This is a genomic window from Sorangium sp. So ce327, from assembly GCF_051530205.1.
In the GTDB taxonomy this organism is placed as follows: domain Bacteria; phylum Myxococcota_A; class Polyangia; order Polyangiales; family Polyangiaceae; genus Sorangium; species Sorangium cellulosum_B.
The window spans coordinates 3,372,672-3,430,342 of the sequence record NZ_CP150330.1 but is presented as its reverse complement, the minus strand read 5'-3'; the positions used below and the strand labels follow the sequence as shown (position 1 = coordinate 3,430,342).

Below are 57,671 nucleotides of genomic sequence, written 5' to 3'. Positions count from 1 at the left end.
TCCGGATGCTCCGCGAGGCGAGCGACGACCTCGCGCGGGCGCTCGCCTGCCGGGAGCTGGCGGCGGCGAGCGCCGAGGGGCGCCGCCCGGGGGGCGGGGGCGCCCCCGGCTGAGCGAGGAACCGGGGAGAGCGGCGCTCGAGGCGACGATGATCGTGCAGTTCGGGAAGACGTCCGTCACGTGGACGCGCGCGGACCTCGAGGCGAAGCTCGCCGGCCACGCGCGCGTCCTCATCGACGTCGGCACGGGCGACGGCCGCTTCGTGTACCGCTCGGCCGGCGCCAACGCCGATACGTACTGCATCGGCGTCGACCCCGCGGGGGAGCGGATGCGCGAGGTGTCGTGGCGCGCCAGCCGCAAGGTCACCCGGGGCGGCCGGCCGAACGCGCTCTTCGTCGTCGCGTCCGTGCAGGCGCTGCCCGAGGAGCTCACCGGGCTCGCCCACACCCTCACCCTCAATTTCCCCTGGGCCTCGCTGCTCTCGGCCCTCGTGCTGCCCGAGGCGCCGGTGCTCGAGGCGCTGCGCCGGCTCGTCCGACCGGGCGGGGAGCTCATCGCGCTGCTCAACCAGAGCGTCTTCGACGACCGGCCCTACGCGGCGCGGCTCGGGCTCCCCGAGCTCTCGGACGCGTGGGTCGATGACACGCTGCGCCCCGCCTACCGCGCGGCGGGCTTCGAGATCCGGGCGAGCGAGCTCGTCGAGGGGGACATGCCGCACCAGACGAGCTGGGGACAGCACCTCACGCTCGCGTCGGGCCGGAGGACGCGCCTGCTCACGGCCGAAGCGATAGGCGCGATCGGCGGCGAAGCGCCGGGGTAAAGCGTCGCGAGGCGCTCAGGCGAGCGCCCGGCGAGCTATCGCGTGCTGTCGTGCTGCACCGCCTCCCGCTCGGTCACCCGGCGGATGGTCTGCGCGGTGTGCCTGTCGTCCTCGCTCTGCGCGATATCCGACAGGCTGATGATGCCGACCAGGCGGCCGTCCGCCTCGGTGCACAGGACGCGCGACTTGTGGTGCTGCCCCATCAGCTGCTCCGCGCGCTGCACGTCGTCGTCGGGCCGGCACGCGACCACCCCGCGCGTCATGACGTCGCCCGCCTTCGTGCTCAGCGGCCGGTTGTGGGCCAGCACCCGGATGGCGAGGTCGCGGTCCGTCAGCGCCCCGAGCACCCTCCCGGCGCTGTCGCAGACAGGAAGGAAGCCGATGTTCGCGTCGCGCATCTTGCACGCGGCCGTCTGGATGGTGTCGTCGGCCAGGACGCTCTGGATGTCTTGCTTCATGATCTCCTTGCACAGCATGGTTCCCTCCTTCGGTTCCGTTTGCAGCGCTCGGCAGCGTCACCGCGCACAAAAGGACCTTAGGGGACGATCGCGGGCGAGGGATGGAGCATCATGATGAATGCGGCGTCGGGGACCGCTTGATGGCGCCTCCGGCGGGCGAGCGCGCCGGGCGGCGCGCCCTGGCGGGGCGCCGCGGCGAAAGCCAACCTGGGGTGCGAGACACCATGTCAGAGCGGATCACAGGGGCGGTCATCCGCCGGGCGCGGCCGGCCGACGCGGCCGTCATCGCGCGCATCGAGGTCGACTCCTGGCAGGCGGCCTACCTGGGCCTGGTGCCGGCGGCCGATCTCAACGCCCTCTCCGTGCCGGCGCGCGAGGTGAGCTGGCAGCGCATCCTGAGCCGCGACGGCGCGACCGGGACGCGGACCTGGGTGCTCTGCGCCGAGGACGCCGGGCTCGGCTTCGCGAGCGCCGGGCCGACGCGCGACGACGACGACCCGGGCGACGTCGGCGAGCTCTACACGATCTACCTCCTGCCCGCCGCGTGGGGGCGCGGGCTAGGCGCCGCGCTGCTCGACACGGCGCAGGCCGACCTGGCCCGGCGCCGCCACAGGACCATGACGATCTGGGTCCTCGAGGGGAACACCCGCGCGCGCCGCTTCTACGAGCTCTCCGGCTTCACCCGCGACGGCGCGCGGCGGTGGGCGCGGGTCGGCGCCGGCAGCCTCCCGGAGATCCGCTACCGGCGAGCGCTGTAGCGCCCCGGATCCCACGCCGAGGGCGGCGGCGCCCCGGGGTGCCCCGCCGAGGGCGGCGCCGGCCCGTGCACCAGCGACGGCATCGAGCTGCGGCGCCCCGGCGCGCTAGCCGAAGCGCACGACGATGCTGCTGTAGCCGCCCCGCGGATCGTGCTGGGAGGTGATCTTTCCCCAGGGATACTCGTACGGCGGCGCGCCGAGGATCGACGTCAGCCAGGCGTCGTGGCTGGCCTTGCGCTCCGCCTCCTCCTTCTCGGACCAGTCGTTCCAGAACGCCTTCGACTCGGCGCCCACCTCGAACAGCTCGACCCACGCGATCTTGCCGCTGCAGAAGTGCAGCGTGATGCGGAAGGTCCTGAAGCCGATGCGCTGGCGCGACATCCGGTATCCGCTCCACGGCTGCGTCTGGCTCAGGGCGTTGGCCATCCGCGCGAGCGGCGACGACAAGAACTGCGCTTCCGAGTACGAGGGCCCGATGCGAAGCCCGGATGTGAGCTCGATCTCGCCCGTCTGTCGATGGATCATCCAGCCCTCCGACCGCTCGGAACAGCATACACCACAGCTCGCGGACCGGCGCGGCTCAGCCGAGCCCCGCCGACGTCCGTGCGCGACAGTCACGCGCGGCCCCGACTCCGCCTCTCCGAAGGTGGGTGTTCGACGGAGATTCACCCCTGCCGATCGCTCGCACAGCTGCTCGGAGGACAACAGCCGCGATCCCTCTCGCGCAGCGCGAGGGACGCCGCTGTCCTCCGGTGTCGACACGACACCCACGATGTCGCGGGTGACCGAGCAGACCGAGCACCCACTTTCGCCATGGGCATAAGGAGGTGTCGCGCAATGCGGTTTTCCTGCTCGTGACAACCCGCAACACCGGTAATATCGGTCACGGATCGCGCCGGGCCCCACCCGAGGTCATCCGAGGTCTTCTTGCCGCGTTGCCCTTCCTGCCATCGCCGACTCGCAGTGCTCACCTCCTGCTCGACGGACGGAGCCACGGCGCCGTCCCGCCCGGCGCCGGTCGATCTCGACGCCGAGACGCCGCCGTCCGTCGCGGGCTTCCGCGTCGGCTCGCCGCTCGCGGCGGGCGCCTTCTCGGTCCTCTGGGCTGCGACGCGGTCGGAGGACGGCGCTCCCGCCGTGCTCAAGATCAGCAGGGCCCACTCGCTGCTCGCGCGCGAGCGGTTCCGCAGCGAGGCGTGGGCCCTCGAGCAGCTCGGTCCCCCGGCCTCGCCTCGCCTGTTCCAGAACGGCGTGCTCGAGGACGGCCGCGCGTACATCGCGATGGAGCGGCTCCGCGGCGAGACGCTGGCGGCCCACCTCGAGGGCCTGCCCGCCGCGCCCGACCTGCGCTCCGCCCTCGACGTCGCGCTCGGCGTGCTGAGCTGCCTCCAGGTGGTGCACGAGCGCGGCCTGGTCCACCTGGATCTCGCGCCCGAGAACGTCTTCCTCGAGCCTGACGGCGGCGTGCGGCTCCTCGACTTCGGCCTCACGCAGCGCGAGCGCGGCGTCGTCTGCCACCCGGCGGACAGCGCGCTCACCACGCTGGGCGCCATGCTCGGGACGCCCGAGGTCGCGTCGCCCGAGCGGCTCCGGGGCGAGCCGCTCGACGCGCGCGCGGATCTCTACGCCTTCGGCGCGCTCCTCTTCGAGCTGCTCACGCTGCGCCCTCCGTTCGCGGGCGATCCCGCGGACGTCGCGCAGGGGCACCTCGGCCGGCTCCCCCCCAGGCCGAGCGAGATCGCCCCTGTCCCGCCGTCCATCGAGGCCCTCGTCCTCGCCTGCCTCGCCAAGGAGCGCGCGCGCCGCCCGGCCGACGCCGCGGGCCTGCGGGCCGCGCTCGCGTCGGCGGGCGCCGAGGCGCTCGCCCTGACCGGCGGCGCCGCCGGCGCCGCGGCGATCGCGGGAGACGACGCCGCCACCGGCTCCACGGACCGGCACGACACGGTGGTGCTCGCCCTGGAGGCCCGCGGCGCCGAGGCCGAGGTCCGCGCCGCCGTGGCCCGCCACGGCGGGCACCTCGCGCGGCAGCGCGGCTACCGCTTCGTCGCGATCTTCCCCGGCCCGAAAGAGGCGGCCGCGGAGCGCGCGCTCCTCGCGGGGCGGGAGATCGTCGCCTCGGTCGGCGCGCCCCTCGCGATCCACGTCGCGCCGTTGAAGCTCCGCCGCGACGGCGAGGGCGTCCACGCCGCGGGCATCGCCGTGGAGCGGCCCGAGTCGTGGCTGCCCTCGGATCCGTGGCGCGGCATCGCGCTCAGCGCCGAGCTCGTCACCGCCCACGCCGGGTTCGACGTCGCCGCGGCGAGCGAGGACGGCCGCTACTTCTTCGCCCCGGACGCGCCCCCGCCCTCGGGCCATCGCGGCGCGGCGCGCGCCGCGCCGCCGCTCGTCGGGCGCGGCGAGGCCCAGAGCGCCGCCGAGGAGAGCCGCGAGCGCGCGCTCGCGGGCCTCGGGCCCGGCCTCTGCGCGCTGATCGGCGAGCGCGGCGCCGGCAAGTCGCGCCTCGCCGAGGAGATCGCCGAGAGCAGCCGGCGCGCGCACCCCGGCGCGCTCGTGATCTCGCTGCGCGCCGAGCCGGAGCTCGGCGCGCGCCCCGGGGGCGGCTACGGCCGGACCGCGGCCGCCTTGCTCGCCGAGGTGCTCGGCGCGAGGGACGGCGCCCTCGCGGCGCCGGGCGACCCGCGCGCGTTCTGCGTCGAGCGGCTCGGAGAGCCGCTCGGCGGCGAGGTGTGGCCCGCCGTGGCCGCGATCCTCGGCTGGCCGGGCGGCTCCGCAGGCCCGCCGCCGCCGCGCCGCGGGAGCGTGATCCGGGCGCTCGCCGAGGGGCTCCGCCGGAGGGCGATGGAGCGGCCCGTCGTCGTGATCGTCGACGACGCGCACCTCGCCGACAGCGCCACGCTCGACGCGCTCGACCTCGCGACGCGGCGCGAGGCGTCGGTCTCGCTCTGGGTGCTGCTCGCCGGCGCCCCGGCGCGCTGCTCGCCGGCGCCCCGGCGCCACGCGCTGAGCGCCCGCGGCCACGCGCGCGATCACGTCGCGCTCCCGCCGCTCGACGACGCCGCGGGGCTCCTGCTCTGCGCGGAGCTCCTCCGGCCCGCGGAGCCTCCGCCGAGCGCGACGCTCCGGCGCATCTGCGCGTGGGCCGGCTACAACCCCCGCGCCCTCGTGGAGCTCACCCGGGCGATCAAGCGCGCGGGCCTCGTGCGGCTGCGGGCGAGATCGAGCGGCCACCAGCTCGCGACCGCCGAGCTGGAGAGGCTCCCGCCGTCGCCCGCGTGGCAGTGGTTCGCCGCGGGGCAGCTGGAGGCGCTCCCGCCGGAGCTCGCTGCGTGCGCGAGGCTCTGCGCGGTGCTCGGCTTCGAGCTCTCGGAGGACGTGGCGGCGAGCGTGCAACGCGCGCTCGAACGCGAGGGCGAGCGCGAGGACGCGGCGGCGGCGAGCGTCGACCACGTCGATGTCCCGAGCGCCCTGCGCGCGCTCGTGGCGCGGGGGCTCCTCGTCCCCCGCGGCGCGCACGGCGCCGCGCACGGCGAGGGCACCCTCTGCGGCGGCGCCAGCTACGCCTTCCGGAGCGCGCTCTTGCAGGAGGCCATCTACGCGCTGCTCGCGGAGGACCAGCGCGCGGCGATGCACCGGCACGCGCTCGCCGTCTGGGAGCTCATGGCCGAGGCCCGGCCGAGGGCGCCGGATCTGCTCGAGCCGATCGCGCGCCACGCCGCGGCCGCCGGGGCGCGCGCGCGCGCGGCGCACGCGTACCTGCTCCTCGGCGATCTCCAGCGCGACCAGCACAACAACGCGGTGGCGGAGGGCCACTACGCGTCCGCGCTCCTCTGGGCCGACGGCGACGATCAGCGCCAGCGGTACCTCGCGCTCCTCGGCCGCGCGCGCGTGCGCTACCGCGTCCTGCGCACCGGCGAGGCGCTCGACGATCTCCGCTCCGCGGGGGCGCTGGCCCGGACGATGAAGGACCCGCGGATGATCGCGGAGGCGCTGCTCGAGGAGGCGACCGCGCTCGACTGGGCGGGCGCCTGGGAGGAGTCGGCGGCGCGCGTCGAGGAGGTGATCCCGCTGCTCGACGCCCGCGAGGGCCGCGCCGACGCCGCGCTCGCCGCGCGCTTCGAGGTCGCCGCCGGCCGCTCGGCGTTTCGCAAGGGCAACCTGGACGACGCCCTCGAGCGGCTCACGCACGGCGTGGAGCGCGTCCGCGAGGCCGATCACGACACGCACGTGACCGGGCTCACGCTGCTCGCCTGCGTGCTCGCGCGGTCCGGCCAGCTCGAGGAGGCGGAGCGGCGCTTCGACGACGCCGTGCGCAGCTGCGAGGAGCGCGGCGACCGGGCCCACCTCTGCGCGGCGCTCGTCCGCCGCGCGGAGCTCTGGCCGGCGCTCGACGCCCCGGATCGCGCGATGGCGGACCTCCGGCGCGCGGTCCAGCTGGCCCGCGAGGAGGCCAGCGCCCTGGCGGAGCGCGACGCGACGATCAAGCTCGCGGAGCTGCTTTATCTCTGGGGGCACGAGGACGAGGCGCTGCCCCTGGTGCGGCAGGCGCGCTCGCTCGACGAGCAGCTCAAGGACAGGCCGGCCTACAGGAGCGCGCTCCTGCTCGCGCGGATCCACGCGATGCGCGACGAGCACGCGGACGCGAGCCGGCAGCTCCGGTGGCTCAGGGCGCAGGGGGCGGTCGCGGATCTGCCGCCGTACGCCCAGGCTCTCCTCGGCGTCATGCAGCTCGCCGTGAAGGACCCGAGGTCCGGCATGGAGAGCACGCGCACGCGGGCGACGGCGCGCGAGGAGGGGGAGCCGCCCGGCGAGCTGGGCGGCGTCCTCAGCGCCGATCAGCGGGTCGAGCTCCTCTACTGGCGGGCGCGCGCCCTGGTCGACGCCGGCCGCCCCGAGGATCTGGCGCTGCTCCTCGCGCGCACCGCGCCGCTGCTCGCCCAGAGCCGGGCCTGGCGCCCGCGCTTCGCGAAGCTCCGGGCGGGCGACGGGCAGCTCGCGGGATAGCGCCGCCGGGGCGCGGGGCCTTCACCTCGGATCGACGCGGAACACCTCGCCGGTCAGCATGACGACGTAAAGCTCGCCCGCGGCGTCCTCGCCGAACGAGGCCGCGGGCAGGCGCGACTCGAGGTCCGCCGTGATCTCGACGTGATCCCGCGCCCTCGATCCGTCCCACCGCAGCGTCCAGAAGCGGTGCGTCCCGTAGTCGCCGTAAACGTACCTTCCCCGGAGGCACGGAATCGCCGAGCCGCGATAGACGTAGCCGCCCGTGATCGAGCCGCCCTCGCCGCTCGAGTGGCTGTGCTCCACGGCGGGCGCGACGCCGACGCGGGAGCACCCGGCGGCGACGCAGTGGTCACCCTCCATCGCAGGCCACCCGTAATTGCGCCGCCCGGTGCGCGCGGGCTCGATGTCGAGCTCTTCCCAGGCGTTCTGTCCCACGTCGGCGATGTAGAGATCCCCCGTGCTCCGGTCGAAGCTGATGCGCCATGGATTGCGCAGTCCGTAGTCCCAGACGAGCGGGTTCACGCCCGCGCCGGAGAGGTTGCCTGGCGGGCCGAGCCCGCTGTCCACGTCGATCCGCAGGATCTTGCCGAGCGGAGACGAGAGATCCTTCGCCGGAGAGGCCGAATACGGCGTGACGGCCGAATCGCCGACGGACGCGTAGAGGTAGCCGTCGGGGCCGAACGCGAGCGTGCCGCCCACGTGGTTCCAGCCGCCGTGCCTCGCGTCGAGGAGCGTCCGGACAGGCACGCTCCCCGGCGACGTGTCGGCGACATCGGGGTTCGAGGCCGAGCGGCGGAACTCGGCGATCGTGACGTTGCCCCTGGGCGCGGCGGTGTAGAAGAGCCAGAACCGGCCATTCTCCGCGTAGCCCGGGTGAAACGCCATCCCGAGCAGCCCGCCCTCCGCGGTCGGGCTGGGCGCGCACACGAGCGGGTTCGCGCTCGCGGGCGGCGAGGGCGGGCACGATGTCCCGCCGCGGATGTCGAGGAACGGGGTGGACCGGAGGACACCGTCCTTGATCAGGCGGACGACGCCGTCCTTTTCGAGGACGAACATCCTCGATCGGTCGCCCGGCGGGCTCGCGAGGAAGACGGGTGTCGCCAGGCCGGCCGCGACCTGCGTGAGCTTCAGGCGCGGCACCCCGGCGCACGCGGCGCCGGAGCCGTCGCTGCCTGCGCCGGAGCCGTCGCTGCCTGCGCCGTCGCTGCCGCTGGTACCGCTGCCGGAGCTCGCGCTCGTGCCGCTGGCGCCAACGCTCGCGCCGCCTGCGGCGCCGCCCGCGCTGCCACCGCCGCTCCCTGCCTCGGGCGGCGGCCCGAGGCCCTCGATCCACGAGCGAACAGCCGCCAGGCCCGCCGCGTCGGCGGCGTCCGACGCGATCGGCGGCATCTGCGCCCTGGAGCCGCGGTGCTCCATCCGCCGCACGACGGCGCTCGACTCGGGATCTCCCGGCGTGATCCGGTAGAGCGCGCCGGGCTCCCAGAAGCTGGGTGTCACGCCCACGCCGGTCGTGTACGTATCGGTGCTCTCCACCGTGGTGTTCGCCGCGAGCAGGCGTGTCCGCAGGGTCGCGACGCCGGTGCTGTTGTGGCAATTGCCGCAGTTCGCATGAAGATAGCCGAGCGCGGCGGCCGCCCGGGCGTCTCCCGGCGGGCGCACCCCTCCCCGCCTCGGGACGGTGAGCCACCCGGCGTCGCTCAGGGACGCGATCGTCTCGCCCGGTCCATCATGGCTCAGCTGCAGCGCGCTGAAGCCGAGGACGCGCTCCGGGAGCTTTCCGTGGCACTCCCAGCAGTCCGCGGTCCGCGGGATGTCGTGCGCGGTCCCGCGCGCGTCCTCGACGCCCGCCTCGACGAGGAACGCGTCGTTCCTCGCCGGATCCCACGCGTACGCGGCGAACAGCCAGTCGTCGATGCCGGGCCCGAACCGGTGGATGAACCGCGTCTCCACGGCCACGCCCTCCGCGCGGAACTCCTTCCAGAAGCGCGCGCCCACCGGCAGCGACCAGTGATCCATGTCGCTCGTGTCGACGGTGGAGCAGGGCGGCAGGTACACGAAGCGCCGCTTCGCCGCCCCGTCCGACCAGAGCTCGTAAGCAGGACGAAACTCGCGCGTGCCCGCTGCCCGCGATCGCGTCGTGATGTCGGCGTAGAGCCCGGTCTGGGAGAGCCGCGCGGGCGGCAGCGGATCGGGCGGCAGCGCGGCCCCGTCGGCGCACGGATCATCGTCCGCCGCGCTCGACGTGCCGGTCGAGCTCGACGCGGCGGCGCTCGACGCGGCGGCGCTCGACGTGGCCGCCGCCGGGCCCGTGCAGGGAGCGCAGCGCGGCCCTCCGCAGTCGAGGCCCGCCTCGAGGCCGTTCATCACCCCGTCCGAGCAGGTCACGTAACAGACGTCGAGCCTCGGGCGCTCCTGCGCGCTGCCGATCTCGCTGCTCCTCAGGTAGGTCGTGTGCGCGCGCTCCTCGTCGAGCAGCAAGCCGTCGTTCCGCGCCGTCCCGAGCGCCCACGACTGCACGAGCGCCGACACGTCCGTCGCGCGAGCGCCGACGCCGGCCTCGGCCGCGAGGGTCGCCGCGCTCTCGCCTTCAAAGCCGCTGTCCCCGATGCTCCACCAGGTGACGGTGCGCTCGTCCCACGGCACCGTGACGCGGTGTACGCTCACAGCGCTGCTCTCCACCGCGTACGTCTGATGGAAGACCAGCGAGGCAGAGAGGACCGTCGCGCCGACGGGCACGGGAGAGAGCCCGAAGTACACGACAGACCGGCGACGGCCGGCGCCCGCGGCCCACCCCGTCGACAGGTTCGGAGATGCGGAGTCGTTCCACCCCGGAGCGTTTTGCCACAGTGTCGCGTCTCTCACCGTGCCGAGCGTTCCACGCTGGATGGTGACGCACACCGCACCATCGCTCGACAGCGCCGCCGAGCCCGCTCCGAGCGCCGCCGAATCCCCCTCTCCGACGCCGGGAATCGCGCCGGAGGGGCGCCCGGGCTCGCCCTCCGTCCCGGGCGCGGTGCTGCAGCCGATCGCCGCCGCTGCAGCGGCGCCGGCCAGGACGCCGCGCATCACGAGAAAAGGGACGCCCGTCATCGCCGCCAAGCGACGTGGGCGACGGCGCGACGGCCCGAGTGGCCAGGGCGGCCCGAGCGAGAAGCATCGTTGTTCCATACAGCAATACCCTCCTTGCTGGGTCGCCCGGCCGGATGTTTCCCTCAGGTGAAGGCGCATGTGCGCGAGCCGCGCGGTGGCCGCACCGGATCCATGGACACACCTGAGCACCGATGGACGCCACGTTCGTCATCAACGAGCATGCCACTCCGCCGCGGGCGACGCGTCGCGTTATGCCCTGGAGGAAAGCGCGCTCGTCGCGCGAACTGCGAAGCGCATCACATTCCGAGGTGAGAACCGCATCACATCGGAGGCGCGATGGCGGAGCTCGCTCCGGGTGCCCTGCTTGTTCCGCGCTCGTCGCCCGCGCTCACGCTCTCACGAGAGGGGAGCAAGAAGCCGCGCCGCCAGCGGAACTAGTGGTTGGATCCTGCGCGAGGGCGGCGTAACATGACAGATTGTGTCATCCCCCGAACCGACGCAGAGCGCCTCGCTATTCCTCTGCATCACCTTCTTTCCGAGCGAGCGCCTGGCGACGGCGGTGCTGCGGCTGGTGTCCAGCTTCTGCGGCGCCGTGCTGGACGACGCGAATGTGAGCTCGCGGTTCTACATGGCCGCGCACGAGCTCGCCGAGAACATCACCAAATACTCCACCGGCCCTCGCGTCAGCCTCGAGCTCGCGCTGGAGGAGGACGAGCGGTCGCACATCATGAAGATCCGCGCGCGCAACGAGGCGTCGCCGGAGCGGCTGCGAGAGGTCGAGAAGCGGCTGCTCGACCTGAAGACCGCGAGCGACCCGCTGAAGCACTACGACGACCTCATCACGGAGACAGCGATGGTCGAGGGCGTCTCCGGCCTCGGCCTCGCGCGCGTCCGCGCCGAGGGAGGGCTCGACGTCGACTACAAGATCGAGGGCAACGAGCTCACGATCATCGCGCACGCGCCGCTCGAGCGGTGGAGGATGAATGGACAGCCTAAGGGTTGATCGCATCACCACGGACAGCTTCGGCATCGAGCCGGCGCTGCTCGGCGATCGCCTGAGTATCAAGCTCACCGGGACGGGCGACATGGCGGCGGCCGCCCCGCTCGGCGCCTATTGCAAGGAAGTCCAGCACGAGGTCCGGCGCCTCTCGCTCGCAGCGGTAGAGTTCGACATACGCGCGCTGTACTTCCTGAACTCCAGCTGCCTGAAGGCGTTCATCGCCTTCATCTCCGGCGTCACCGGCCAGGGCCCCAGCTGCAAGATCCGGTTCGTCACGGACGCGAGGCTCGGGTGGCAGCGGCGGAGCCTGGCGGCCCTGGAGCGCATGTCCCCCGGCCTCGTCTCCATCCACGACAAGTGAACGGGGAGCGATAGATCATGGCGGCGAAGCGCCACACGATCGCCCTCCTGACCGACTACCTCTGCGGCGAGTACCAGTCCGAGGCGCGCTTCGGGGTCGAGCGCGCGGCCGAGGCGCACGACGTCAACCTCATCGTGGCCTTCGGCGAGACGCGCGCCCGCCAGGGCTACACGCTGGACGCCCGGGGCGGGATCTATTCGCTCATCGGCGCGACGACGGTCGATGGGGCGGTGATCATGTCGTCGGCGCTCACGAACCACGTCGGCCCCGACGGAGCGCGCGAGTTCTGCCGATCGCTCGCGCCCTTGCCCGTGTGCAGCGTGGGGCTCGCGCTGGACGGCATCCCGAGCGTCATCGTCGACAACGCGGTCGGGGGGGAGGCGGCGGTCGCGCACGTGCTCGACGACCACGCGTGCAAGCGCGTCGCCTACATCAGCGGACCGGCCAACAACGAGGAGGCGAAGCTGCGCGCCGCGGCGTACCGGAGGGCCCTCGAGGCGCGCGCGCTCCCCTATGACGAGCGCCTCTTCGTGTACGGCGACTTTCTGATCGACGGCGGCCGCCGCGCGATGCGCGAGCTCCTCGGGCGCAGGGTCCAGTTCGATGCCGTCGTCGCCGGCAACGACAACATGGCCCTCGGCGCGATGGACACGCTGAAGGCGCACGGCATCGACGTCCCTGGCGACGTCCTCGTGTGCGGGTTCGATGACGTCGCCGTCTCGCGCGTCACCAGGCCGTCGTTGACGACCGTCCGCCACCCGATCAAGGAGCTCGGGGCGCTCGCCGTCGAGACGGTCGTGCGCCAGCTCCGCGGCGAGCGCGTGCCGGAGTGCAGCCTCCTTCCCGTCGAGCTCACGCGGCGCGAGTCGTGCGGCTGCGGCTACTACGCTGCCCTCCCGCGCGCGACCGCGGCGCCTCCGCGCCGCGAGCCGCTCTCCATCGCCGCGCAGCGGGAGCCGCTGGAGCGCGCGCTCGCGCGGTGCGTGACCGTCCCGGCGGCGTCGCGCGAGGCCTGGCCCCGGGAGCTGCTCTCCGCGCTCGAGGAGGAGCTGAGCGGGCGGGAGGGCCGCTTCCTGACGGCGCTCCAGGACCTCCTCGACGCGGCGGGGCGCGAGGGCGTCGCCCTCGACCAGTTCCAGGGCGCGATCACGCTGCTCCGCTCGAAGATCGGCCGGGCGCCCGGCGGCGCCTCCGAGGACCGCCTCGAGCGGCTCTGGCACACGTGCCGCATCCTGATCAGCCACGCCTCCATCCGCGCCGAGGGCGAGAAGCGGCTGTACCTGGAGCGCGCGTCGGTCAACCTCAGCTGGACGGGCATGTTCTTCTCGACCTGCCTCGGCATGCCCACGCTCCGGCGCACGCTCGCGGCGGAGCTGCCGAAGCTGGATCTCACGCACGTCGCCATATCGCTCTTCGACGATCCCCAGGGCGCCACCCTGCAGTCGCTCTTTCTGATGGAGAACAGCCGCGAGGTGGAGCCGCCGCCCGCGAGCTTCGCGTCCTCGCGCCTCGCGCCGCCCGGATTCCTGAGCTCGTCGGAGCGCTGGAGCGTCGTCGCGATGCCGCTCACGTTCGGCGAGACGGAGAACTACGGCGTCGCGCTCGTCAACAGCGGCGCGAACGAGATGGTCTACGACGCGGCGCGCCTCCAGATCGGCTCCGCGATGAAGGCGGTGTCGATGCACCGGGAGATCGTCCGGCACGTGGAGGTGCGCGAGCGGCTGGAGCAGGAGAGGGTCCACCAGGAGACCCTGGTCGCGAAGCACATCCAGACCACGCTCGTCCCGGCGCACCTGCATGTGGAGGGGCTCGATCTCTCCGCGATGATGCGGCCGGCCGCGGAGGTCGGCGGCGACTACTACGACGTGCTCCCCACCCGGGACGGCGGGTGGCTCGGGATCGGCGACGTCGCGGGGCACGGGCTCGTGGCGGGCCTCGTCATGTTGATGATCCAGAGCATGGTCGCGGCCATGACGCGCAGGGATCCGCGCGCCCGCCCGGGCGAGGTCGTCTCGGCGCTCAACCGCGCGATCTACGACAACATCCGCGACCGGCTGAAGCGCGACGAGCACGCGACCCTGCTGCTGCTGCGCTACGAGCGCGACGGGCGGGTGACGTTCGCGGGCGCGCACGATGACATCCTCGTGTGCCGCGCGAGGACGCGGAGGAGCGAGTGCATCCCGAGCTCCGGCGTGTGGGTCGGCGTCCTGCCGTCCATCGACGCGATGACCAGGGACGCCGAGCTCGTCCTCGAGGACGGCGACCTGCTCGTGCTCTACAGCGACGGGGTGACGGAGGCGCGCAACGCGCACCGGGAGCAGTTCGGGCTCTCGCGGCTCTGCGCCACCGTCGAGGCCGCCCAGGACGCGCCGGTCGACGACATCCGCGACCGGATCCTGCGGGAGGTCGACGGCTGGTGCCCCAGCCCGGACGACGACATCACGATCGTCGTGGGCAGGTACCGCGCGCCGCGGTGATGGCGGCTCACCGGGCTCGTCAGCCCGTGACGCGGCCCTCGATGATCCCGCCGTCCGCGGTGATGGCGACGACCACCTCGCCGTCGACGAACAGCGACACCACCGGGCCGACCCAGGCGTCGTTCTCCCAGACGCACTCCCACACCCCGGCCATGGGCGGGATGCCGCCGCGCCGCACCCAGATGCGCCCCGCGCTGCCCGCCCAGGCGCGCCCCTCCGCGTCGATCGTCGCGGCCGACAGCGCGCGCCGCGGCTCGATGATCTCCGTGAAGACGCTCTGCCCGTACCGCCAGACGACGCTGCCCTCCGCGCCGACGGCGATGCCCACGCCGAGATCGGGCCGCCCGGCGCACGCGACGAACGCCCGCGCCGGCGGCGCCGGGATGCGCTCCAGGTGCCAGTCGAGCGGCGCGTAGAGCGCGACGAGCCCCTCGCCCTTGGTCGAACGGCCGACGACCAGCCACCGCTCGTCCTCGACGCGCGCGACCGCGGCGAGGAGCGCGACGCCGTCGGCCGGCATCGGCCGCAGCCAGCGCGTGGCGATGAACGCGTGGAGGAGCGGCCGCGGATCGTTCGGCGTCGTCGAGACGAGGATGCCCATGTCCTCGAGGTCGCCGCTCAGCGCGACGTGGCTCTGCGGCTCTCCCGGCAGCTGGAAGACGCCCGTCACGCCGCCCGTCGTGTACACGGCGAGCGTCGAGGCGTCGCCGCCGATGAGCCACCGGCCGGGCCCGATCCGGTGCACGAAGCGCACGCCCTGCGGGCTCGGGAGGCCACCGGACGACGCCTCGCTCCAGCTCGTCCCGTTCCAGAAGAGCAGCCCCCCCGTGGCCGCCGCGAGGCACCGGCCATAGCCGTCCCAGGCCACGCTCCGGATGACCGAATCGAGGCTCGGGTGGTGGAGCACGCTCCACGTCCAGCGCTCGACGACCGCCGACAGGCGCGGCGCGGGCTCCCGCGAGGCGCGCGGGGGCGCGCTGATGATCTCGGCCTCGATCGGGCGGTCCTGGCTCGGGCGCTCGGCGGCCTTGGCGTTTCGCGGCGACAGCAGCGTCTGGCCGAGCTCCCCCTTGAGCTGCACCGGCGCGTTCATGTGCGTGGACGGGACGGTCATCGGACCGACCTCCTCCGCGGCGCGCACGCGCTGCTCCCCCGCGCTCGCCACGATCCGCTGCTCCAGCGCGGAGATCGGCGACGCGGGGCGGAGGTACGGCGAGAGCATCGCGGCCACGGCCACCGCCTCCTGGAGGCGCTCCTGGGCCTCGCCGGTGGACGCCCAGCGGAGCGCGAAGTCGATCGACTTGCACGCCTGGTCGTTGCCGCGCAGCGCGGGGTGGAGCCACCGCGTCTCGACGATGCTCCGGCGCGTGCGCGCCATGGCGGCCATGAGCGCCTGCGCCTGCGACTCCGCGATGATGTACTCCTCGCCCGTCAGCAGGAAGAAGATGACGGACGCGAGGTTGAAGATGTCGGTCCACGGGCCGATCGTGCTCGGATCGGCGGACAGCATCTCCGGCGGCGCGACCCCGGCGTTTCCGACGACGCCGGCCATGATCGTCTCGCGGATGCCGCGCGGCCGCGCCATGCCGAAGTCGCTGATCTTGAACAGCTCGTCGTCGCCGGAGCCGCAGCAGAGGATGCTCTCCGGCGTGAGCTGCCGGTGGACGACGCCGACGTCGTGCACCGCCGACAGCCCGCTCGTGATGCACTCGATGGCGCGCGTCGCGCGCGCCGGATCGAACGCGTGGCCCGTGGCCTGGATGGTCCCCTGCACCCGCTGCCGGAGCGTCACGCCCTGCACGCCGCCGTGCACGTACTCGATGGTGATCCAGGGGAGGTTGAGCGCCTTCGTGCCGCGGCGGACCTCGAACGTGCCGGTGTCGATGAGCCGGACGACGAAGGGGGTCGGAGGGACCTGCTCGTTGAGGCGGCCGAGGGACACCGCCTCTTTCTTCACGATGACGGCCGCCGACGGACCCATCTGCCTGAAGAGCGACGGCCGGAGGATCTTGACGACCACGGGCGTCTCGCCTTCGGGCGCGGTGCGGACCGCGTAGAACGAGACGAACATCGTCCCGGCCCCGGCGCGCGACACGATCCGGTAGCCGATGCTTGGCGAGAGGTCGCTGGCGATCGTGGCACCCTGCAGACCTCCGAGGGCCTCTTCATCGCTGGGTATTGTGAGCACGTGAACGACCATAGCGCACCCGGCGCGGCGTGGAACAACTTGCCGGGGGGGAGCCACGCCGCCGCCTCGGGCATCGCCGGCGCGCCGCCGGAGCCGCTCGGGGAGCGGCCCGTCGGTCTGCTCGCGGCGGCGAGCGCGCGGGCGTCGAAGCGCGCGCCCCCTGTAAGCCGACCTGGGCGGCGCGCGTTGCACGGGCATGAAGAACCAGCGCTCCCTGTCCCGCGCGTACCTCGCCGGGCTCATGCTTTCCGTCACACCGCTGCTCGCCGCGTGCGCGGCGCAGGCGACGCCGCCCGTGGCCGCCGCCCCGGAGGTCAACACCATCACGGTCGTCGGCCGCGGCGACGTCAGCGCGAGGCCTGACATCGCCCGGGCCCAGATGGGCATCGAGGTGATGGCGCCGACGGTGCACGAGGCGACGAAGCTCGCCGCGGCGCGCATGACCGAGATCCTCGCCGCGCTCAAGAACGCCGGCCTGGCCGAGAAGGACATCCAGACCAGCAACTACTCCATCCAGCTCGTGCGGCAGCCCGACGTGCCGCCCTGGATGGCCATGGGCTACGCGCAGCCCGGGCCCGTCGCGCCGGCGCCGGCGGCCCCGGCCGCGCCGCCCGCGGCTCCCGCGGGGCGCGGACCGAAGGCGCCTCAGCCGCCCGCGCCGAAGCCGCCGCCTGCCGACCTGGCGCCGGCAGCGCCGCCTCCGCCGTCGCACGTCTATCAGGTGAGCAACACCGTGATGGTCGTCATCCGCAACCTCAATCAGGTCGGGGCGGTGCTCGACGCCGCCGTGGCCGCCGGCGCGAACAACGTCTGGGGCGTCTCGTTCGGCCTCGACGAGACCGACCCGCTCGAGGCGCGCGCGCGGGAGAAGGCGATCGCGGACGCGCGGGCTCGCGCCGAGGCGCTCGCCAGGCTCCAGGGCGTCTCGCTCGGCCGCGTCGTCTCGATCAGCGAGGTCGTCGAGCACGGCCCCATCTACGCCCCCCGCGCCGCGCTCGCCTCCGGCGGGTACGCCGCGGACATGGGGACGCCCGTGTCGTCCGGCGAGGTCCCCTTCGGCACGCAGGTGAAGGTCGTCTACGCGCTGGAGAGCGCGCCGGCGAGCCCGCGCAAGTGACGCCGCGGCGCGCGTGGAGGGGCCGCGGGCGCGCCGCCGCGGGCGGCGGCCGCCAGATTCCAGCTAGATCGACCGCGCGTCGCCCCAGCGGGTAAAGTCCCAGCATCCAGCACGGCCCCCGACCCGATCGGCCCCTGCACAGCGCCACCATGATCGCCCCGTCCCGCCCTCCCCTTCGCCGTGCCCCTGTCCTCGCGGCGCGCCCGCGCTGTTCCGCCGCGCTCGTCCGCTCGTTCGCGGCGGCAGCGCTCGTCACCTCGACCACGGGCTGCCTCGTGCTCGAGCCGCCGACGTACGAGCATCCCGAGCAGACCGCGCCGGTGCTCTCTGCGGTCTTCCCTCCTCCCCACCTTCCCATCCACATCATCCCGGGGCGAGAAGGTATCCTGAGTTTAAGCTTGACCGTTCTGTCCGAGGACAACGGCGACCCCGTGCAGACTGCCCAGTACATCGATTATGGGAGGCGCAGCCGCTTCGGGAGGCCGTACCGGAGAGGAGAGGTGTCCCCGGGGTCGATCGCGGCCGGGACCATCGAAGGCGGACAGCGCGCCTTCACGATCGAATTGGACTTCGACAGCTTCACGCTCCCGACAGACGGGGTGACGCCGGAGAAGGAGTGCCACACGCTCACCCTGACTGCGTCGCACGCCTTCACCGGGTGCCGTTGCCCGGCGGACCCGGAGGACATGAGCTCGCTCACATGGCAGCTCATCCACTGCGACCCGAATGACCCGGCCTGCCCCGCGTCGTGCCCTGCGATGGATTGCAAGGCCACCCCCTGCCTCTTTTGCGATGATCCCTCGCTTGATGACGGTTGCGTGACCCCGCCCCCGGACGACTGACGCCGCGAGGCCGCCGCGCTCCAGCGGCATTGCGCGCGCCCCCGACGCCGCAGGGGCGTGGTACACGGGGTCGATGATCGCTCCTCCTGATGTCCAGCCCTCTCTCGCGCCGAGCGGCGGGGTCGTGCGCCCTGCGCGCCGGCCGCCCGGGTGGGTCGCCCCTGGGCCGCGGCCGGCGACGCCGGATCGCCCGGAGGTCTGGCCCGGCCCCGGCGAGGATCTCTGCTATCTCTCGGGCGATTTCCGGATCCTGCAGCGGCTCGACGGGCACCGCTGGTCGGCCGACGACCTCGTGACCGCCTGGTTCGCGGCCGAGCGGGTCGCGGACGCGCCCCCGCGCCGCACGGTCGACCTCGGCTGCGGCATCGGCACGGTGCTCCTGTTCACCGCGTGGCGCTTCCCGGAAGCGCGCTGCGTGGGCGTGGAGGCGCAGGAGGTGAGCGCCTCGATGGCGCGGCGCTCGGTCGCGTGGAACGGCGTCGACGCGCGCGGCGAGGTCCGGTGGGGGGACCTGCGCGATCCGGCGGTGCTCGACGGGCTGGCGCCGGCGGAGCTCGTGACGGGGACGCCGCCGTACCTGCCTGTCGGCACCGGCATCGAGTCCTATCGCGTCCAGTGCGGGCCGTGCCGCTTCGAGCACCGCGGCGGCGTGGAGGACTACTGTCTCGCGGCCGCGCGGCTGCTCGCCCCCGGCGCGCCGTTCGTGGCCTGCGCCGGAGCGCGGCAGCGGCCTCGCGTCGAGGCGGCAGCGGCGGCGGCCGGGCTCGCGCTCGAGGCGTGGCGCGACGTCGTGCCCAAGGAGGGCAAGGCGGCCTTGTTCTCGGTCTATGCCCTGCGCCACGCCGAGGCCGTGGCGTCGTGCCATGTCGAGCCGCCGCTCGTGTTGCGGGGCGGGAACGGGCGCTTCACCGAGGAGCTCGACGCGCTCCGCCGGACGATGGGAATACCGGTATAGCCCGGGCTCCTGCGCGGGTGTGTCGGCGGGGGCTCACCACCTTGTCGCGGAGCGCACGACTCTGCACCCCGCGACACGACAGCCCTCGTTCCAGCGGCTCTGCCTCGTTCGCGGGCCGTCAGCTCGGCTGTGACACGAGCGGAAGGGTCATCGTCTGCGCGCGAACCAGCGGCCGTCCGTCGCGCGACAGGAGCGCATCCTTCGCTGGCTGGCCCTGTGCCGCGCGCGGTCGCGCCGGGCGCGCCGGCTTGTCTCCAGGCTCGGGCACAGGCGCAGGCGCAGGCTCGGCGGACACGCGCTCGACCGGGGCCTCCCATGCGTGTCGGGTCCCGCCGGCCTCGTTGGCCTGGAAGAACACGGCGCGGAGCGCCCTCCCCTCGACGTCCGTCTCCACGGCCATCATCCAGAACCACGGGCCATCCGGCTCGGTTTCCTGCCCCATGAACGAGAAGGCCATCTGTCGCGACTCCGAGCGGCGACCGTGCTCGCTGCGCGCGGCCTCGAGGTGCCGCTGCGAGGGTTTGTCGGCCGGACCGCGGTACACGCGCACTGCGACGCCCTCGATGTGCGGCATCAGGTACAGCCCGTCTCGATGGACGGACAGCCACGGGTGTTTTCCGCTCTCTGCCAGCTTGCAGAGGGCATGACCTAGCCGCTCGTGCGCCTTGCAGCCGATGCCCCAGCTGGTGTCCCCCTCTTCGGGGTTCGCCTCGCGGAACGCCTTGTTACGGACATCGACCGCCGTCTGTGCCAGCAGGACGAGCCGGGTCTGCTGGAGGACGGGGTTCAGCTCCCAGGGCAAGGACGTATCCATCGCACCGGGCACGGTACGCGTGTTCACTGAAAAGTCAATCTGTACCGGCGCTTGCACGTGTGCGGTGTGGCTCCGTGCGCCGCGCGGGCGCGGCTGGCGCGGCGGGTCTGCCCGGCGCACGCCACGCACGGCGCCGCTGCGCGCCGTACGGGGAGCGCGCCGTGCTAGAGCGCGCTCCACGCACGGCGGCGTCGCGTGCGGGGAGGTGTCCTTGGGAGAGGCGATCGTCGGAGGGAACGCCGCGGAGCGACCGCTGGTGGGCGTGGGCGTCATGCTGGTGCGCGACGGGCGCGTGCTGCTCGCGCGGCGCCGCGGGAGCCACGGCGACGGCAGCTACTCGTGGTGCGGCGGCCACCTGGAGCTCGGCGAGTCGTTCGAGGACTGCGCCATCCGCGAGGTGCGCGAGGAGAGCGGCCTTGTCGTCAGGAAGCTCTCCTTCCTGTGCCTCAGCAACATCCTCGCCTACGACAGGCACTATGTGGACATCCAGCTCCTCGCGGAGGAGTTCGACGGCGAGCCCGAGGAGCGCGAGCCCCACAAGATCGCCGGCTGGGGCTGGTACCCGCTCGACGCGCTGCCCACCCCGCTGTTCCGCCCGGTGGAGCTGGCCATCGCGAGCTACCGCAGCGGCCGCCGCTACAACCCCTGATCCCGGCCGCCGCGCGCCGCCACCCCCGACGCCTCCGCAGCTGGCCCGACGCCGTCGACAATGTCCGGTCCCACCTGGCAGAACAGCCCCGCCTTCGCTCCGCCGCCTCCACCTCCGCCTTGACCACGGCCGCCGGTTGAACCGGGAGCGCCGTCGCCGCCGCTCAGGCCCGTCAGCGCCAGCGTCGCGCCGTTTCCGCCGGCGCCGGCGGGACCGGCTGCTCCCGAGACACCGTGTCCGCAACGCACGCGTTCGACGCGCTCCCCGCCTCCGCGCTCGCCCCGGCCACCGGCGCCTCGCTCGGCGTCGCCCCCTTGGCCCCATCCATCCCATCTCACATGGACACGGCCATCGACCTCGTCGCGCTCTCGGCGCTGTTCAGCGGCAGCTGGCCCGAGATCGCGGGGAAGACCGCCGCGACCGAGGCAGAGGTGAGGCGCGCCGGCGAGCTCGGGCCTGCGCGCTGCCGGGTCCGCTGCAGTTCGTCCGGAAGCGGTCGTGCAGCTCCGCCATGGCCGATCGCGACGCCGTGCTCGGATAGCGGGGCGTATGGCCGCGCTGTGGGCTCGCCGTCCGGGCAAGCGCAGCCAAACCTGCCTTGCCTGGTTGGCTGCATTTCCTTTTCTGGAACGCGGACTCATGACGCCTGCGACATGAGGCACAAGATCCACGCTCATGTCGACAGCGCATGGCATCACGGTCCGTCACGTCTTCACAGGGTCCTGCCGGCGCGGGGCGCTGAGCCCGGCTGGTATGGATTCGAGCCCGCGTGATGCGCTCAATCACGTTCTCGGTCCGGCTCGGCGGCCCGGCCGACGACGCCCGAGCCCCGTGGAGCACCGCGCACGCGGCCTCATCGCCCTCGCCGAGCGTGTCGCGCATCAGGAACCCTCTCCATGCCCCTCGCCTCCCCGTACACGATCACCATGCCTCTCTCCCTCGATGGCAGAGCCGTCGTCTATCGTGCGGTCAGGAGCGCCGATCGCTGCCCGGTCATCCTCAAGGTGCTCGATCCGCGGCGCAGCCGCCCGAAGGACCGCGAGCGGCTGAAGCACGAGTATGAGCTCGGACAGCTGCTCGACGCCCGGGCCGTCATCAAGCCGCTCGCCCTCGAGACGTACCAGGGCATGCCGGCCCTCATCCTGGAGGACTTCGGCGGCCAGTCCCTCGATCACCTGCTCGGGACGCCCATGGGGATCGAGCGCTTCCTCCCCCTCGCGATCCGCATCGCGGCGGCGGTCGCGGACGTTCACCAGCAGGACATCATCCACAAGGACCTGAAACCCGGCAACATCCTCGTCAACCCCGCCTCCGGCGAGGTCAGGATCGCCGACTTCGGGTTCGCGTCCCGCCTCCCCCGCGAGCAGCAGCGCGCGCAGCCCCCCAGGCTCATCGAGGGCTCCTTGCCCTATCTATCGCCGGAGCAGACAGGTCGGACGAGCCGGGCCATCGACAACCGCACCGACCTCTACTCGCTCGGCGTGACGTTCAATCAAATGCTCACCGGCAGGCTCCCCTTCGAGGCGCGCGACCCGGTCGAATGGGTCCATTGCCACGTGGCCCGCGTCCCCACGTCGCCGTCGGAGCTCGTCCCCGAGGTGCCCGAGACGATCTCGCGCATCACCCTGAAGCTCCTCTCCAAGATGCCCGAGGATCGCTACCAGAGCGCTCGCGGCCTCCAGCGCGACCTGGAGAGGTGCCTCGCAGCGTGGAGCGCGAGCGGGCGGGTGGAGCCGTTTGCGCTGGGCGAGCGAGACACGACAGGTCGGCTCCAGATCCCGCAGAAGCTCTATGGCAGAGAGGCGGAGGTCGCCACCTTGCTGCAGGCCTTCGGCCGCGTGGTCGCCACGGGGACGCCGGAGCTCCTGCTCATCTCCGGATACTCCGGGATCGGCAAGAGCGCGCTCGTCCATGAGCTGCACAAGCCGATCATTCGGGAGCGGGCCTTCTTCCTCTCGGGCAAGTTCGATCAGTACAAGCGCGATATCCCCTACGCCACGCTCGTCCAGGCCTTCCAGGAGCTCGCGATCGAGCTCCTCGCCGAGAGCGAGGAGCGGATAGCGGCGTGGAGACGGCAGCTGCTCGACGTCCTCGGGGTCAACGCCCAGCTCATCGTGGAGGTGATCCCGCAGGTCGAGCTGATCATCGGACGGCAACCGCCGGTCCCCGAGCTGCCGCCGACCGAGGCGCAGAACCGCTTCCGCATGGTGCTCCGGCACTTCATCGGGGTGTTCGCCCAGAAGGAGCACCCCCTCGCGCTCTTTCTCGACGATCTCCAGTGGGTCGACGCGGCCAGCCTCGGGCTGCTCAAGGACCTCTTGGCCCACCCTGAGATGCGCTATCTCCTCGTCATCGGCGCCTACCGCGACAACGAGGTGTCCCCCGCCCACCCGCTCCTGGTGACGTTGGACGAGGTGCGGAGAGACGGCGCGCGCGTCTCGAACATCGTGCTCGGCCCGATACCGCGCGAGCACCTCGCCGCGTTCGTCGGCGAGGCGCTTCGCTGCCGCCTCGAAGACGGCGCGCCGCTCTCCGATCTCGCCTACGAGAAGACGGCCGGCAACCCCTTCTTCGCCATTCAGTTCCTCCTCTCGCTCCATGAAGAGCGCCTGATCGAGTTCGACGAGCGCACGGAAGCCTTTCGGTGGGACGTCGCGAAGATCCGCGAAAAGGGCTACACCGACAACGTGGTCGACCTGATGGTCGGCAAGCTCAGGCGGCTGCCCGCGGAGACCCAGGGAGCGCTGAAGCAGCTCGCCTGTCTGGGAAATAACGCCGAGGTCGCCCTCCTGGCGATGGTTCGCGGCAGCGTGGAGCACGACGTGCACGCGGACCTCTGGGAGGCCGTCCGCGCGGGCCTCGTCATCCGCGTGGACAGCACCTACAAGTTCCTCCACGACCGCATCCAGGAAGCGGCCTATTCGCTCATCCCGGCGGAGCTGCGCGCCGAGGTGCATCTTCAGCTCGGCCGGCTCCTCTTGTCTCGGTTGCCAGAGCAGGGGATCGCAGAGCGGGTCTTCGATGTCGTAAACCAGCTCAATCACGGCGCCCACCTCCTCACCGACCCGCGCGAGAAGGAGGCGCTCTGCCGGCTCAACTTCCTGGCGGGGACCAAGGCAAAAGCCTCGGTGGCCTACGCGTCGGCTCGCAGCTACCTGGCCCAGGCGACATCCCTGCTGCCACCGGACGCCTGGAGCGCACGGTACGACGATGCGTTCACGCTCCACCTGGAGCTCGCCGAATGCGAGTACCTCGTCGGCCGCTTCCAGCAGGCCGACGAGCTGTTCGACCTGATTCTCCAGAACGCCCGCTCCAAGCCCGACCGATCCAGGGCGTACCGATCGCGCCTGCGGCTCTACCAGATCGCCGGACGGCACCGCGACGCCGTGGCGGTCATGCTCCAGGCCCTGCAGCTCTACGGGGTGATGCTCCCGGAGTCCGACGAGGAGATCCGGATGGCCGCGGAGGCCGAGATCCGGCAGGTCTCGATCAACCTGCAGGGGCGCCCCATCGCCGCCCTCGTCGATGCGCCTGTAGCCACCGACGAGGGCGCGCGGGCGCTCATCGGCCTGATCGCCGAATCGTTCCCCATCGTATACACCTCGCGACCGGCGCTCTGGGTCCTGCTCACCGCCAAGGGGGTGAGCGTCTCCCTGCAGCGCGGGCACGCCGAAGAGTCCTCTTTCATCTATAGCAATTACGGCATGGTGCTGGTCTCGTTCTACCGCGACATCCCGCGCGCGCTTCAGTTCTCCGAGATGGCGCTCAGGCTGAATGAAAAATTCAAGAGTTCCACGGCAAAACTGAAAGGGAAGCTGCTCTTCCAGAATGCAAGCGTCATCAGAGTCTGGTGCAGGCGCTTCGTAGCGAGCCTCCCGCTCATGGAGCAGGCCTTTCTCGCTTGCCTCGACATCGGAGATCTCGTCTTTGCCGGCTACTTGACCTACAACATGACATGGCTCGTCCTGGAGAGCGGAGAGCCGCTCGCTCATGTCATCGATGTCGCGCGGAAGCAGATCGCGTTCGCCCGGCAGACCCACAATGACGTGGTATACCATGTCCTCCGGCTCGAAGAGCAGTTTGCAGCGAGCCTGAAGGGAGCGACGCAGGCGCCCACGAGCTTCAGCGACGGCACCTTCGACGAGGAGAGCTGCATCGCGGCCCTCGAGAAGGCGGGCTTCGGCCTTGGTATTACATACTACCACGTCATGAAGCAGATCGCGGCATTTACCCATGAACGCTATGCCGAAGCGCTTGAGTCCGCGACCAGCGCCACGTCGACGCTGCACCAGGTGGCATCGATGGCGATCGAGGCGATGCATCACTTCTACCACGCGCTCACGCTGACGGCGCTCTATGCGCAGGCCCCTGCCGAGCAGCAGCGGCAGTTCGCGCAGACGCTCGAGGAGCAATTGCAGAAGCTGGCGCTCTGGGCCGACAACTGCCCCGACAACTTCCGGACCCGCTACGCCCTGGTATCCGCCGAGGTCGCCCGCACCGAGGGGCGGGACCTCGACGCCATGCGCTTCTATGAAGAGGCCGTCCACTCGGCGCGCGACAGCGGCTTCGTCCACGTCGAAGCGCTCGCCTTCGAGCTCGCATCTCGGTTTTATCGGGCGCGAGGGTTCGTGCGCTTCGCCGACACCTACCTGCGCGAGGCCCGCTCCTGCTATGTCCGCTGGGGCGCCGATGGCAAAGTCCAGAGCCTCGACCGATGCTACCCCGAGCTCGTCGAGCGACCATCGGTCGCGCTCACCGCCACGTTCGTGGCCGCGCCCGAGCAGCTCGACCTGTTCTCGGTGGTCAAAGCCTTGCAGAGCATCTCGTCCGAGATCCTCTTGCCGAAGCTCAGCGAGACGCTGCTGCAGATCGTGCTCCAGCAGGCGGGCGGGCAGAGAGGGGCGCTGATCCTGGTCCGCGACGGCGAGCTCGCCGTCTACGCCGAGGCCACGACCGACGGGACGGAGATCCGCGTCGCGCGCCACAAGGGCGTCCCGGCCTCGGCGGCGGCGTTCCCGATGTCGATCCTCCACTACGTCGCGCGGACGCGTGAGCCCGTCATCCTGGACGAGGCCGCCGCGGCGACGCGGTTCGCTTCGGACGAGCACCTCACCCGGAGACGGCCGCACTCGCTGCTGTGCCTCCCCATCGTACGGCAGGCGCGCCTGAGCGGCCTTGTCTACCTGGAGAACAACGTCGCGACGGGGGCGTTCACGGCCGGCACGATCCGGGTGCTCGAGCTGCTCGGCGCCCAGACGGCCATCTCGCTCGACAATGCCATGCTCTACGCCGACCTCGAGCGGAGCCAGATGGAGATCAAAGCGGTGCTCGACAACATGGTCGACAGCGTCTTCGTCGTCGACCGGAACGGGCGCGTCACCCTGGCCAACCATGCGGCGGCGCGCCTCGCAGGGCTCGCGAGCCCGGACGAGGCGCGCGGGCCCATCGCGGAGCTGGCGCGGCGGCTCTGCTTCGACCGCCCGAACGGGACGCCCTACGAAGCGGAGCAAACGCCGCTCATGCGCGCGCTCGGCGGCGAGACGGTGGCCCTGGATGAGGGGACGATCTCGCTCCCCGGCGCGGAGCGGACCCGCTACGTGCACACGAGCGCGTCGCCCATGCGCGATGCGGGGGGGCAGGTGGTGGGCGCGGTGGCGGTCGTGCGGGACGTCACCGAGCTCGTGGAGCTCGACCGGCTCAAGGACCAGTTTCTCCGCGTGGCCGCGCACGAGCTCAAGACGCCCGTGACGGTGATCATGGGCTATGCCGAGATGCTCTTGCGCACGGCGACGGAGCTGCCGCCGGGTCAGCGCCGGATCCTGGACGGGCTGCTGCGGGGCGCCGACCGGATCGAGCGGATCGTGGCCGATCTGCTGTTCCTCTCGCAAGTCCAGCTCGGCCGGCTGGATCTGGTGCTCGAGCGCGTGGATCTCGGGGAGCTGGCCGAACGCATGGCGGCGCGCCTGGAGCAGGGGGCGCGGTCGCGCCGCATCCGGGTCACGTGCGCCGATCCCGTGGTGCTCCAAGGGGACCGCGAGCTCTTGGAGCGGGTCGTGGCGCACTTGCTCGACAACGCCCTGCGGTACTCACCGGACGGCGGCGAGGTGGAGCTGGACGTGCGGATGGCGGACGCGCTCGACGCCCTGGTGTCCGTGCGCGATCAGGGGGTGGGGATCCCCGTGGAGAAGCGGGCGCGGATCTTCGAGCGCTTCCATCGCGCCCACACCGATACGCCCCACGATTACGGAGGGATGGGGACGGGGCTGTACCTGTCGCGCGCGATCGTGGTGCGCCACGGAGGAGAGATGTGGTTCGAGAGTGAGGAAGGCCGTGGCAGCACGTTTCACGTCCGCCTGCCCCTCACGTGCGAAGGTGCGACCGTACCATCCTGACCAGCTGATCGCAGTGAAAGGGCTTCGCGATCCACCCTGCGGCGCCGATCTCCTGGGCTCGAAGGGCGGCGTGCTCGGCCGCGGTCAGGACCATGATGGGCACCGACCGGCCGTATCGGATCTGGAACTCCCGCGCGAACGTCCGGCCGTCCATGATCGGCATCTTCATGTCGAGCAGGATGAGGTCGGGCATGTGTTCACCTATCCTCTCCAGAGCCTCTTGTCCGTGCCGCGCGGTCTGCACATGGAATCCCTCCACCGAGAGCGTCATTGCCACGAGCTCGCGCAGGTCGTCGTCATCTTCCGCAACGAGAATGTTCATCGTCACCTCGATCTCCATGGCCCCCAGAGTGACCGATAGGGCTCAGGCCACCTTTCGGTTCACTCAGCGCGGGAGCCCGATGACTCCGTCGAGCTCTCTTCAATATCGATCCGCTAGCCGCTGGCCATCAACACTCATTTTCTATACTGTACTTCACTGTACTGCACAGCCGTTCCTCGCTCCTGGCGCGCCGGCACAGACGGACTCGACCGGGAGCATCCTCATGACCATTCGAGTATAGCCATTCCGATTCACGTCGGCCTTCAGAAAACCCCTCATCGCCGGACGGTTACTCCCTCGGCAACCGCCTTTCCGCGGACAGGCAGGTCCGACGGCGGGCATGCGGCCTGGCTCTGCCTGCAAGCCCACGACCGAGGTGATCGTGACGACCCTGGCGCCGTGCTGGCTCGCCCGTCGCCATGCTCGGCGGGGAAAAGGCGAAGCTCGCCATGGATCGACGAGAGGGACAGCTGCTGGACGGCTGAACCAATCGAGGCCGGCGACACGCGTCAAGGCCATCGCTTCTTCGGCGTGCCCCGAGCAGCGTGCGCCAGCCGCCCGCCCGGCCCTCCTGCGCGACGCTTCCGCGCGCCGGGGACGGGCTCCCAAGGCCCCGCGCATGCGAAGGCGCACCATCGGGATCGGCGTCCTCCGAGCGCGCGGCGGCCTGGCCGGCCGGCGAGCGCGGCGCAAAGCCACGGTCGCCGCGCAGCGTGGCATCCTGCCACAGCTCCGACATCCCGCCTGACCGTGACGCGCCCGCGACACGCCGTCAGACCGCCGCGTGCACCGCGCTTCGCAGCTGGAGCGCGTGTCGCTCTCCGTTGATAGGCATGCGCAGGGCACGTATCATGCGCACCATGGCAGACGCGGCGGACGGCTCGCCCAGCTTCAGCTCTGGAAGCGCGAACGGCGGCGATCCCCCCGCGCCGCTCGCGCCCGACGCCGCGGATACGCTGCAGGGCGTCGACACCGTGGTGCGCGACCGTCCCCCCACGCGGGCGGAGCCGCCGGCCGAGCGGAACGGCGACGGCTCGACGCTGAGCGACGAGGACCTCTGGCAGGCCGCGGCGCGCTCGAGCCTGCACGAGGGAGGCAGCCCGGTTCAGGTGCCGCCCGAGGGCACGTTGCTCGGAGGGGTCTACCGCGTCGTCGGTCGCCTTGGAGAGGGGGCGATGGGCGTCATCCTCCTGGCGCGCGACGAGCAGCTCCAGCGGGACGTCGCCATCAAGCTGCTCCGGCCGGAGCAGCTCGACAACGCGCAGATGCAGGCCCGCCTGCTGGCGGAGGCGCGGGCGATGGCGCGCGTCCACCACCCGAACGTGGTCGAGATCTATGCGTTCGGCGAGTACGAGAACGCGCCGTATTTCGTCATGCAGTACGTGCCGGGGGTCACGCTCGACACCCACGTCCACAGCAAGGGGGGCCGGCTCGGCCTCGACGAGGCGCTGAGCGTCCTCGACCAGGTCTGCCTCGGCGTCTCGGCGATCCACGCCTCGGGCATCGCCCACCGCGACGTGAAGCCGAGCAACATCCTCGTCGGCCAGGCCCTCCGCGTGGTGGTGGCCGATCTCGGGCTCGCGAAGCGGATCCCCCGCGGCGATCGGATCGAGCTCGCCTTCTCCGGCACCCCGGCGTACCTGGCGCCGGAGGTGGCGCTGGGCCGGCAGCTCGATCCCGCGCTGCTGCCGCGCATCGACGTCTACGCCCTCGGGGTGGTCGCGTACTACCTGCTCGCCGGCCGCCTGCCGTTCCAGAGCACGAGCACGGTGGATCTGGTCATGCAGCACGCGTATCAGCCCCCGATCCCGCCGAGCGAGATCTGCCCTGATCTGCCGCTGTCGTTCGACGCGCCGGTGCTCGCGGCGCTGGCCAAGGAGCCCGACCAGCGCACGGCGAGCGCGGAGGCGCTGCGCGAGGCCCTGCTCGACGCGCGCGGCGCCCTGCCGGCGTACGCGCGCACGACGCGCGTCCTGGTCGCCGACGACAGCCCGTCGTTCCGCAGCTTCCTCGCCAGCATCCTCGCGGAGGCGCTGCCCGGCGCGGCCATCGAGACCGCGCCCGACGGCGCCGCGGCGCTCTCGGCCATCGAGGCGAACCGCCCGTCGCTCGGCGTGTTCGACCTCGACATGCCCGGGCTGGACGGCATCGCGCTCACGGCGGCGGTGCGCAAGCTCCCACAAGGGGATTTCCCGATCATCGTGGCGACCGGGACCGGGGGCGCGGCCGACTGGCAGTGCCTGTCGCGCCTCGGCGCGTCGGCGTTCCTCGTCAAGCCGTTCGACGCGGGGCAGCTCATCACCCTGGCGCGCGCGCTCGTGGGCGTCGCCGAAGAGCAGAAGCGCCGGCCATGAGGGGCGGGGCGAAGACCCTGGCCTCCGCCGCGGCGGGGGTGGAGCAGGCGGCGTGGCGCGAAGCTTGCCGGCGGGAGAGCGCCGATGTCCGGCGTGGTCGAGGCTCCCGATGAACGACAGCGTGATGAAGGTCCTGCTTGTGGATGACGACGAGGTCGACCACCTCGTCACGCGGAGGCTCCTCCGCGACGCTCCCCGCACCCGGTACGACGTGACGTGGCTGAGCAGCTCGGACGAGGCGATCCGGGCGCTGCGCGCCGGCGGCTACGACGTCTGCCTCCTCGACTTCCGGCTCGACGCCCGGACGGGCCTCGACGTCGTGCGTGAGGCCAACCACCTCGGCTGCGCGATCCCCATCATCATGCTGACGGGGGTCGGCGACGAGGAGATCGACATGGCCGCGATGAGCGCGGGCGTCGCGGATTACCTGGTGAAGGGCAGGTTCGACGCGCAGATCCTCGAGCGCACGATGCGCTACGCCATCGAGCACAAGCGGAGCCAGCTCAAGCTCAAGCAGTACGCCGACACGCTGGAGGAGAGCAACCGGCAGCTCGTCCAGATGCACGAGGAGCTCGCGGCGAAGAACGCGGAGCTGGTCCGGCTGAACGAGGAGAAGAACCGCTTCGTCGGCATGGCGGCCCACGACCTCAGGAACCCGCTCGGCGTCATCCTGGGCTACAGCGATTTCATGCTGATGAGCCACCGGCGCGGGGAGCCGTCGTCGCTGCTCAAGGAGGGTGGCGTCGAGATCGTCAACATGATCAGGAGCTCGAGCAAATTCATGCTCTCGCTCATCAACGATCTGCTCGACGTGTCGATGATCGAGCTCGGCAAGCTGAACCTCGACAGGAAGAGCACGGATATCGTCCAGCTCGTCGAGTCCAACGTGGCGCTCAACCTGGTGCTGGCGGGGCAGAAGAACATGAAGCTCGTCGTCGAGAGCGACGAGGGCGTCCCGCGGGTCGAGGTCGACGTCCACAAGCTGGAGCAGGTGCTCAACAACCTCATCAGCAACGCCATCCACTACTCGCCTCCGGGCACGACCATCCGCGTCCGGGTCGAGGGGAGCCGCGGGGGGGATGTCGGCGGAGGGGCCGAGGTGCTCCTGTCGGTGAAGGACGAAGGGCCCGGGATCGCGGCGGAGGACCTCGGGAAGCTCTTCCGGCCGTTCGGGCGGGCGAGGACGGTCAGCACCGGGGGGGAGCGCTCGACGGGCCTCGGGCTGGCGATCGCGCAGCGGATCGTCGAGGGCCATGGCGGGCGGATCTGGGTGGAGAGCGTGGTCTCGAAGGGGTCGACGTTCTTCGTCGCGCTGCCGGTGGCGCGGGCGGAGGAGAAGGAAGAGGCCGCGTGACCGGCGCGCGACGAGCGCGGGTCCCGCGCCGCTCGACGTCACGATAGAAGGCGTCGAGCGCCCCGCAGACCGGCGCGAGCCGACGGCAACCAGCGCTGTTCGAACCGTCGTGTGGGCAGACGCCGCCACGTGTGAGCGTTCGGCGCTCCGCTCCACCCAAGAACCCATCCTGCGCCACGCAGAGCGATCCGCTCTGCCGCCGTTCCGTAACAGCATTCCACATTGAGCGGCTCCTCCAGAAGGTGGATACTCCGCTGGATGCAAGCTCACGGTCCGCGGTAGTGCGAAGCCGCGAAGACCGGCTCGATCGCGGGATGCGCCGTGCCGGACGCGCCCTCGATCGCTCGCCGGGGACTCGCCGCACCGCCGCCCCCGGACCGCGACGTTCCGACCACGTTGAACCGTGTAGGACACATCGATGTGCGCCGTCTCCGCACCTCATGCGAGGTGCCAGGGAGGAGTAGCTGTGGCGAAGAGAAGAGCACTATTCAGAGGTGTGCTGTCAGCGCAGGCCAGCGTGATGGCCGCGCTCCTCTTGCTGCTCGGACAGGGATGCGGGAGCGACGACAACAAGCCCGAGCCCCAGGAGCAGACCCCACCCGAAGAAGAGAACGAGAACCCTCCGCCCGAGGAGGAGGAGCCCGATCCTCCCAAGGAAGAGCCCGAAGAGCCCGAAGAGCCCGAGGAGCCAGAGACCCCGGAGGGGCCCACCGACTTCGTGTCGGCCGATGATCCGTTCACCGAGGGGTACCTCGGCGAGGAGGAAGAAGAAGAGGAAGAAGAGGAGGAGGAAGAAGAAGAGAGCCGCGAGCTCGAGGAAGGCGACATCTACCGCGTCCTCGGCGGCGGGCAGCTCCTCAACCTCAACACCTTCCGCGGCCTGCAGGTCATCGATATCCAGGACCCGTCGGACCCGAAGTTCCTGGGCCAGATGCAGATCGCCGGCACCCCGGTCGAGATGTACGTCGTCGGCGACCGCGCGGTGGTGCTCCTGAACGACTGGGCCGGCTACCAGCTCAAGGCCGACGGCCTGACCGTGGAGCGGCGGACCGGCGGGACCGTGCTGTTCATCGACATCGCCGACCGCGCCGCGCCGAAGCTCCTGTCGCAATACCCGGTCACGGGCGCCATCATGACGAGCCGCCTCGCGCGCGGCGACAGCGCGAGCTCGCTCTACATCGCCTCGAACGGCTCGGAGCTCGAGGAGATCAACCCCGGGCAGTTCCAGTGGGTCAACAAGACCCTCGTCCAGAGCTTCGATGTCGGCGCCGACGCGCTCATCGAGCGCGGCGAGATCGAGCTCGGCGACGCCGTGACCGCCATCCACGCCGAGGCGGACGTGCTCCTCGTGGCGCGCAACGGCGGCAGCTGGTCGCAGGATCCCAGCGAGATCTCGATCATCGACATCTCGAACCGCGACGGGTCGATGGTGCTGCGCGACAGCGTGAGCACGGCCAGCTACGTGCGCTCCCAGTTCCACATGGACTTCCGCGACAACATGCTGCGGGTCTTCTCCGGTCCGCAGTGGGCCGACGGGACGCCCAGCTACCTCGAGACGTGGAACGCGGCCGATCCCGACAACATCGTGCCGATCGACAGCGAGGAGTTCGGCGCCCAGCAGTCGCTCTACGGCGCCATCTTCCTGGACGACAGGGCGTTCGCGGTCACCTACCGGCGCCAGGATCCCTTCCACGCCTTCTCCATCGATCCGAGCGGGAACGTCACCGAGGAGAGCGAGTTCATCGTGTCCGGGTGGAACAACTTCTTCCGCCCGGTCTTCGGCGCGACCCGCCTGATCGGCATCGGCGTGAACGATCAGAACGGCCGGCAGCTCGCGGCCAGCCTCTATGACATCACCGATCTGACGAGCCAGGATCCCCTGGTGGCGCGCGCCGAGATCGACGGCGGCGCCCAGGGCTGGAGCTGGTCCGAGGCCGACTGGGATCACCGCGCGTTCACCGTGCTCGACGACGCGGTGGACGCCGTGGCGGCGACCGGAGAGCCCGAGACGGGCCTCGTGCTGCTCCCGTTCTCCGCGAGCAGGGTCGTGGACAACACCCGGCGGCCGTTCTCCGGCGTGCAGATCTTCACCTTCTCGGACACCACGCTGACCCGCCGCGGCGTGATGGAGCACGGGACCCCCGCGCGCCGCACGTTCCGCGCCGAGGACATCGCCACCGCGAACGTCTCCGATGAGGAGCTCACCCTCTACGCGCAGGACAAGCTCGACACGCCCGAGAAGCTCGGACACCTCGATCTCGCCCCGGATTATGTGAAGGTCTTCGCGTTCGGCGAGCACCGCGTCCGCGTGAAGATGCCTTACGATCTCTACTGGACCCCCGCCGAGAACCGGAAGGTCAAGGCGGAGGTCGTGCCGAGCGCCGGGCTCACGCAGCTCGCGCAGCCGATCGCCACCTTCGATCTGCCGGCCGACGCGGAGCTCCATCAGGTGGGCGATCTGCTCGTGTCGCTGACCACCACCTTCGAGAACTGGGTGGGCAAGGTGACCCACCTCGAGGTGATCGACCTGTCCGATCCGACCGCGCCGCGGCGGGCGGGCACGCTCGACACGAGCGATCTCCCCGCCACGGGCGGCTACCACGGCGGAGCCAGCTCGTTCTCGACGGTGCACCCCGCGCGCGATGCCCTCGCCTTCCTGCGCGTCATCGGCCACTCCGAGGACCTCGGGGTCGGCTGGGCGTGCCGGACCAGCTCGGTCGAGGATCCGGGCTGCTTCGGGCAGGAAGGCTGCACGTACATGGCCGGAGAGCGGACGTGCCGCAACATCGGCGGCGAGGAGTACTGCAACGGCGGGTTCGCCGAGTGCACCGACCACCCCGGCGCGGACACGACCTGCACGCCGGTCGAGGTCGACCGGAACGACATCGTGGGGATCACGTCGACGTATTGTTATGAGTACGTCCCGCGCCGCAGCTGGGCACAAATCGAGGTCCACGTTGTCGACCTCTCCGACCCGGACCACCCGACCGTGGCGCCGGCCGTCGCGCTGCCGGACGACAACGAGACCGTGAACGTCCTCAACGACGACGGGGAGCTCTACTTCAACATCAAGCGCTCGATCAGCGGGCTCGCGCCGGACGATCCGCGCCCGCGCACGCAGTACTTCCTCACGCACCTCGACCTGACCAACCCGTCGCAGCCGGCGCTCGATCCGGGGATCAACGTGCCCGGCGAGGTGCTCGCGATCCAGGGCGCGTCGATCTTCGCGAGGGACAGGGTGTGGGGCCAGCAGTTCATCGAGACGGCGATCGCGCGGCTCGAGGTGCACGAGGGGCTCGCGTACCTGCAGGAGTACCAGAAGTTCCCGGACCGCCAGGTCAACGCGATCTCCATCGACGGCCGCGGGCTGCCCGTCCTGTCCCACAGCCTGATCTGGCGCCCGAGCAGCTGGTGGTACGCCGGCTGGGATCCCAACCAGAAGCTGACAACGCTCTCGCCGGCGGGTGAGGCGCCGCCGCCCGAGCCGGAGAACGAGAACGAGAGCCCTGCGATCCCCGAGTTCGACGTGCTCTCCACCGTCCGACTCGCCTCCTGGGCGTCGCTGCGCCACACGGCCGACACGCGGGCGCTCTTCGAGGTGCCGGGCGGCGCCCTGGCGATCTCCCTCGAGGAGCCCGAGGCGCCGAAGGCACAGGCGTTCTTCCCGCTCTGGGGCTGGCCCGAGAGGTTCGTGACCAGCGGCGAGGAGGTCCTGTTCGCCGCCCGCCGCTTCGGGATTCACCAGCTCGATCGCGAGACCGTCAACCTCGTCCCCTACCTGGGCGAGTAGCCGGGCCGCTGGGCAAGCCGGCCGGGACCGAGCGCACCGGGCCGGCTTGCCGCAATGGCGCGCGGCGCGGAGCTCCGCCCGGCGCGGCCGCCTCATCCCTCTTTTCCCTCTTCGAACGATACGCACCGCGCGGGCCGCGCGTGGGAGGCGGTGAGATCCGGTTTCGCGGAGCGCGCGACAACGCTATGGAGGAGCCCCATGGTCGAGCAAAGCACAGCGGAAAACGGGGAGGGGCAACCGGAGAGCGCGGGGCCCGTCGAGGAGCGCGCGACGGAAGCCGCCGGAGGGCCGGCGGAGGCGGGCGCGGAGGCCTCTTCCGGCGGCACGACGACGACGACGACGACGGGCGCAGCGAGCGCGGCAGACGCCGCGGTGGCGCCGGCCGCCGATTCGCCGGCCGCCCCTGCGCCCGCCGTCGCTTCGCCGGCCGCCGCTGCGCCCGCCGCCGCTGCGCCGGCTCGATCGCGGCCGCCGCGGGTCATCGACATGCGCCGGCCGCGCACGCCAGCGCCCGCGCAGGAGCCGCCGCCGCGGCGCCCGGCGTGGCCAGCGGAGCGTGGACCTGCCGACCGTGGAGCGCGCGAGCGCGGGCCGGCGGCGCGCGCAGGACGCGACAGCGGCCCGGCCGGGCGCGGGGCGCGCGACGGCAACGCGGCCGGGCGCCGCTCGCCGGACAAGGCCAGGGGGGCGCGAGATGGGGCGACGCCGCGCGGCCGGACAGGCGCCGGAGGCGCTGCCCAGACCCGCGCGCCCGCGTCCCATCCAGCGCCGGGCGCCGCCACGCGAGAGCAGCGCGCGGCCCCCGCCGCGGACCCCGCGCAGAGCGAGGCGGAGCGCAACGCCGCGCTCGCCGAGGCGAAGCGCGCGCCCGCCGCCGGAGAGGCGAACGCCTCCAAGGCGTCGCGGCAGCCGCAGCCCGCCGAGACGCGCGGCGTGGCGCCGGCTCCGGCGCCGGAGACGACGGCGACCCCCGAGCCACGCCGGGACGCCGTGTGGGTGCCTCCGCCGAGCGCCGCATTCCCGCGGAAGAAGAAGCCCGCGCTCACCGCCAAGGAGGCAATGAAGGCCAGAGTCCAGGCGCGGGCCGAAAAGAAGGCAGCGAAGCAGGCGCCGAGCCGCGCGGCCGAGCCCACCGCGGACCAGGGCGTGGAGGCCGCCCGTGAGGAGCCCGGAGCGCCCCCCGCTGCAGCAGAGCCCCGTGACGCCGCCGTGGCGAAGCGCCGCGACGCGGCGCCAAGGTCAGCACGCCGCGACCAGGCGGCGCCGGCGCCGGCGGCAGACGCGCCGACCCCGAAGCCGGGGCTGCTCAGGCGGTTGCTGGGCCTGTTCCGGCGCTCCGGCTAGCTCCGCCCTCCAGAAGCCCGGCCAGCGAGCTGGGGAGAGATTTCAACGCAAAGCCGCAAAGCCACAAAAAAGAACAGATAGGGGTCGCCGGCGGACGGGCAGCCCGAGCCTCCGAGCAGCCGAGTCCGGGCTCGGACACCAGCTCTCCGCCTCCGCTCCGCGCGCTCCCGAGCTGGCCGTCAGTGCGCCTCCCGCGCACCCCCTCGCCGCCTTGCGGACACATCCTCAGCAGGAGCCCCGCAGTCATGAGGTTCACACCGCACATCGCATGTGCCTCGCCTCACTTGTTCTCCAGATCAGGTGGGCTCGCACACGCTCGGCCCCTGCCGGAACAGATGAACCTGCGCGTCACCTCGATGATCAGCCCGGGTCGTTCACGCGAGGCGCGACATCGGCGAGGCGAGTCGCTAGCATCGCTCTGGGGCATCACCGCTGTCGCGGAGCAGCGACGTCGTCTCGACGCACGCTTCGCGCGGACGAACGGAGGAGAACCGCCGTGAACCATCAGAAGGGTCTCTGGGAGCTCGCATGTGCGGCGTTCACCATGCTGTCGATGGCGTTGATCGCAGGCTGCGATCAGGGAGGTGGGGGCGAGGTCAGCAGCAAAGGCAACGGCAAAGAAGCCACGGCCAAGGTCATCAAGGTCGCGTTCGTGACGAACGGCTCCAGCGACTTCTGGAAGATCGCGTTCGCCGGTGTGCGCAAGTACGAGCAAGAGGCCAAGATTCAAGTCGACCTCAAGGTGCCGCAGAACAGCACGCCCACGGAGCAGAACCAGATCCTCGAGAGCCTCGCCAGCCAGGGCTACGACGCCGTCGGCGTGAGCGTCCTGGCGCCGGACGATCAGGTGACCGTGCTCAACAAGGTCGCGCAGAAGGTCAAGCTGATCACGTTCGACTCCGACGCCCCGAAATCGAACCGGCTGCTCTACATCGGCACGAACAACTACGAGGCCGGGAAGGTGCTCGGCAACGAGATCGTGAAGCTCCTGCCGAACGGCGGGAAGATGGCCGCCTTCGTCGGCATGTTCGCGGTCGACAACGCGGCCCAGCGCCTCAAGGGCATTCAGGACGTGGTCACTCCCCACGATATCCAGCTCGTCGACAAGCGCGAGGACAACACCGACCTCGCCAAGGCGCGCACGAACGTGGAGGACATCATCAACGCCCACCCCGACCTCGACGTCGCGACCGGCCTCTGGTCGTACAACGGGCCGGCCATCGTCGCCGCCGTCGAGGCGCTCGGGAAGAAGGGCAAGGTCAAGCCGGCCGTGTTCGACGAGGAGGACGCGACGCTCGCCGGCATCGAGAACGGCACTGTCGCCTGCACCGTCGTACAGAAGCCGTTCCAGTTCGGCTACCTGGGGAGCAAGTGGCTCCACCGCCTCGCGACCGAGGGCGACGCGGCCATCGCCGCCATCCCCCCGAGCAAGGTGATCGACACCGGGGTCGACGTGATCAACAAGGACAACGTCGCGCAGTTCAAGGCCACGCTCGCCGAGATGAAGAAGTAGCCCGTTCCCACGGCGGTCCGACGCCTGGTCACCCCGGTTCGGCTCGGCTCAGAAGGGCTGGGGGTGCGGTGAGCGGCGATAGACGATCTGGCCGCCGGTCTTCGACAGCGCGTAAGCGAACCCGAGCTCCAGGGTCGAGCGGGTGATGACGCTCCCGAGGTCCACGCCCTGCTCCACCATCAGCCGCGCCGCCGCCGGCGTGACGCCGACGAGCACGACCTCGGCGCCGAGCAGCCGCGCCGCCCGCGCCGCCCGCAGGAGGTGCTCCACCGACGCGGCGTCGACGACCGCCATCCCCGTGACGTCGACCAGCACCACGCGCGCGTGGTGCTCGGTGATGTCTTGCAGCATCGACTCGATGAAGCGGCCGGACCGCTGCGCGTCCATCGTCCCGACGATCGGCATCACGAGGATGTCCCGCGCGATGGGCACGACAGGGCTCGAGAGCTCGCGGATCGTGTCGAGCAGCGACTCCTGATGCCGGTTCGCGCGCTCGAGCTCATGGGTCCGCTCGGTGATCCGGTGGACGAGCCGCGTGTTCTCGATCGCCACGGCCATCGTGTCGACGATGCGCTCGATCGTCGTGAGATCGTCGAGCGAGCACGCCGCCCGGCGCCCGCTCTCCAGGACCAGGGCGCCGAAGGCGGACCCGCCGGCGAGCAGCGGGACGCCGACCAGGGTATGCGCCCCCTTCCCGCGCGCCTCGACGACATCGGGCGCGTCGTGGAGCTCGCTCGAGTGCGTGTCGACGATGAGCGGCCGGGCGGTGCTCAGCACCCGCCCGACCATCGACCTCGCGTCGAGGGGGGCTCGCTCGTCGCGGTACCCCTCGCTCCCCGCGTCCACGGTGACGAGGAGGAGCTCCTTCGAGCGGCTCTCGTAGGGGAGCTGCTCCCTCCGCTTCGCCGCCTTGCGGTTGGCGTCCAGAGGCAGGTAGTCGGAGAGGGGGAGCGACCAGGGCGTGCGCTCGATGGTCACGACGTCGATGCCGGTGTCGATGAAGCGCAGCGCGGACCCTCCCCCGGAGCCGGCGCGCGTGGGCAGCCCGGCCAGGGTCGCGTCGATGCCCTTCGATACCATGTCGTGGAGCACCCGCACCGCGCGATAGCCCATCTCGTGCTCGCGCTGGACCAGGACGGCGTGGATGGTCCCTTCCCGGAGCATCTCGAGGGTGTCCGTGAGCAGATCGAAGGCGACGATCTTGAGCTCCCCCGCCCGCCCCAGCGCCCTCGCGGCCGCGCCCCACGACAGGCCGTTCTCGGCGCAGACGCCGAAGGCGCCGGCGATTTCGCCGGTCTGCACGGCCTCCCGGGCGATCCGCATCCCGAGCTCGATGTCGAACCGGTCCTCGGCCGGCGGCTGCAGGTCGAAGGGCGCGCGCGTGCCCGAAAGCGCCGCACGGAACGCCTCGATGCGCTCGCGGCTGTTCATGGCGCTGAGCCAGAACGTCAGCGCGCCGATCTTCCCTCCACCCGGGAGCAGCCGGGCCATCATCTCCGCGGCGAGCCGCCCTGCCGCCACGTTGTCGGTGCCGATATAGGCCTGAGCGCAGCTGCCCTCGGCGGGCGGCGTGTCGATCGTGACCACCGGGACCCCGGCCCGCGCCGCCCGGCGGATCGCCGGCTCGAGGACCTCCGGGGTGATCGGCGCCACGGCGATACCGTGCACGCCCCGGTCGATGGCGTCCTCGAGGATCCCGCGCTGCTCGACGGCGCTGTGGGCGGGGGCGTTGCGGACGTCCACGTGGATGCCGACGCTGCGCCCCGCGACGAGGGCGCCGTCACGCACGTTGTTCCAGAACGCGAGCGGCGATCGGTGCGGGACGTGGTAAACGCGGATCTCGCGGGCTGCGGCGTCGCCGCGCGCGCCCCCGGAGGGAGCGTCGCTCAGCAGGACGAGGTGCACGGAGCGCCATTGCGGCCCGAGCTGCACGCTCTTGATGCCTTTCGAGATCATCTCGACGAGCTCATGCGTGCTGGTCCGCGCGGCCACCGCGTTCAGCACCCCCTCGAGCACGCGCACCTCCTGGGCCGACCGCGCCTTGTCGTTGTAGAGCTCTCGCCGCTCGAGCGCCGCGCCGGCGCTCGCGGCCAGCGCGCGGAGCCGCGCCCAGCCCTCGCCGGAAGGCGCCTGCCCGCCCGGCTGCTCGACGGCGAGCACGCCGATCGTCTGTCCCTGCACCTGCACCGGGGTGAGGATCACGACCGCGCCCGCGGGCACGAGGTGCAGCGCCGACGCGCCCGGCAGGTGCTCGCGGTACCAGTCGGCGGCCGCCATGACCCGAGGGCTGTCCGCGGAATCAGGCGTCGCCAGCGTCGAGAGCGTCGAGAGCGTCGAGAGCGTCGAGAGCGTCTCGATCACGGTGGCCGGCACCGCGCCGCCGGCGACCTCCTGCGGGCTCGCCAGCACGCCAGCGAGGCCAACAGAGGCCTTGTGGACCAGCTGCTCCCCGTCACGGGCCAGGAGGCTCGCTCGCTGCGCGGACGGCACGGCGCCCACGGCGTCCGTCACGATGCGATGCAGCGTTGCATGAAGATCGAGACCGGTGATCATGCGCCTCACGTCCGCGCAACACCCCCACGACGGCGCGGACGTCACGCCAGTGGGCGTGATCGAGCGGCACCTTGTCAAGGGATGACCGAGCCGCCTCGGGCGCCAATCGTCTGCGCGTGGGCTCGCTAACGGAGCGGCGCCGTCAACCTACACCTCCACGCCCTCCAGTCGCCAGGCTCGTACGAGGCCGTCGCGCCAACCTTCTTCGATGACCTCGGCGTGCCCCACGATGAGACGCTTGGCCGGTCGCTCCAGCATGGCGCGGATGGAGCGCGCGGCCGCGCTTTTGTCCAGAATCTTCTTTCTGGCGTCGGGAGGCACGCGCACCTGCTCGTAAAAGCCAGTAATGCGCGCGGCGTAACGCAAAGTCCAGTGGTCCTTGGCGCAAGCACAAATGACGATGTCTGCGCCCAGCAGGGTTTGCGTTGGCCGATGGTAGAGCACTGTCTCGTCCCAGAACGGCACGCCCCGGAGCGGCAAGGCCTCGAGCTCGGGGACCTGCTCGCCGAACTGGGCGTCGTGGATATCCATGTCGAGTCTCAGCGCCTTGTTCCTGCCCCGCGCCGACGCCGGTCCCACCACGCGCGCCTCGGGGAAATGAGCCGCCGCCGCGGGAGTCCCGAGGTGATGCCAGCAGTTGGGTACCAAGAGCCAGCGCACGGGGCCCAGGGCTCGCAGCTGCTCTGCCAGCGCATCGGTGGGAGGGGCCGGGGTGTGCAGGAGCAGACTGCCGTCGTCGAGGCGTACGACCGTGGTGCGGGCGCGCATCCGTACTCCGCTGAACCACAGGGGGCGGTCCAGGGTCCAGATCGTGTCATCGACGACGGCGGTTAAAGCGCTGTCAGGCATGCGGGCGTCTTCCTCCAAGCGGCCAAGGCGTTCAATGGGCAAGGAAATCCAAGCGCGATCCCAAAGTCAATTTCCTCGTAGCGGCCGTTCCACAGTACAGCCACGGCGCACGCGAAGCTGCCGGGCTCACTGGCCTCCTGTGCGCCGGGATCGAGCTTGGGCGCTCAGGCGGCGCGGGGGCGCGCGTCGCCGCGCGGCGCTTGCCACGACGGGCCGCACAGCGCATCGTGCGAGGGCGGCTGGCCATGATGCACGAGCTGAACGACTGGCGCCCCGGCGCGGAGATTGACGGCTTCACGCTCGGCGCTCGCGTGCGCGCGGGGGGCATGGGCGTGCTCTTCCGCGTCACGAGGCCAGGCATCGAGCGGCCGCTGGTCATGAAGCTGCCGCGCCTGGGGCCGAACGAGCCCAGCGAGAGCATCGTCGGCTTCGAGACGGAAGCGATGATCCTCCCGACCTTGAAAGGACCTCACGCGCCGGCTTTCGTGGCGGCGGGAGACCTCGCGGGTACGCCGTACCTGGTCAAGGAGTGGATCGAAGGCCGCACGCTCGCCGACCTGCTCGGCGCTGGACCGCTGAACACCGCCGACGTGACCCGGATCGGCGCCGCCCTCGCGGACGCGCTGCATGGCATCCATCAGCAGGGCGTCGTCCATCTGGATGTGAAGCCCGAAAACGCGATCGTTCGCGCGGACGGCACGGTCGTCCTCATCGACTTTGGCTTCGCCCACCATGCGCATTACCCCGATCTGCTGGCGGAGGAGACCCGCCTCGGCGCCGGCTCTGCGCCGTACGTCTCGCCGGAGCAGATCCTCGGAACACGCGCAGACCGGCGCAGCGATCTGTTCGCGCTGGGCGTGGTGATGTACGAGCTGGCGACGGGGGAGCTGCCGTTCGGCGAGCCCGACACCGACGTGCGCAACCGGCTGTGGCTCGACCCCCTGCCCCCCTCGGCGATCGCGCCCGGCATACCGCCGTGGCTGCAGGAGATCATCCTGCGCAGCCTGGAGCCGCGCGCGGAGCTGCGTTACCAGTCGGCTGCCCACGTGGCATTCGACCTGCGACACCCCGAGCAGGTGCCGCTCAGCGCGCGCGCCACGAAGACCAAGCGCGCCGGCCTGGTCTCGCAGCTGCAGCGATTCCTCAGGGCCCGCGCCGAACACGGCGCCCGCCTCCGCGCGCCCCCGGCGCTGCTCAGCCGCACGCCGATCGTCCTTGTCGCGGTCGACACCACCCATCTGGAAGACGAGCGACACCAGGCGATCCGCTCTGCGGTCTCGCAGATCCTCGCGCTCAGCACGGAGTTTCGCCTGATCTGCCTGACCGTGATCGCGCATTCCGGGGCGTCCCGCGAGCATCTGGTGAAACTGCGAGACTGGGCGGCTCCGCTGGGCCTGCCGAGCCAGCGGCTCTCGTTGCACGCCGTCGCGTCCAGCGCGCCAGAGGACGTGATTGTCGAGCTGGCTCGCCACAACAACGTCGATCTCGTCGTGATCGGAGCGCCGCCGCAGGGCGGCCGCGCCTGGTCCCAGTCGGTCGCGTCGACGGTCACCGCTCGATCCGGCTGCAGCGTGCACGTCGTGCGCGTGAATGCGGCCCGGCGGTCGCCGCGCGACGAACGCGCGTCGTGAAGCACGTCGGCCCGGATCGGTCGACCGGTGGGACACGGTGCCTCCACGTGGGCGGCGCTCCGGAGAGGGGCGCGCCGCACCTCGATCTCATCGTCACGGCGCGCAGCGTCGCCTGGCACACCACCGGCTGACATGCCATCGACTACGGATGCAACTCCTACGATCGATTGTCTTATCCTCAGGTAACCGGAAGCGCGCCGATTACAACGTATCTGAAAACTACCAGCGCTTGTCCCTCGGTCTGGGCTTGCTCACCTCTCTCCTGCTCGCGGCGGGGTGCAGCGGCGCGGGGAACGACGGCGGATCGGGCGGCGGAGGCCCGGGCGGCGGGGGCCCGGTCGCGGGCAGCGGCGGCGGCTCGAGCAGCGCGGTCGCTGGCAGCGGCGGCGGCTCGGTCGCGAGCAGCGGCACCGGCGGCGAATCGCCGGACCGCTGTACGCTGCCGCAGGAGACCGGCCCCTGCGACGCGGCGATCCCGAGCTACTGGCACGACCCCGCCACCGGCGAGTGTGTTCCGTTCACCTATGGTGGTTGCGAGGGCAACGCGAACCGCTTCGAGTCGCTCGCGGCGTGCCTGGAGACCTGTCAGGGCACGACCACGGACATGGATGCATGCGCGGCGCCGGGCGATTGCGTCCTCGCGCCGCCCCGCTGCTGCGCCTCCTGCGACCCGGTCGACGCCAGCGCGTTCGTCGCCCTCCACCGCGACGCGGTGGCGGATTTCTGGAATGCCAGCGGGTGCGGAGACACGCAGTGCGAGCGATGCCCGGAGGTCGGCGAGGCCGAGAGCACCTCCCAGTACTTCGCCGCCACATGCGATAGCGGGAGCTGCGTCGTCGTCGACGTGCGCGAATCCCCGCTGACGGAATGCACGAAAGACGCGGACTGCGCGCTGCGCGACGGCGTCGGGTGCTGCGAGTCGTGCGACGGAAAAGGCATCGTCGCCCTCAACCGGAGCGGGGATCTCGGCGCCCTCGTTTGCCCAGAAGAGGTCGTCGCGTGCCCTCCCTGCGCGCCCGTGGTTCCGGAAGGAATGACGGCGGTGTGCTCGGAGGGCAGGTGTACGCCGCGGCTCTCCGAGGCGCCCTGACCGACCGGTGTTCGTGCCAGCTCCGGTCAACTACACATCCGATGTGCTGTTCACCAGGTCCGCCTGTGCCTTGCCGGGAGGGGTAGCGCGGGAGACCGTCACCTGCGCGGGCCAGGTGAAGCGCCTCCTGTCCTCTAGAGGCGGAACGCCGTCGGCGAGCCCGAGAGCTCCGCGTTGAGGTCGCCGGTGGCGTCGAGGCCATACGCGTGCAGCCGGTACTCGGTCCCGTTGCGCCACGCGTCCGGAATCCGGAACGAGAACCCGTGATGCCCCGCCATGTTGAGGTGGGTGTTCACGTCCAGACGCGGCAGGTCCGCGCCCGTGCCGCCGACGAACTGGATGCCGTTGATGCCCGGTCCGCTCGCGTAGAAGTGCACCCCCACGCTGGCCGGCGTGTCGGGGTCGGCCGCCCACCCCGAGGCCACCCCGGTCGTCGGATCGATGCTGTCGAGCCAACCGACAGGGGTCCGCCGCAGCCTCCCCGCGTTGACCCGCTGCGCGTAGGCCGAGTCCCCTTCCCCGTAATACGCCGCGGCCCTGTCGCCCGGGACGGGGTTGCCGTCGCGGTCGAGCTTCAGGTGAAAATAGCAGAATCCCCAGACGTTCCAGGGGAGGACAGGGCCGCTCTCGCCATAGTGCATGACCCCCGCCATGCGCTCGCCCTTCCGCGCCCTCGTCTCGTCGGTGTGCAGGCCCACCTCGGTCATGATCCACGATTTCGTGGGCGCGTAACGGCCGTAGAGATCGAGCACCAACGGGAGATCGTGGCTCTGATACCAGGTCTCGCCGGGCCCGTTGTACGCGTGCACGGCGACGTAATCCGCGTTGTGAAGCGGGCTGTCCGCGTCTTGCGCGTAGATCTGCAAGAACCACTCGATGTCGAGGGCGGTGCGCGGGGCGAGCGAGCAGGTGACGATCTTGGCCCCAGGGAACCGCCGCCGGCAACGGGCGATGGCCTCCGCGAGATAGTACCGGTTCTCCCAGATGTAGCTCTCCTTCCACGCTCGGCTCCGGCTGGCCCAGAACGCCCCTGTGCCGTCCGGATCGTTCACCGTGTTGGGCTCGTTGCCCAGCTCGATGATGAGATCCCTCTTCTTCTCCTTCGCCGCGTACCAGGGGGCGATCTCCTCCTCGACCTTGTTCGGATCGACATGGTACCTGTCGCCGGTGGTCGTCCGGACGAGGGTGATGGGCGTCAGCGAGCAGAGCTCCGAGAGGGTCGCCGGGTCGGTGATCGAGCGGTCGTGCAGCCCCCACCCGGTGACCACCTTCAGCATCTGATAACCGCCGCGGCGGGTGGCGTCCTTGAGGTGGGCCATCATCGCCTCCGTGAGGGTGAGGCCGGAGACGCGCGGCGTGAACGCCGCCTGCGCTCCGGCTTCACGCTCGATCCCGGTCACGACCCCCGCCACGCCGGCCGCTGTCGCCGAGATGAAGGCGCGGCGGGACAGCGCCAATGAGTCCCCCTTGTCGATCCTACGCATGACAACCTCTCCAATCGTGTTGGTTCAAGACGACCGCGCGCATCCCTCGGCGTTCGCTGGTCGAAAGCAGCCAGCGGATGGCTCGCGCGTCTCACCCGCGGCCGATGCACGCGTCAGACCAGGGACGAGATTGCGCTCCGCCGGCCGCGCAGGCGCGCCCTCGATCTCGGGCGCCGGCCGCGGGCTGTAGGCGGGGGCCAGCACCTGTTGGCGTGCGCCCACGATCGCCTCCGCGGCTGCGCCGCGGCAGAGATCGCGCCGCTCGGACGAAGGAGGCCTCGGAGAGCCCCCGCTCGGCGCCGTGGTAGCCTCGACCCGATGTCGCACGGCCAGCCATCGCCCTCCTCGCCCGACGAGACCCGCGCGCTCGTGTCCCGCTCCACGGAGCTCGTGTTCAGGCGCTTCCGGCTCAAGGTCCTGGAGGGCCCGGAGCGCGGCCTCACGCGGGACTCGGACGAGCCGGAGCTCGTGATCGGCACCGCGCCGGGCACGCACCTCACGCTCACCGATCCGACCGTCTCCCGCCATCACTGCGCCATCACCGCCACGGCCGAGGGGTTCCTGCTCCGCGACCTCGACAGCAAGAACGGCACGACCATGGCCGGGTACCGCGTCCGCTCCGCCTACCTCAAGGCCGGGACCGTGCTCGGCGTCGGCGAGACCTCGCTGCGCTTCGACCACCTCGACGAGGAGGTCCGCCAGCCGCTCAGCGACGAGGAGCGCTACGGCCGCGCCCTCGGGCAGAGCGCCGCCATGCGCCGCCTGTTCGCCCTCCTGCCCCGGATCGCCGGGAGCACCTCCACCGTGCTGATCGAGGGCGAGACCGGCACCGGCAAGGGCCTCGTCGCCGAGGCCATCCACCAGAGCAGCCCGCGCGCGAGCGGGCCCTTCGTCGTCGTCGACTGCTCCGCGATCCCGCCGAACCTCATCGAGGCCGAGCTCTTCGGGCACGTGAAGGGCGCCTTCACCGGCGCGGTCGCGTCGCGCCCGGGCGCCTTCGAGGCGGCGCGCGGCGGCACCGTCTTCCTCGACGAGATCGGGGAGCTGCCGCTCGACATGCAGCCCAAGCTGCTCCGCGCGCTCGAGGAGCGCGTCGTCAAGCGCGTCGGCAGCCTCGATCCGGTGCCGCTCGACATGCGCGTCGTCGCGGCGACCCACCGCGACCTCCGGAAGGAGGTCAACCGCGGCCGCTTCCGGGCCGATCTCTTCTACCGCCTGAACGTGGTGCGGATCCGCATCCCGCCGCTGCGCGAGCGGATCGAGGACATCCCGCTGCTCGTCGCCCATTTCTACGAGCAGCTGGTCACGGACGGCGATCCGAGCCCGCCCGCCGAGCTCCTCGAGGCGCTCGCGCAGCAGGACTGGCCCGGCAACGTGCGCGAGCTGCGGGCCGCCGTGGAGCGCGCGGTCCTCCTCGGCGACGCGGCGCCGTGGCGCGACGGGGCGGACGACGAGGGCGGCGCGCCGGACAGCGCCGCGCCGCCCGCAGCCGAGGACGCCTTCGACCCGGCGCTCTCGTTCCGCGCCGCCAAGGAGAAGGCCACGTCGCGCTGGGAGCGCGCGTACCTCCGGGGGCTGCTGCGGGCCCACGGGGGCAACCTCTCGGCGGCCGCGCGCGCGGCGCGCATGGACCGGAGCCACCTCCACGAGCTGCTCCGCCGGCACGACCTGTCGGGGCGCGAGGAGTAGGCGCGTAGGCGCGCACCTACACCTGTGGGCGCGCCCCTACAGGGACAGGGGCGCGATGCGCGGAGAGCGCCGCCCGAAGCGCCGGGGATCCGCGAGGCCCGCCGCCCGGCACCGGCGCACGGCGCCCGGCACGGGCGCTGCAATGGAGATCCGCGACACCATGACGATGCAAGGCACGCCCCGGTACCTGCTCCTGGCACTCCTCGGATCGAGCCCCGCTGCGCTCGGCTGCGTCGCGGCGGCGGACGAAGACCCCCCCGCGCTCGGCGAAGCGGCGCAAGCCGTGCTCAGCGGCGATGAGCCGCCGGCTCCGGCGCCGGCGCCCGATCCGGAGCCGGGCGGCAGCGCCCCGGAGCGTGACGTCATCTCGCTGAACGGCCTCAAAGCCAGCGTCACGCGGGACCCCGACTTCCTCCGCCTTCTCGACCGCCTCAAGCGCGCCCGCCTCGCCGACGGGTCCGAGTCGATCCTCGAGAGCGTGACCGGCGAGAAGGGCGCGCTGCTCAGCAGAGCGATGGCGTACGTGGCGTCTTGCGCCCTGAGCGAGGGGCAAAAGCTCGTCGTAGAGGATCTGCGACAGAACGCGCGCTATCAGTTCGACGGTCTCCACGGCCTTGCCCCGTCCTGGAGCGACAGCGCGCTCACCGATCAAGAGCAGCGCTGGGTGAGCGCTTGCCTGCTCGCGCACGCAAACAAACTCGGCAGACCGGTCCGCTTCTCGCTGCGCGCGCCGCGCGGGACCATCACCCCCGAGGAAGCGATCGACTACACAGCCCAGGAAGCCACGTACTTCGGCGACCTCTTCGGCCTGGAGCCGAAGAGGTTCGCGTGCATCGGCGCGACGATCAACCAGACGGCGATAGAGGAGGGGCGGACTTGCCACAAGTCCGACGAGGAGTGCGAGTTCCACGTCCTTGGCCTCTGCGCCGATACTTGCTCCAGCGACGGGGACATCTTCGGGCAGTGCGGGGACGACGACGTCACGTACCGGGAGGTCGTCACGGTCCACAACCTATCGAAGAACGATCGCCCCCCGACCACCCCTGGGGCGACCGGCGTCGGGATCTTTCGCGCGGGCGCCTGGGCGCTCGATCGCAACGGCAATGGATACGACGGCGACGCCGGGATCAGCTTCGCCGTCACCGGCAACACGCCTGTCGTGGGCGACTGGACCGGCAACGGTCACTCGAAGCCCGGCGTGTTCCGCGACGCCGACGGGATGTGGTTCCTCGATCTGGACGGCAACGGCTGGTCGCCCGGCGTCGATCGGCAGATCCAGTTCGGGCTGCCCGGCGACGTGCCCGTGGTCGGCGACTGGACCGGCTCCGGGCAGACGCGCGTCGGCGTCTTCCGGGCCGGCGTCTGGGTCTTCGATCTCGACGGCGACGGCTACGACGCGTCCGATCGCGTCCTCCACTGGGGCAGTCCGGGGGACACCCCGGTCGTGGGGAGCTGGGACGGCAGGGGCAAGACGCGCCCCGGCCTCGTCCGCGTGCTGCCCGATGGATTGATGTACTGGTACCTCGACGCGAGCGGTACAGGGCTGAACGGCACCTACCGCGCGCTCCAGTTCGGACTGCGCGGCGACGTGCCCCTCGTCGGCGACTGGACCGGCACCGGCCAGACCCGCGTCGGCGTCTTCCGCAACGGGGAGTTCCACCTCGATCTCAACGGCAACGGGTACGACGGCGAGCTGCCCATCCGCCTCGGCCAGGCAGGCGATATCCCCGTGGTCGGGCGCTGGAGCGGCACCGCACGCAGCCTCGTCGGCGCCTTTCGGCCATCGAACGGGACATGGCTCCTCGACATGAACGGCAACGGCTGGGACGGCGCTGACCGCGCCCTCCAGTTCGGCCTCCCCGGCGACGTCCCCCTCACCGGCTCCTGGTAGAGCGGCGGGCACCCGCTTCGGATACGGGCCCATCTCGACGTTTTCGGTGCTCAGCGCACCGGAGTGCGCTTCCGCGCCGAAAACGCCGATCTGGACCCGTCTCCTGTGCGGGTGACCGCCGCTCTGTGACGCCGTGGGCCTGGGCGGAGAGATAGACGCTTTAGAACATCCGATTCGGGACAGCTGATCTCGGGCCGCGCTGACGCGGGGCGCTCGCTGTTCGCAGATAGGCGTGTGTCGTCATGCCGGCGATCCGCGCCATGACCGATGGACCATTGGAGATGAGGATGAAATCTATGAATTCGATGTCGGCCAAGTCCACTACGCTGCTCCTCCTGATCGCCGCTGTCACCGCCGCGGCGGGCTGCGGGGAAGCGCCGATCGACGGCGGCGACGCGATGGAGGACTCCGTCGGCGAGGCGGACGGCGCGCTCGAGGGCGAGAGCGATGACGGCAGCGACAGCCGGATCTTGCCGCCCATCTCGCGCGTTCCGACCGGCGTCGGGGTCTTCCGTGGGCCGAGCACCTTCGTGCTCGATCGCAACCGCAACGGGTGGGACGGCGACGCCGGGATCAGCTTCTCCGTCGCCGGCAACACGCCTGTCGTGGGCGACTGGACCGGCGACGGCAGCTCGAAGCCCGGCGTGTTCCGCGACGCCGACGGGATGTGGTTCCTCGATGTGGACGGCAACGGCTGGTCGCCCCGCGTCGGTCGGCAGATCCAGTTCGGGCTCCCCGGCGACGTGCCCGTGGTCGGCGACTGGACCGGCGAAGGCCAGACACGCGTCGGTGTCTTCCGGGCCGGCGTCTGGTACTTCGATCTCGACGGCGACGGCTACGACCCGTCCGATCGCGTCCTCCACTGGGGCAATCCAGGGGACACCCCGGTCGTCGGGAGCTGGGACGGCAGCGGCAAGACGCGCCCCGGCGTCGTCCGCGTGCTGCCCGATGGCATGATGTACTGGTTCCTCAACCTGAGCAGCGATGGACTGGACGGCTCCTACCGCGTGCTCCAGTTCGGCCTGCGCGGCGACGTGCCCCTCGTCGGCGACTGGACCGGCTCCGGCAAGACGCGCGTCGGCGTCTTCCGCAACGGGGAATTCCACCTCGATCTCAACGGCAACGGATACGACGGCGAGGTGCCCATCTACCTCGGCCAGGCCGGCGATATCCCCGTCGTCGGGCGCTGGAGCGGCGCCGCGCGGAGCCTCGTCGGCGCATGGCGGCCGTCGGACGGGATGTGGCTCCTCGACATGAACGGCAACGGCTGGGACGGCGCTGACCGCGCCCTCCAGTTCGGCCTCCCCGGCGACGTGCCCATCACCGGCAACTGGTGATCGCCGGGAGGACGCGCGCGTAGAGCTGCGCCACGGCCCCGGCCGGCGCCGCCTCGATCCCGAGCCCGTCGAGCAGCGCCGGCGTCGCGAAGACGCCGGCGGGCAGGCCCTCCGGCAGCCACGCCGCGACGTCGAGCAGCGGCCCCCCTGCCGGCGCGGCGCCGTCGAAGCGCGCCGGGGCGGCGTGAAGGCACAGCGCGACATGCACCCGCGGATCGCGCGCGGACCGCGCCTCGAGCGCGCCGAGGAGCGCGCGCGCCGCGTCGATCGCCGACCGCCGCGCGGCGCGATCGCCGCCGGGGAGCGCGCCCGGCTCGGCGACGTAGAGCGCGGCGTGGCCGGCCTCGACCGCGGCGCGGAAGCCGTGCTCGGCGAGGCACGCCTGGGCGGCGGGGAGGATCGTCTCCAGGTCGTCGAGCAGGCCCGGATCCGCGTCCTCCAGCGCCGCCGCGTCGGCGCGCGCCTCGACGTGGAGGGCGATCGCGAGCCGCTCGGCGCCGGACGGGAGGCCTGCGCGGCCCGCGGCGTCCCGGAGCTCGGCGAGCAGCGCCGCCGCGCCCTGCTGGCGCCGCCCCGGGTCCTTGCTGAGCGCCCGCAGCAGCACCTCGTCGATCGCGGGCGCGACCGGCGCGCGCGCGCTCGGGCGCGCCGGTCGGGCGTGGAGGTGCAGCTGCGGGAGCAGCGTCGACTTCGCCGGGAAGGGCGGCTCGCCGGTGAGCAGGGCGTAGAGGAGCGCGCCGAGCGCGTAGACGTCGGTGCGCTGATCCGTCGGCAGGCCGCGGATCTGCTCGGGCGCCATGAACGCCGGCGTCCCGACCATCTGCCGCGAGCCGGTGATCCCCGGGCCCGGCTCGTCGAGCAGCTTGGCCACGCCGAAGTCGAGGAGCACGACGCGACGCGCGCCGCCTTCGTCCGCGAGGAACACGTTCGAGGGCTTGATGTCGCGGTGCACGATCGCCTGCGCGTGCGCCGCCGAGAGCGCGGCCGCGAGCGGCTCGAGGATCGAGAGCGTCTCGTCGAGCGACAGGCGCCCGGCGGCCGCGAGGTGCGACCGGAGGTCCACGCCGTCGAGCAGATCCATCGCGAAGTACGGGTTCCCGTCCGGGAGCTCGCCGACGTCGTGGACGGCGACGACGTTGGGGTGCCGGATGCGGCCGATCGCGCGCACCTCGCGCGCGAAGCGGAGCGCCGCCTCGCGGCTGGAGACGAGATCGGCGTGGAGCACCTTGAGCGCGCGCGCGGCGCCGCCACCCTCCGCCGGGACCACGCGATACACAGCGCCCGCGCCGCCGTGGCCGAGCAACGACACGACGATGTAGCCGCCGACGCGATCCCCCGGCGAGAGCGCGCGCCGGTCCCCGGAGGAGCACCCCCGCGCCACGACCGTGGTGATCGGCACAGGCTCGGCGGCGTCGCACTTCACAAGAGAGACAGCGTAGCATGCGGGCCGCGGCCGGGGCGCGCGGAGCACCGCCGGGCGCGCTCCGGACTCCGCTTCTCCTGCTCATCTCATCGCTCGCCGCCCCTCGCCCCTCGCCCCTCGCCCCTCGCCCCTCGCCCCTCGCCCCTCGCCCCTCGCCCTCGCCCCTCGCCCTCGCCGCGCTGGACGCCGCCGCTCGAGAGGTCCTTTGCCTCGCTGCCCACGTTGCCACATCCGGGTGTCCGCCTCGCGCCCGTGTCCCCGCGACGGCTTCACGGCGCCCGCGGCCGCGGTCACGGAGGCGGGCGCCGGGGCGCCGTCGCGGATCGAGGGCTTCGCCGTGGGCGGCGAGCTCGGCCGCGGCGGGTTCTCGGTGGTCTGGGAGGCGACGCGCCACGGCGACGGCGCGGCCGCCGCCATCAAGGTGGCGCGCGCCAGCACCGAGCTCGCGCGGGCGCGCTTCGCGCGGGAGGCAGCGGCGATGTCGCGCGCCGGCGCGCCGCCCGCGCCCGCGCTCCACGCGCGCGGGCAGCTCGACGACGGGCGGCCGTACCTCGCGATGGAGCGGGTGCGGGCGCCGACGCTCGCCCGATGGATCGAGGAGCGCGCAGCGCGCCCAGGCCCGGCGGCCGACCCCGACGGCGCGCCCGCCGTGGCCGCGGCGGTGCTCGAGGCGCTCGCCGCCGTCCACGCGCGCGGCGTCGTGCACCGCGATCTCACGCCGGACAACGTGGCGATCGACGCGACCGGGCCCGCCGTGCGCGCGACGCTGCTCGACTTCGGCCGGGCCTGCGCGCTCGGCGGCGGCGCCGCCTCCGCGACGGGCGACGGCGCGGCGTGGGCCGGCGCCGAATGGACCGGCGCGGGCTTCGCGGTGGGGACGCCCGAGTACATGGCACCCGAGCAGATCCGCGGCGAGGCGGCGGCGGACGCGCGGACGGATCTCTATGCATTCGGCGTGATCCTCCACGAGCTCCTCGCGCTGAAGCCGCCCTTCGTCGGCGATCGCAGCGCGATCGAGCACGGCCACCTCCACCTGCGCCCGCCGCGCCTGCCGGAGGAGGCGGGCGTCCCCGACGCGGTGCAGGCGCTCGTCCTCGCCTGCCTGGCCAAGGATCCGGCCGAGCGCCCGCCGAGCGCAGACGCCCTCCGGCGTGCGCTGGAAGCCGCGTGCCTGCGCGGGCTGGACGATGCGCGCCGCCCCGCGCCGGGCGCCGCGTCCGTGGCCGCTGCCGCGCCCGTGGCCGCTGCCGCGCCCGCGCTGGCCGAGATGCCCGCCTCGGCCACAGCGAAGGCGCCGGCCGCGGCGCTCATCGCGGAGGGCCGCCGGCTGATGGCGCTCGTCGCCGTCGAGACCACCGCCGACGCCGCGCAGGTGAGCGCCGCCGTCGCGCGGCGCGCGGGCTTCGTGGCGCGGCGCCGCGGTCGGCGCTTCGTCGCGGTCTTCTCGGGCGCCGACGTCGAGGCGCCGCTCGCGGCCGCGCTCGCCGCCGCCGAGGACCTCACCCGCGGCGGGGAGGCGCGCGCCGCGGTCCACCTCGCCCCGCTCCGCAGCCGCCCGCGCAGCGACGGCCCGCCCGCCGTCTACGGCGCGGCCGTGGAGCAGCCCGAGACCTGGATCCCGGCGGGCGCGGGGGATCCCGTGGTGCTCACCGAGGCAGCCGCCCGCGGGCTCCCGCCGGCCCGCGCCGGCGCTGGCGCGGAGGTGGACCTCCTGCGGCCGCGCGCGGGACCGCCGCTCGTCCTCGTCGGCCGCGACGACGTCCTCGACGCGCTCGCCGACAGCGCCGGCGCCTGCTTCGCGCGCGGCGCGCCGGGGCTGTTCACGCTCCTCGGCGAGCGCGGCCTCGGCAAGTCCCGCCTCCTCGCCGAGGCGGCCGCGCTGGTGCGGCGCCTCCGGCCCGACGCGGCGGTGATCGCCGCCGCCGCGGAGCCGCCCGCGGCGGGGGACCCGGCGCGGCCGCTGCAAGAGCTCCTGCGCCAGGCCCTCGCCGGGGCGCCGCCGGGCGACGAGCACGGCCCGCGCGCGCTCGCCGCCGCGCTGCGCGCGCGGGCGCGCGGCGGGCCGATCGCGGTCGTCGTCGACGACGCGCACTGGGCGCCCGACGGCCTCCTCGACGCGCTCGAGGTCGCCACCCTGGACGGCGAGCGCGGGCCCTGCTGGGTGCTCGTCGCCGCGGATCCGCGGCTCGCCGCCGCGCGCCGGGGGTTCGGCGCGCGCGCCGCCCGGAGCAACGCGCTCACCCTGGCCCCGCTCGACGCGGCCGCCGGCGTCCGGCTCGCCGCCGCGCTCCTCGCGCCCGCGGAGTACCCGCCCGCGGCCGCGCTCGAGCGGCTCCACGGGTGGGCCGGCGGCAACCCGGCGGCGCTCGTGGAGCTCGCGGCGGCGCTCAAGGAGGCCGGCATGGTGCGCCGCGCGCGGACGGGCAGCTTCTACCTCGCCACCGCGGCGCTCGACCGCATCCCGCCCTCCCCCGCGTGGCAGTGGCTCGCCACCCGCCAGCTCGACCTCCTGCCGCGGGAGATCTCGGCGTGCGCCCGGCTGTGCGCGGTCCTCGGCGTCACCTTCAGCGCCGCCGAGGTCGAGCGCGTCCAGCGCGCGCTCGAGCGCGGCGGCGGCGCGACCACGCCCGTCGACGCGCGCGCCGGCCTGCGCGCGCTCCGCGACCACGGCCTGCTCGAGCAGCGCCCGCCCGATCGGTTCGCCTTCCGGAGCGCCGCGCTCCGCGACGCGCTCTACGGGATGCTCGACCCGTCGCACCGGGATCGCGTCCACCAGGCCGCGCTCGAGGTGTGGCGGGACGCCCAGGATCCAGGCGCGGACGCGCTCGAGCGCCTCGCCCTGCACGCCGCGGCGGTGGGCGCGCGCGCGGAGGCCGCGGCGGCCTCGATCCGGCTCGCCGAGGCCGCGCTCGCGGCGCACGAGCACGTGGCCGCGGACGCTCATGCCACGCGCGCGATCGAGGCGATCGACGTGCTCGACGTGATCGACGCGCGCGAGGCGCCAGGAGAAGCACCGGGAGGTGTGCCCGGCGAGGCGCTCGGCGGCTCGGGCGGCCTGGTCAGGGCGCGCGCGCTCACGCTGCGGGGCGCGGCGCGCTACCCGATCTCGCGCACGCGCGAGGCGCTCGAGGACCTCGCCGCGGCGGCCGCCTCAGCGCGCGCGATGGGCGCGGAGGCGCTGCTCTGCGAGGCCCTGCTCGAGGAGGCCGCGGCGCTCGATTGGGACAACGACTTCGCCGGCTCGGCGGCGCGCGTCGAGGAGGCGCGGCCGATCGTCGCGCGCCTCGGCGACCGCCGGCTCTCGCGCCGCTTCCTGGTGGCCGAGGGGCGCTGCGCCTGGCGCCACGCGCGCGTGCCCGAGGCGGTCGAGCAGCTCGGCCGCGGCGCGGCGATGGCCGAGGCGGACGGGGACTACGAGGCGCGCGTCGTCGCGCTCCTCCTGCTCGCGTGCGCGCTGGTGGTGGCCGGTCGGCTCGCGGAGGCCGAGGCCCGCTTCGACGAGGTGATCGCGCTCGCGGCCGGGGCGAAGGACAGCGTCCACCTCTGCGTCGCGTACTGCAACCGGTTCTTCCTGTGGACCGCGATGGAGGCGCTGGACCGCGCGATCGACGATCTCCGGCGCGCGGTCGATCTGGCGCGCGAGGTGGGCAACCCGTGGCCCGAGCGCGCGGCGACCGGCAATCTCGCCGAGCAGCTCTTCTGGAACGGGAGCGACGACGAGGCGCTCGAGCTGGCCCGCCGGGGCCGCGCGCTCGAGGAGCGCTTCATGGAGCGCCCGGTGGTCGAGCTCTCGCTGATGCTCGCCCGGCTCCACGCCGCGCGCGGCGAGGACGCCGAGGCCGCGGCGGCGGTCGCGTGGATCCGCGCGAGCTGCCCGCCCGGCCCGGCGGCGCCGAACGCGCAGGCCTTGCTGGACGCCGTGGCGCTCGCGATCGGCGCGCCCGGCGGCGCGAGCTGGGAGGAGACGCTCGCGCGGTCGCGCGGCCTGCTCCCGATCGAGCGGCTCGAGGCGCTCTACTTCCTGGCGCGCGCCGCCCGCCGCGCCGGCCGGGAGGCCGATGCGCGCGCGGCCTTCGCCGAGGCCCGCCCGCTGCTCCCGTCGGGCCTCTCGTTCGCCCGGCGCTTCGCCGCGCTGGGCATCGAAGGGTGAGTGAACAGGCCCGGCTGCGCTGTGGCATCGCCAGTTCGCGACCCATCGTCCGCGTGGATCCTCCCTGTCTTCCCGGCGGAGCCCTTTTGCCCTCTCGCTCCGCCCTCGGACGCCCTCCGCGCTCGCGCGGCCACTTGCGACCAGGGGGCCATCGCTCAACTTGTTCAGCGTCGATGAGGCGCGCTCGTCGCTGAAACGCGGCGTTTATCAACGTTTCCCATCGCGCGCACCGATGAGCGACAAACGCCGTGCACAGGAGATCTGACCATGAACACGCGATGGATCATCTCGATTGTGGCGCTTCTCTCCTCGATAGGGATTGGCGCCGCGGGCCGCGCAGCACACGTGGAGGAGCCTGCGACGAACAATCTGGCATCCGCCGAAGCTCGGGCGAACGGCGCATCGGCGGCCACCTCGAGCGTCGATTCGCCGTTCGAAGCGCCAGACCAGTCGTGCAAGCTGGACAACTGTCTCCGCCCTCATGACCCCTGCACGTGCAGCAATACCGGGTGGGCTGGATATTGCGGAACCGGTCCGCACCACCCTGGGTGCCTCTACTGCCGCTGCGATTGACAGAGGCCGGCGGGAACCGTGGTCGCCGGGGCGCGGGCGGTGTCGTGCTAAGATGCCGTCGTGCCGAAGGAAAAGGCCAGGCCTGGCGAGACGCTGATCGCGCGCAACAAGCGCGCAGGCTTCAATTACGACCTCGGCGACCGGTTCGAAGCGGGCATCGTCCTCAAGGGGAGCGAGGTGAAGATGCTTCGCGCCGGCAAGGCCGACTTGACCGACTCGTTCTGCACGGTCCTCCGGGGCGAGGTGTTCTTGCAGGGCGTGAGCATCGCCGCGATGGCCAGCGCCGCCTTCGGCCACGTGCCGAAGGGCGCGCGCAAGCTCCTCCTCCACCGGCGCGAGATCGAGCGCATCGACCTCTCGATCGCCCGCGAGGGGATGACCGCCGTCGCGACCCGGCTCTACTTCAAGAGCGGCCTGGCCAAGGTCGAGATCGCGCTGGCACGGGGGAAGAAGAGCCACGACAAGCGCGAGACCATCAAGGAGCAAGACGCCGAGCGCGAGATGCGCGCCGTGGTGGTTCATGGACAACGAGGGTACGGACGCGCGTGACGCTCCGGCGAGCTCGCGGAGGGCCCAGCTCGGGCGTCGATCGCGGGCCGGCGCCCTCCTGACGAGCCGGCTCGTCTCGCCGGACGTTTTCGCGACGTCTTCGCCCCGAACGCCGCCCGCCGTGGAGCGCGCGATGACGTAGGATGGCGCGCGTTGGCCCGCCCGAAACGCCCGCCGTCAGGCCCCCACCCGCTCGAGCTGCCGGGCGACGCCATGCGCGAGATGGTCGAGCTCGCGATGGACCGCATCGTCCAGCACATCGAGACCCTGCCGGAGCAGCCGATGCACGCGACGCGGGGAGGCAAGCGGGTCGCGCGCTCGCTCCGCGAGCCGCTGCCGGAGCGCGGCGTGCCTTATGAAAAGCTCCTCCGGAAGCTCTTCGGCAAGCTCATCCCGATGAGCCTGAACACGGCGTCCCCCGGTTACATGGGGTACATCCCGGGCGGCGGGCTCTTTCACGCGGCCGTGGCCGATCTGATCGCGGACGCGGTGAACAGGTATGTGGGCGTCTTCCAGGCCGCCCCCTTGCTCGTGCAGATCGAGGCGAACGTCATCGCCTGGTTCTGCGCCATGCTCGGCCTGCCCGAGGGCTCAGGGGGCATCCTCACGACGGGCGGCTCGCTCGCGAACCTCGTCGCGGTGATCACCGCGCGCCGCGAGCGCCTCCCGCCGGACTTCCTGCGAGGGACCCTCTATGCCTCGGAGGAAGCGCACCACTCGGTGACGAAGGCCGCGCTCCTCGCCGGCTTTCCGCCGGAGGCCGTGCGCGAGATCCCGGTGGACGGGCGCTTTCGCATGCGGCCCGACGCGGCGGCGGAAGCGGTCGCGCGCGACCGGGCGCGCGGGCTCTCGC

Annotated in this window: 36 protein-coding genes (2 of these 36 cut by a window edge); 26 read left to right on the top strand and 10 right to left on the bottom strand. The window is 72.3% G+C overall.

The genetic code is table 11. The features are described 5' to 3' along the window. Both pepN and WME95_RS13070 read left to right on the top strand, forming a co-directional pair. A protein-coding gene (gene pepN, locus WME95_RS13075) for an aminopeptidase N (protein ID WP_437908715.1) crosses the window boundary here: on the top strand, positions 1–113 show its final stretch. Its footprint begins 2,503 nt before the window's first position; 113 of the gene's 2,616 nt are visible here — the last part of the coding sequence; its start codon lies beyond the left edge, outside the window; it ends in the stop codon at positions 111–113. Positions 114–148: 35 nt separating this feature from the next. Continuing rightward, positions 149–820: a class I SAM-dependent methyltransferase gene (locus WME95_RS13070; protein ID WP_437908714.1), complete on the top strand. Its 672-nt coding sequence runs from the start codon at positions 149–151 to the stop codon at positions 818–820. Between the two features lie 35 nt (positions 821–855). Here WME95_RS13070 and WME95_RS13065 read toward each other — a convergent pair whose 3' ends face one another. After that, positions 856–1,296, bottom strand: coding sequence for a CBS domain-containing protein (locus WME95_RS13065; protein WP_437717290.1), 441 nt, complete (start codon positions 1,294–1,296; stop codon positions 856–858). Positions 1,297–1,502: 206 nt separating this feature from the next. Here WME95_RS13065 and WME95_RS13060 point away from each other — a divergent pair, with 206 nt between their 5' ends. Then, positions 1,503–2,036: an N-acetyltransferase family protein gene (locus WME95_RS13060; protein ID WP_437552137.1), complete on the top strand. Its 534-nt coding sequence runs from the start codon at positions 1,503–1,505 to the stop codon at positions 2,034–2,036. 105 nt (positions 2,037–2,141) lie between these two features. On the opposite strand, the gene WME95_RS13055 is transcribed toward WME95_RS13060, so the two are convergent. Continuing rightward, positions 2,142–2,561 (bottom strand): hypothetical protein, encoded by a 420-nt coding sequence (locus tag WME95_RS13055; RefSeq protein ID WP_437908713.1) that lies wholly within the window; start codon positions 2,559–2,561, stop codon positions 2,142–2,144. Between the two features lie 438 nt (positions 2,562–2,999). Between WME95_RS13055 and WME95_RS13050 the strand changes: the two genes are divergently transcribed. Further along, positions 3,000–7,037: a serine/threonine-protein kinase gene (locus WME95_RS13050; RefSeq protein WP_437908711.1), complete on the top strand. Its 4,038-nt coding sequence runs from the start codon at positions 3,000–3,002 to the stop codon at positions 7,035–7,037. Positions 7,038–7,058: 21 nt separating this feature from the next. On the opposite strand, the gene WME95_RS13045 is transcribed toward WME95_RS13050, so the two are convergent. Beyond that, positions 7,059–10,127, bottom strand: a complete 3,069-nt coding sequence (locus tag WME95_RS13045; protein ID WP_437908710.1) for a PQQ-dependent sugar dehydrogenase — start codon at positions 10,125–10,127, stop codon at positions 7,059–7,061. A 478-nt stretch (positions 10,128–10,605) separates the two neighbouring features. Between WME95_RS13045 and WME95_RS13040 the strand changes: the two genes are divergently transcribed. The 3 genes from WME95_RS13040 to WME95_RS13030 are packed head-to-tail and all read left to right on the top strand — an operon-like array spanning position 10,606 to position 13,965. Further along, a complete protein-coding gene (locus tag WME95_RS13040) occupies positions 10,606–11,130 on the top strand; it encodes a hypothetical protein (protein ID WP_044964684.1) in 525 nt (174 codons plus the stop codon). Then, entirely contained in the window at positions 11,111–11,488 is a 378-nt protein-coding gene (locus WME95_RS13035; RefSeq protein ID WP_012234954.1) for a hypothetical protein, read from the top strand. The genes WME95_RS13040 and WME95_RS13035 overlap by 20 nt, the downstream gene beginning before the upstream one ends. Positions 11,489–11,505: 17 nt before the next feature. Continuing rightward, on the top strand, positions 11,506–13,965 hold the full coding sequence (locus WME95_RS13030; RefSeq protein WP_437908709.1) for a SpoIIE family protein phosphatase: 2,460 nt from the start codon (positions 11,506–11,508) through the stop codon (positions 13,963–13,965). 19 nt (positions 13,966–13,984) lie between these two features. Here WME95_RS13030 and WME95_RS13025 read toward each other — a convergent pair whose 3' ends face one another. Beyond that, a complete protein-coding gene (locus WME95_RS13025) occupies positions 13,985–16,153 on the bottom strand; it encodes a serine/threonine protein kinase (RefSeq protein WP_437908708.1) in 2,169 nt (722 codons plus the stop codon). 196 nt (positions 16,154–16,349) lie between these two features. On the opposite strand from WME95_RS13025, the gene WME95_RS13020 reads away from it, so the two are divergent. From WME95_RS13020 to WME95_RS13010, 3 genes are all read left to right on the top strand, one after another. Continuing rightward, positions 16,350–17,270, top strand: a complete 921-nt coding sequence (locus WME95_RS13020; RefSeq protein WP_437908707.1) for an SIMPL domain-containing protein — start codon at positions 16,350–16,352, stop codon at positions 17,268–17,270. Between the two features lie 398 nt (positions 17,271–17,668). Next, on the top strand, positions 17,669–18,112 hold the full coding sequence (locus WME95_RS13015) for a hypothetical protein (protein WP_437908705.1): 444 nt from the start codon (positions 17,669–17,671) through the stop codon (positions 18,110–18,112). 73 nt (positions 18,113–18,185) lie between these two features. Further along, positions 18,186–19,067, top strand: coding sequence for a tRNA1(Val) (adenine(37)-N6)-methyltransferase (locus WME95_RS13010; protein ID WP_437908703.1), 882 nt, complete (start codon positions 18,186–18,188; stop codon positions 19,065–19,067). Between the two features lie 118 nt (positions 19,068–19,185). On the opposite strand, the gene WME95_RS13005 is transcribed toward WME95_RS13010, so the two are convergent. Beyond that, on the bottom strand, positions 19,186–19,908 hold the full coding sequence (locus WME95_RS13005) for a hypothetical protein (protein WP_437908702.1): 723 nt from the start codon (positions 19,906–19,908) through the stop codon (positions 19,186–19,188). A 184-nt stretch (positions 19,909–20,092) separates the two neighbouring features. Here WME95_RS13005 and WME95_RS13000 point away from each other — a divergent pair, with 184 nt between their 5' ends. Further along, entirely contained in the window at positions 20,093–20,530 is a 438-nt protein-coding gene (locus WME95_RS13000; protein WP_437908701.1) for a nucleotide triphosphate diphosphatase NUDT15, read from the top strand. Positions 20,531–21,426: 896 nt separating this feature from the next. Continuing rightward, entirely contained in the window at positions 21,427–26,922 is a 5,496-nt protein-coding gene (locus WME95_RS12995) for an AAA family ATPase (protein ID WP_437908700.1), read from the top strand. On the opposite strand, the gene WME95_RS12990 is transcribed toward WME95_RS12995, so the two are convergent. Further along, entirely contained in the window at positions 26,891–27,262 is a 372-nt protein-coding gene (locus tag WME95_RS12990) for a response regulator (RefSeq protein WP_437908698.1), read from the bottom strand. The genes WME95_RS12995 and WME95_RS12990 overlap by 32 nt on opposite strands. A gap of 842 nt (positions 27,263–28,104) precedes the next feature. Between WME95_RS12990 and WME95_RS12985 the strand changes: the two genes are divergently transcribed. The 5 genes from WME95_RS12985 (at position 28,105) to WME95_RS12965 (ending at position 37,599) form a co-directional block, all read left to right on the top strand. After that, positions 28,105–29,598 carry a protein kinase domain-containing protein gene (locus WME95_RS12985; protein ID WP_437908696.1) on the top strand — a complete coding sequence of 498 codons (1,494 nt, stop codon included), beginning with the start codon at positions 28,105–28,107 and terminating at the stop codon, positions 29,596–29,598. 124 nt (positions 29,599–29,722) lie between these two features. Beyond that, entirely contained in the window at positions 29,723–30,952 is a 1,230-nt protein-coding gene (locus WME95_RS12980; RefSeq protein WP_437908695.1) for an ATP-binding protein, read from the top strand. Between the two features lie 496 nt (positions 30,953–31,448). Next, a complete protein-coding gene (locus WME95_RS12975; protein WP_437908694.1) occupies positions 31,449–34,742 on the top strand; it encodes a beta-propeller domain-containing protein in 3,294 nt (1,097 codons plus the stop codon). A gap of 198 nt (positions 34,743–34,940) precedes the next feature. Further along, positions 34,941–36,086 carry a hypothetical protein gene (locus tag WME95_RS12970; RefSeq protein WP_437908693.1) on the top strand — a complete coding sequence of 382 codons (1,146 nt, stop codon included), beginning with the start codon at positions 34,941–34,943 and terminating at the stop codon, positions 36,084–36,086. A gap of 496 nt (positions 36,087–36,582) precedes the next feature. Further along, a complete protein-coding gene (locus tag WME95_RS12965; protein WP_437908691.1) occupies positions 36,583–37,599 on the top strand; it encodes a sugar-binding protein in 1,017 nt (338 codons plus the stop codon). Between the two features lie 48 nt (positions 37,600–37,647). On the opposite strand, the gene WME95_RS12960 is transcribed toward WME95_RS12965, so the two are convergent. Both WME95_RS12960 and WME95_RS12955 read right to left on the bottom strand, forming a co-directional pair. Then, the gene (locus tag WME95_RS12960) at positions 37,648–40,152 is read right to left on the bottom strand and encodes a substrate-binding domain-containing protein (RefSeq protein ID WP_437908690.1); all 2,505 of its coding nucleotides are present in this window, start codon (positions 40,150–40,152) and stop codon (positions 37,648–37,650) included. A gap of 147 nt (positions 40,153–40,299) precedes the next feature. After that, on the bottom strand, positions 40,300–41,001 hold the full coding sequence (locus WME95_RS12955) for a DUF4336 domain-containing protein (RefSeq protein WP_437908689.1): 702 nt from the start codon (positions 40,999–41,001) through the stop codon (positions 40,300–40,302). 326 nt (positions 41,002–41,327) lie between these two features. Between WME95_RS12955 and WME95_RS12950 the strand changes: the two genes are divergently transcribed. The 3 genes from WME95_RS12950 to WME95_RS12940 all read left to right on the top strand — a co-directional run bounded on the left by WME95_RS12950 (position 41,328) and on the right by WME95_RS12940 (position 43,722). Next, on the top strand, positions 41,328–42,632 hold the full coding sequence (locus WME95_RS12950; RefSeq protein WP_437908688.1) for a serine/threonine protein kinase: 1,305 nt from the start codon (positions 41,328–41,330) through the stop codon (positions 42,630–42,632). Beyond that, positions 42,629–42,763 (top strand): hypothetical protein, encoded by a 135-nt coding sequence (locus tag WME95_RS12945; RefSeq protein WP_437908687.1) that lies wholly within the window; start codon positions 42,629–42,631, stop codon positions 42,761–42,763. The genes WME95_RS12950 and WME95_RS12945 overlap by 4 nt, the downstream gene beginning before the upstream one ends. 98 nt (positions 42,764–42,861) lie before the next feature. Beyond that, positions 42,862–43,722 (top strand): BPTI/Kunitz domain-containing protein, encoded by an 861-nt coding sequence (locus tag WME95_RS12940; protein WP_437908686.1) that lies wholly within the window; start codon positions 42,862–42,864, stop codon positions 43,720–43,722. Between the two features lie 134 nt (positions 43,723–43,856). On the opposite strand, the gene WME95_RS12935 is transcribed toward WME95_RS12940, so the two are convergent. Then, positions 43,857–45,206: a hypothetical protein gene (locus tag WME95_RS12935; RefSeq protein ID WP_437908685.1), complete on the bottom strand. Its 1,350-nt coding sequence runs from the start codon at positions 45,204–45,206 to the stop codon at positions 43,857–43,859. Positions 45,207–45,524: 318 nt separating this feature from the next. On the opposite strand from WME95_RS12935, the gene WME95_RS12930 reads away from it, so the two are divergent. The 3 genes from WME95_RS12930 (at position 45,525) to WME95_RS12920 (ending at position 50,123) form a co-directional block, all read left to right on the top strand. Next, positions 45,525–46,895: a sigma 54-interacting transcriptional regulator gene (locus WME95_RS12930; protein ID WP_437908683.1), complete on the top strand. Its 1,371-nt coding sequence runs from the start codon at positions 45,525–45,527 to the stop codon at positions 46,893–46,895. A 160-nt stretch (positions 46,896–47,055) separates the two neighbouring features. Next, entirely contained in the window at positions 47,056–48,786 is a 1,731-nt protein-coding gene (locus WME95_RS12925) for a hypothetical protein (protein WP_437908681.1), read from the top strand. 296 nt (positions 48,787–49,082) lie between these two features. Then, positions 49,083–50,123 (top strand): hypothetical protein, encoded by a 1,041-nt coding sequence (locus tag WME95_RS12920; protein WP_437908680.1) that lies wholly within the window; start codon positions 49,083–49,085, stop codon positions 50,121–50,123. Here the strand turns inward: WME95_RS12920 and WME95_RS12915 are convergent. Then, on the bottom strand, positions 50,107–51,546 hold the full coding sequence (locus tag WME95_RS12915; protein ID WP_437908679.1) for a serine/threonine-protein kinase: 1,440 nt from the start codon (positions 51,544–51,546) through the stop codon (positions 50,107–50,109). The genes WME95_RS12920 and WME95_RS12915 overlap by 17 nt on opposite strands. Positions 51,547–51,781: 235 nt before the next feature. Here WME95_RS12915 and WME95_RS12910 point away from each other — a divergent pair, with 235 nt between their 5' ends. The 3 genes from WME95_RS12910 to WME95_RS12900 all read left to right on the top strand — a co-directional run. After that, complete coding sequence (locus WME95_RS12910) at positions 51,782–55,696, top strand: protein kinase domain-containing protein (RefSeq protein ID WP_437908677.1); 3,915 nt, start codon at positions 51,782–51,784, stop codon at positions 55,694–55,696. 633 nt (positions 55,697–56,329) lie between these two features. Next, positions 56,330–56,818, top strand: coding sequence for an SsrA-binding protein SmpB (smpB, locus tag WME95_RS12905; RefSeq protein ID WP_437552108.1), 489 nt, complete (start codon positions 56,330–56,332; stop codon positions 56,816–56,818). 153 nt (positions 56,819–56,971) lie between these two features. Further along, positions 56,972–57,671, top strand: partial view of a pyridoxal phosphate-dependent decarboxylase family protein gene (locus WME95_RS12900; RefSeq protein ID WP_437908676.1) — the 5' portion only. It continues 812 nt past the right edge of the window; only the first 700 of its 1,512 coding nucleotides appear in the window; its start codon is at positions 56,972–56,974; the stop codon falls past the right edge of the window.

What these genes read in the sequence shown, in the direction of transcription:
- WME95_RS13070 (WP_437908714.1), top strand. Translation starts at nt 149, where the DNA reads ATGATCGTGCAGTTCGGGAAGACGTCCGTCACGTGGACGCGCGCGGAC.
- WME95_RS13065 (WP_437717290.1), bottom strand. Translation starts at nt 1,296, where the DNA reads ATGCTGTGCAAGGAGATCATGAAGCAAGACATCCAGAGCGTCCTGGCC.
- WME95_RS13060 (WP_437552137.1), top strand. Translation starts at nt 1,503, where the DNA reads ATGTCAGAGCGGATCACAGGGGCGGTCATCCGCCGGGCGCGGCCGGCC.
- WME95_RS13055 (WP_437908713.1), bottom strand. Translation starts at nt 2,561, where the DNA reads ATGATCCATCGACAGACGGGCGAGATCGAGCTCACATCCGGGCTTCGC.
- WME95_RS13045 (WP_437908710.1), bottom strand. Translation starts at nt 10,127, where the DNA reads ATGACGGGCGTCCCTTTTCTCGTGATGCGCGGCGTCCTGGCCGGCGCC.
- WME95_RS13035 (WP_012234954.1), top strand. Translation starts at nt 11,111, where the DNA reads ATGGACAGCCTAAGGGTTGATCGCATCACCACGGACAGCTTCGGCATC.
- WME95_RS13030 (WP_437908709.1), top strand. Translation starts at nt 11,506, where the DNA reads ATGGCGGCGAAGCGCCACACGATCGCCCTCCTGACCGACTACCTCTGC.
- WME95_RS13020 (WP_437908707.1), top strand. Translation starts at nt 16,350, where the DNA reads ATGAAGAACCAGCGCTCCCTGTCCCGCGCGTACCTCGCCGGGCTCATG.
- WME95_RS13010 (WP_437908703.1), top strand. Translation starts at nt 18,186, where the DNA reads ATGATCGCTCCTCCTGATGTCCAGCCCTCTCTCGCGCCGAGCGGCGGG.
- WME95_RS12995 (WP_437908700.1), top strand. Translation starts at nt 21,427, where the DNA reads ATGCCCCTCGCCTCCCCGTACACGATCACCATGCCTCTCTCCCTCGAT.
- WME95_RS12990 (WP_437908698.1), bottom strand. Translation starts at nt 27,262, where the DNA reads ATGGAGATCGAGGTGACGATGAACATTCTCGTTGCGGAAGATGACGAC.
- WME95_RS12985 (WP_437908696.1), top strand. Translation starts at nt 28,105, where the DNA reads ATGGCAGACGCGGCGGACGGCTCGCCCAGCTTCAGCTCTGGAAGCGCG.
- WME95_RS12980 (WP_437908695.1), top strand. Translation starts at nt 29,723, where the DNA reads ATGAAGGTCCTGCTTGTGGATGACGACGAGGTCGACCACCTCGTCACG.
- WME95_RS12970 (WP_437908693.1), top strand. Translation starts at nt 34,941, where the DNA reads ATGGTCGAGCAAAGCACAGCGGAAAACGGGGAGGGGCAACCGGAGAGC.
- WME95_RS12960 (WP_437908690.1), bottom strand. Translation starts at nt 40,152, where the DNA reads ATGATCACCGGTCTCGATCTTCATGCAACGCTGCATCGCATCGTGACG.
- WME95_RS12955 (WP_437908689.1), bottom strand. Translation starts at nt 41,001, where the DNA reads ATGCCTGACAGCGCTTTAACCGCCGTCGTCGATGACACGATCTGGACC.
- WME95_RS12950 (WP_437908688.1), top strand. Translation starts at nt 41,328, where the DNA reads ATGGGCGTGCTCTTCCGCGTCACGAGGCCAGGCATCGAGCGGCCGCTG.
- WME95_RS12935 (WP_437908685.1), bottom strand. Translation starts at nt 45,206, where the DNA reads ATGCGTAGGATCGACAAGGGGGACTCATTGGCGCTGTCCCGCCGCGCC.
- WME95_RS12930 (WP_437908683.1), top strand. Translation starts at nt 45,525, where the DNA reads ATGTCGCACGGCCAGCCATCGCCCTCCTCGCCCGACGAGACCCGCGCG.
- WME95_RS12925 (WP_437908681.1), top strand. Translation starts at nt 47,056, where the DNA reads ATGACGATGCAAGGCACGCCCCGGTACCTGCTCCTGGCACTCCTCGGA.
- WME95_RS12920 (WP_437908680.1), top strand. Translation starts at nt 49,083, where the DNA reads ATGAATTCGATGTCGGCCAAGTCCACTACGCTGCTCCTCCTGATCGCC.